This window comes from Micromonospora sp. NPDC092111 (assembly GCF_044755745.1).
Taxonomy (GTDB): Bacteria; Actinomycetota; Actinomycetes; order Mycobacteriales; family Micromonosporaceae; genus Micromonospora.
Genome location: NZ_JBIVRQ010000010.1, coordinates 55,960 through 113,630, shown reverse-complemented (window position 1 = coordinate 113,630; position 57,671 = coordinate 55,960). Strand labels below are relative to the sequence as shown.

Here is a 57,671-nt window from a genome sequence, read left to right as displayed (position 1 = left end):
CGGTACGGAGCGGCCGGTACGGGGCGGCCGGTACAGGGCGGCCGGTACGGGGCGGGCCGGTACGGGGCGGGGTGGTACGGGGCGGGGTGGTACGGGGCGGGGTGGCCGGGGGCGGGCCGGAACGGGGCGGGGGAGGGGCGGCCAGTCGGCCACCCCTCCCCCGCGGCACCCGAACGGGTCAGACCTTGGCCTTGCCCAGGATGCGGTTCACTGTTGTGCCGCACACCGGACACTTGCCCTTGGCCATGTTCATCCCGGTCTTCGAGACCTCGACGTGCCCCTCGAAGTCCCGCTTCTCCTTGCACTTCACGCAGTAACCGTTGTAGGTCTGGGCCTGGTCGGCCACGGTAGCCCTCCTCGTCTCGTCCGCCGGGCACGCCGGCCCGGCGGGTCTCCCGGCGGCGGGCCACGCGGGGCGCCGGCGCTGGGTCTTTCTCCGTGGTCACCCACGTGACCACTGGTTGGCGGACCCTACCCAGCTCTGGGCGGTTCCATGTCAGCTGTGCATCGACACTGTGAGCAAGTCGACGTCGAGAGTGTGCATGCCGAAATAGGCGGGATAAGTGAGTTTGCCGGGGACACGCCGGGCAAAGCCCCGCAGAGGGTCCCCCGGACGGGGGTGCGGCGACGCAGCCCGGGGCGATCACCTACCGTGGAGGCGATGGTGGGGTACGGCCGTCCGGGCGGCCACGAAGGGTGACGAGGGTCGGCCGTCATGGTCACCCGCAGTTTTTTTCGGGACTCCTCGCGACCAACCACCATTTTCCGGGCGCGTGTCGGGGTGTTGACCCTTGCGGACCCCTGGTCAGTACGCATTAGCTTTCCTTCGTGGCAGGAAACCACGGCTGCGCGGCCCACTGATGGCAGGGGCGCGGAAGCCGGTCGTCGAGGTACGGCGCAGCCAGCGCCGGCGACGTACGGTGTCCGCCTACCGCGACGGTGAACGGGTCGTGGTGCTCATCCCGGACCAGTTCTCCCGGGCCGAGGAGAGCGAGTGGGTCGACCGGATGCTCGCCCGGCTCGCCGCCCGCGAGGGTCGGCTGGCCCGCAACGACACCGAACTGCTCGACCGGGCACTCCGCCTGATCAACCTGTACCTGGCCGACCAGGGCGGCGACGCCATGCCGGCCAGCGTCCGTTGGGTCACCAACCAGAACGGCCGGTGGGGTTCCTGCACCCCCGCCGACCGGACCATCCGCATCTCGCACCGGCTCCAGGACATGCCCGACTGGGTGCTCGACTACGTGCTGCTGCACGAGTTGGCGCACCTCATCGTGCCGAGCCACAACGCCCGCTTCTGGGCCCTCGTCGGCCGGTACGCCAAGACCGAACGGGCTCGCGGCTACCTGGAGGGCGTCGCCTCCGCCTCCGCCGTCCCCGTCCCCGGCTGACCCCGCCGTCCCCGCCTGCGGCTGAGTCCGCCGTCCCCGGCTGACTCCGTCGTCTGTGTCCCTGGCCGCCTCCGCTGTCCCTGTCCCGGCTGACCCTGCCGTCCCGTCCCCGGCTGACTCCGCCGCAAAGCGGGTGACCGGCAGACCGGTGCAGTTCGCGAACAGCACGCCACCGGGCGTGGGCCAATGCTTGTGATCGACTCCGTTTCACGGATGTGGCGGTGTCGACGGGCCCTGGACACCGCCACATCGCCGAAGCGGAGTCGATCACCGCCCGTCGCCCGTCGCCCGTCGCCCGTCGCCCGTTGCCCGTGCCCGTCGCCCGTCGCCCGGCCCCATTGCCGTCGCCCGTAGTCCCTAGCCCGGCCCTGTCGCCCGAGCTCGGGCCCAGGGCTCGGCGACCAGAACTCGGCGACCAGAACTCGGCGACCGGGGCTCGGCGACCGGGGCTCGGCGACCGGGGCTTGGCGACCGGGGCTTGGCGACCGGGGCTCGGCGACCGGGGCTTGGCGGCTGAAGGGCCGGGGCTGGGCGGGTGGGGTGGGGCGCGCACTAGGGTCGGGGGATGGCCCGACGTGTGGTGGTGGCGTTGCTCGGTCCGGTGGCCTGGTCGCCACCCGGGATCGACCTGAAGGACTGGCGCACCGCGCTGGCCGAGGACCTGGTGGACCTGCTCGCCACCCTCGCCGAGGTGGAGACGGCGGTCGCGGTGACCCCGGCGGACCGCTGGCTCGCCGACGCGGTGGTCTGGCCGGGCACCGTCGTGCACCAGGTGGCCGAACCCACCATTACGGCGGTACTGGCCGCCCTCGACGGGTACGACCAGGCGGCCGTGGTCGCCGCCGACGCCCCGGACCTGCCCGGGCTCACCCTCGGCAAGCTGCTCCGGCCGCTGACCAGCCGGCCCGTCGCCGTCGCTCCCGTCGAGGGCGGCGGCCCCGGGCTGCTCGGCGTGGCGTCGCGGTTGCCCGTACCCGACTGGTTGCCGGCGGTGGACCTGGACAGCGCGGGGCCGGCGGATCTCCGGCGGGCGGCCCCGGCCCCGGCCGAGGTGGCGGTCACGCCCGGCTGGCACCGGCTGCGCGGCCCGGCCGATCTGGCCGCCCTCGACCCGGCCGTCGAAGGCTGGGAGGCGACCCGAGCCCTGCTCACCGGCCGGCCTGTCTGACCGGTTCACCGACCGCTGCGCCGCCGCCCGCGCCCCGGGCCGGGGCATCGGCCGCACCCGGTCGCCACCCACCACCCACCCGCCGGCCCGGTAGGCGCGGTGTCCACCCCGGCCGGGTGCTGACCGCTCCACCTGACCGAGCCGTGCCGGATCACCAAGGTGCCCGGTCGGCGTCGCCGAGGTGCCCCGCCCGGAAAACCAAGGTGCCCGACCGGGCGTCGCCAAGGTGCCCGACCGGGCGTGGCGACGGTCAGGACCGGCCGGTGTCCCCGTCGGTGTCGTCGGGGCGGGGCCCGCTGCCCGGGGCCTGCTCCTCGGGGCCGCCGGGCGCGGTGAAGTCGAAGTTCGCCAACTCGTCGTCGAGATCCGCCGAGGTGGTCGCGAACGCCACCGGGTCGGCGAAGTCCTCGTCCGAGGGGAGCAGGTCGGGGTGGCCCCAGACCGCGTCCCGGCCGGCGATGCCCCGGTGCTCGGTCAGCGCCGCCCAGAGCGCCGACGCCTCGCGCAGCCGACGCGGGCGCAGCTCCAGCCCGACCAGGGCGGCGAACGTCTGCTCGGCGGGCCCGCCGGCGGCCCGGCGGCGGCGGAACGCCTCGCCGAGGCGGACCACGTTGGGCAGCCGGTCGGCGGCGGCGTTGTCCACCACGTGGCAGACCCAGCCCTCGACCAGCGCGAGCACGGTCTCCAGCCGGGCCAGGGACGCCTTCTGCGCCGGCGTGTCCTCCGGCGTGAAGATCCCCTCCAGGGCGATCGCCTGCATCGACTCCGGGTCGGTCGGGTCGACCCGGCCCATCGCCTCCTCGATCGCCTCCCGGTTGACCCGGATGCCGGACGCGTAGTTCTCCACCGCAGTCAGCACGTGGCCGCGCAGCCACGGGACGTGCTCGAAGAGCCGCTGGTGGGCCGCCTCGCGCAGGGCGACGTAGAGGCGTACCTCGTCCTCGGGCAGCTCCAGGCCCTCGCCGTACACCCGGATGTTGGCCGGGATCAGCGCGGCGGTGCCGGCCGGGCCGAGCGGCAGGCCGATGTCACCGGCGGAGAGCACCTCGGCGGCGAGCTGACCGAGGGCCTGGCCGAGCTGGCCGCCGAAGAGCGCCCCGCCCAGCGTGGCGACCATCGACTGCATCGGGCCGAGCTGGGCGCGCGCCTCCGGCGGCACCAGGTCGCCCATCGCGCCGACCATCCGGCTGGCCACCGGGTCGCAGAGCTTGCGCCAGACGTCCAGCGTCTTGTAGATCCACTCGTTCCGGTTCCAGGCCACCGAGGTGCGGATACCGGTCGGCCAGGCCGACACCGGCTCCAGCCAGAGGTCGGCCAGCCGCAGCGCCTCCTCCACGGCGTGCCGCTCGTACGGGGACGCCATGGGGTCACCCGTGGCCGCGAGCTGACTGGCGGCCACCTGCCGGGCCAGGTCCCAGTTGACCGGCCCGCTGCCCGGCGCGGAGAGCAGGTGCTGCAACTGCGACATGAACTGCTGCATCTGCGCGGGATCGTTGGGGTCTGGTGGTTGCCCACCCGGGAGCGCGAAACCGAACGGAATATCAGGCACGACGTCTACGGTACGCGCGCCGCGCCCCAGGTAGCCGCCGCTGGCGTTGCGCTGAGGGCGAAGTCCGCCGCAGCCCGCCGGAGCCGGCCCCGGCGGTCGGTACGCTCTGCCGCATGAGACGTCGTGGCGTGACCGTCCTCCTCGGTGCTCTGCTGACCACCCTGCTCAGCATCGGCGTGCTCGGCGCGCCCATCCCGTACGTGGTGCTCGGCCCCGGGCCGACGGTGAACACCCTCGGCACCTCGGACGGCAGGGAGGTCATCCAGGTCACCGGCCGGGCGACGTCCACCTCCGCCGGCCAGCTCCGGATGACGACGGTCGGCGTGCAGCCGACGGTGAAGCTGCGCGCGGCGATCGTCGGCTGGCTGTCGAAGGACGAGGCGGTGGTGCCGCGCGAGCTGGTCTACCCGCCGGGGGAGAGCCAGGAGGAGGTGGAGAAGCGCAACGCCGAGGACTTCCAGAACTCGCAGAGCAGCGCCGAGACCGCCGCGCTGACCAAGCTCGGCTACCCGGTCGAGGTGGTGGCCAAGGAGGTGGCCGCAGACGGGCCGGCGGCCGGCGCGCTGAAGGCCGGCGACGTGATCACCACGGTCGACGGGGCCAGGGTGACCTCCGCGACCAGGCTGGTCGAGCTGGTCCGGGGCAAGCCCGCCGGCACCGCGCTGGCGATCGGGTACGTCCGGGACGGCGCCCCCGGCACTGCCACCGTGACCAGCCGGGAGCAGGACGGCCGGCCGCGCATCGGGTTGGTGCCCGACCAGCGGCAGCCGCACCCGTTCACCCTGAAGATCGACCTGACCGACATCGGCGGCCCGAGCGCCGGGCTGATGTTCGCCCTCGGCATCATCGACAAGCTCAAGCCGGAGGACCTCACCGGCGGGAAGGTCATCGCCGGTACCGGCACCATCGACGACGAGGGCCGGGTCGGCCCGATCGGCGGCATCGCGCAAAAGCTGGTCGGTGCCAAGAAGGCCGGCGCGAAGGTGTTCCTGGTCCCCGCCGACAACTGTGCCGAGGCGGTCCGCAACCCGCAGCCCGGCCTGCCCATGCTCAAGGTCGGCTCGCTCGACGAGGCATTGACCGCGTTGGACACGCTGCGCGCCGGGGGACAGCCGACCCGCTGCTGAGGCCGGGTCCGCGGCGGCAGCGCCGGGCAGCCCGGCGTGACCTGACCCGACACGTTCAGGAACACCCCGTACTCTGGGTGCCTGTCCGGAGCCGATCACATCGAGCGTGCGGAGCCAAACAGTGGTCATGCGTAGCAGCCCCCTGCCGAGGATGAGCCGGCGCGGACGCGTCACCATCGGGGTCCTGGTCGGGGTGTTCGTGCTCTTCACCCTGCTCGGCTGGGGCGTCCAGGCGTGGACCGACTGGCTCTGGTTCGACGAGGTGCGGTACACCCAGGTCTTCTCGGGCGTGCTGGTCACCCGGCTGGTGCTCTTCCTCGCCGTCGGGCTCGGCCTGGCCGCGTTCGTCGGCGGGAACCTCTGGCTGGCGCACCGGCTGCGGCCGAAGCTGCGCCCGCACTCGCTGGAGCAGGCCACCCTGGAGCGGTACCGGATGCTGCTCAGCCCCCGGATCGGCACCTGGATCAGCCTGACCGCCGCCGTGCTCGGCCTCTTCGCCGGGCTCTCCGCGCAGGGCCGGTGGAGCCAGTGGCTGCTCTTCCGCAACGGCGGCGACTTCGGCGTCAAGGACCCGGAGTTCGGGGTGGACGTCGGGTTCTACGTCTTCCAGCTCCCGTTCTGGCGCTACCTGCTCGGGGTGGGCTTCACCGCCGTGGTGCTCGCCCTGCTCGGCGCCCTGGCCGTGCACTACATCTTCGGCGGGGTGCGGTTGCAGGGCGTCGGCGATCGGATGACCAACGCCGCGCGGGCCCACCTCAGCACCCTGGTCGCGGTCTTCGTGCTGCTCAAGGCGGTCGCGTACGTGCTGGACCGGCGGGCCATGCTGCTGGAGTACAACGAGGGCGCCAAGCTGTACGGCGCCGGCTACGCCGACGTCAACGCGTTGCTGCCGGCCAAGGAGATCCTGGCGTACATCTCGGTGGTGGTGGCCATCGCCATCATCGTCTTCTCCAACGCGGTGATGCGGAACCTGGTCTGGCCGGGCATCTCGCTGGCCCTGCTCGGTGTCTCCGCCGTCGCGATCGGCGGCATCTACCCGTGGGCGGTGCAGACCTTCGAGGTCAAGCCGAGCGCCCGGGACAAGGAGGCCCCGTACATCCAGCGCAGCATCGACGCGACCCGCGCCGCGTTCGGCCTCACCACGGTGCAGACCGAGGCGTACGCGGCGAGCAACCTGGTGCCACCGGCCAGCCTGGCCACCGACACCGCGGTGGTGCCGAACGTCCGGCTGCTCGACCCGCAACTGGTCTCCGAGACGTACACCCAGCTCCAGCAGGTCCGGGGTTTCTACGACTTCGGCCCCAAGCTGGACATCGACCGGTACTCGGTGGAGAACAAGACCTCCGACTACGTGGTCGGCGTCCGTGAGATCAACTACGGCGAGCTGACCGACCAGCAGAACAACTGGATCAACCGGCACACCGTCTACACTCACGGTTACGGCCTGGTCGCGGCCCCGGCCAACCAGGTGGTCTGCGGCGGGCAGCCGTACTTCGTCTCCGGCTTCCTCGGCGAGAAGGCGCAGGAGGCGTGCTCCTCGCAGGCCGAGCAGATCCCGGCCAGCCAGCCGCGGATCTACTACGGCGAGCGGATGCAGGCCGACGACTACGCCATCGTCGGGCAGGCCGAGGAGGGCAAGAACGCCGAGTTCGACCGGCCCACCCCGACCACCGGTGGCGAGCAGTACTACACCTACACCGGTGCGGGCGGCGTCGAGATCGGCTCGTTCACCCGACGGCTGCTCTACTCGATCAAGGAGCAGGAGTCGAACTTCCTGCTCTCCGAGGCGGTCAACGACAACTCCAAGCTGCTGTACGTGCGCAACCCCCGGGACCGGGTGGAGAAGGTCGCCCCGTTCCTCACCCTGGACGGCGACCCGTACCCGGCGGTGGTGGGCGGCCGGGTCCAGTGGATCATCGACGGCTACACCACGTCGGCGACCTACCCGTACGCCGAGCGGATCAACCTCCAGCAGGAGACCACCGACGAGCTGACCAACCGGGGCACCTTCCAGCTCGCCCGGGAGAACGTCAACTACATGCGCAACTCGGTGAAGGCCACCGTCGACGCGTACGACGGCACGGTCCGGCTCTACGAGTTCGACGACGGCGACCCGGTGCTCAAGGCGTGGAACAAGGCGTTCGGCGGTGACCTGGTGCTGCCGAAGACCGCCATCCCGGCGGACCTGGCCGCGCACTTCCGCTACCCGGCCGACATGTTCAAGGTGCAGCGCAACCTGCTCACCAAGTTCCACGTGACCAACCCGGGCGACTTCTACTCCGGTCAGGACTTCTGGCAGGTCCCGAACGTGCCGGACGCGCCGGACAGCGGGCAGAAGCAGCCGCCGTACTACCTGTTCACCCAGTTCCCCGGCCAGGACGCGCCGCGCTTCCAGCTCACCTCGGCGGTCACCCCGAACGGGCGGCAGAACCTCGCCGCGCTGATCTCCGGGTCGTACGTCGACGGACGGCCGAAGCTGGAGGTGCTGGAGCTGCCGGACCAGACCCGGATCTCCGGGCCGGTGCAGGTGCACCAGCAGATGACCAACAACGCCACCATCCGGACCGAGCTGAACCTGCTCTCCTCCAACCAGGCCCAGGTGCAGTACGGCAACCTGCTGTCGCTGCCGTTCGGCGACGGGATGCTCTACGTCGAGCCGGTCTACGTCAAGAGCAACCAGCAGGACGCGTACCCGCTGTTGCAGAAGGTGCTCCTGTCGTACGGCGACGGCGGCTCGTACGTGGTGCTGGCCAACAACGTCACCGACGGCATCAAGCAGCTCGTCGAGCAGGGCAAGCGGGCCGGGCAGGGCACCACCACCCCGCCGCCGCCGTCCACCCCCACCCCACCGCCGTCCGGTGCGGACAACCCGCCGCCGCTCACCGGTGAGCTGGCCGCCGCCGCGCAGCGGGTGCAGACGGCGATCACCGAGGTCAAGGCCGCGCAGACGTCCGGTGACTTCGAGCGGTACGGCCGGGCGCTCAAGGCGCTGGACGAGGCGATCACCGCGTTCCAGCAGGCCCAGCAGGGTGCCACGCCGGGTGCCCCGACGCCCAGCGGCAGCCCGTCCGGCACGCCGTCGCCCACCCCGACCGGCTGACCCGCCGCGCGGGGACCGACCCGTCGACAGCGCCCACGATCCGTACGGGTCGTGGGCGCTGTCGTTTCTCCGACCTCATCCGGCAGCGGCTGCTCAGCGGTGCCGGCGACGCGTCGGTGCTGCCGGGTACCCCGTCGGCACCGGGCGATCCGTCCGATGAGGACCGGTGCCGGCCGGTCCGCGCGGGCCGCCCCGGGCCCGTTTTGCAGGTCCGGGGGTCGGTGCGCTACGGTTAGCGGGCCGACGCGGGGTGGAGCAGCTCGGTAGCTCGCTGGGCTCATAACCCAGAGGTCGCAGGTTCAAATCCTGTCCCCGCTACCACGGAAGTGCAAGCAGAAGCCCGGTCCCAGATCATGGGGTCGGGCTTCTGCTTGTTACCCGGCCTGGTCCGTCGGTGTCGGCGCTACCCCGCGAGCGCCGGTCCGAGGCGCGTCAGGTTGCCGAGGCCGTACCGGGGCCACCACCGACTGCGGCGGGCGGGCGGTGGGGCGGGTGCAGCCCGAGGTGTCCACGGCGGTGGAGGGCCGGCCGGGCCGCAAGCCGCTCAGCGGCGGTGCGCCACCGCCGCTGAGCTGGGCGTACGCCGGATCGGGGACCCCGCTGATCTCCCCGGCGAGGATGGGTTAGGCTTATGGGGCCGACGCGGGGTGGAGCAGCTCGGTAGCTCGCTGGGCTCATAACCCAGAGGTCGCAGGTTCAAATCCTGTCCCCGCTACTGCACGAAAGGCCCCGGAGTTCGCTCCGGGGCCTTTCTCCGTTACCGGACCCATTGGCCGTACCCGGCCGGTCCCGGCGTCCGGCGTGCCGGAGTTGCCTCCCTCGGTCAGGATGGGGGCATGTCTACTGGGAACAAGTGGTGGGGCCGGCTGAGCACGGTCCTCGGTGCGGTGGTGCTCTCGGTCTTCGTGCCGGTCGCCGCCTGGGCGTCCACCGGCACCGGCGAGCTGGTGGTGGAGGCCGCCCGCCGGCGGTCGAGGGGCGGCGGATTCGGCGTCATCGGGCTGCTCTGCTGCCTGGTGGTCGTCGGTGGCATCGTCCTGCTGGTGGTTCTCCTGACCCGCAACCGGCGCAACCGTCCGCCCCGCTGACCGGTCAGCGGGCCAGGGCGGCCTGCGCCTGGGCCATGAACTGCGAGGTCGCCGCCCGTGCCCCGGAGCGTCCCGAGCGGATGCTCCGGGCCGCCTCGGCGAGCAGGGTACGCACCTCGGCGTGCCCCTTAGGCGGCGGCGCGGGCGCCGGCCCGACCTGCTGGTGCAGCGCCTCGCCGAGGGCGGCGACGCGCTCGGCCAGCGGGTCGTCGAGCGTCTGGGTGACCGCCTGCCGCACGGTGAGACTGGCCGCCAGCCCCCGCTCGGTGCCGAGCAGTCGGCCCACGTCCACGCTCGTGGTCAGGAAGTTGACCACGTTGGCGACCACCCCCGGGTGGCGGGTGCCGTGGAATCCCGACCAGTACATCGAGGCCCGGTCCCACTGGGCGGCCCGGGGGCCGGGCAGGCCGACCAGGGCCAGCTCGTCGTCGGAGTAGCGCTGGAGCTCGGGGAACTGGTGCGACCAGGCGAACGAGGCGGCCGTGTGCCCGGTGACCACCAGTTGCTTCGCCGGGTCACCGCCGTCGGCCCGGTCGACCAGGGCGGCGGCCGGGGTGGCCCGCTCGCTGCGCGCCCGCTCCCAGAACTCGAACCAGTCCAGCAGCGCCGCGGAGCTGAAGCCCAACTGCCGGCCCTGGTAGAACTTGGTGCCCAGCCCGCGTAGCCAGAGCCAGAGCGCCCGGTGGTCCCCGGACGGGTCCATCGTTCCGGCGACCCGACCGCCGCTGGCCCGGGTCACCCGGGCGGCCCAGCTCAGGTAGTCCGACCAGGTCATCCCGGTCTCCGGCTCGGCGACGTCGAGCTGGCGGAGCAGGTCCCGGTTGTAGACCACCGCCGCGTGGGTCTGCGCGGCCGGGACGCCGTAGATACGGCCGTCGACCCTGCTGTAGTCCACCAGGCCCGGCGGCAGGGTGCCGAGGTTGATCCGGCCGTCGTCGACGAATCCGCCCAGGTCGAGGGCGATGCCCCGCTGGGCGTACTCGGTGAGCATCGAGTCGTCGACCTGGAACAGGTCGGGCACGTTGCCGCCGCCGGCCTGGGTGGCGAGCCGGTCGTAGTAGCCGCCCAGCCCCTGCCAGGTCACCCGGAACGTGACCAGCGGATTGCGGGCCGAATAGAGCCGCAGCGCCCGTTCGGTGGCCTCCGCCCGACGGGTGCCGCCGTACCAGAAGACCGACAGCTCGACCGGGCCGTCCCGCACCGGTGCCGCCTCCTCGACGCCGCACCCGCTGAGCACACCGGTGGCGAGCACCGGCAGACCGAGGAGGGCGCCGAGCAGCCGCCGCCGGGCCGGATCGGCACCGGACCGGGCGAGCGGGGAACGGACAACGGACAACGGGTGCTCCTGGGACAGGTGGTGCGGCAGCCGGACCATTCACGCAGGCCGCGCCGCCGGGTGTCAACGGCCGGTCGGCCGGCCGGACGCCGGCCGCCCGGGTGGGCGCACCGGCCGTCCCGGCGCGCGTGGTGTACTAGGGCGCGTGGAACTTCTGCACTCGGGCAAGGTCCGGGACGTCTACGCCGACGGCGACGACCTGATCCTGGTCGCCTCCGACCGGATCTCCGTCTACGACGTGGTGCTGCCGACGCCGATCCCGGACAAGGGCCGGCTGCTCACCGCCCTCTCGCTCTGGTGGTTCGAGCAACTCGCCGACCTGGTGCCGCACCACGTGATCTCGGCCACCGAGGTGCCCGCCGAGTTCGCCGGCCGGGCCCTGCGCTGCCGCCGGCTGGACATGGTGCCGGTCGAGTGCGTCGCCCGTGGCTACCTCACCGGCGGCGGCCTCAAGGAGTACGAGCACACCGGCGCGGTCTCCGGCGTACCGCTGCCGCGCGGCCTGGTCGAGGCGTCGATCCTGCCGGAGCCGATCTTCACCCCGTCGACCAAGGCGCCGGTCGGTGAGCACGACGAGCCGATCACCTTCGCCGCCGTGGTGGACAAGGTGGGCGCGGAGACCGCCGAGCGGTTGCGCCAGATCACCATCGACGTCTACCGGCGCGGCGCCGAACTCGCCGCCGACCGGGGCATCCTGGTCGCCGACACCAAGATCGAGCTGGGCTGGGCGCCGGACGGCACCCTGGTCCTCGGCGACGAGGTGCTCACCTCTGACTCGTCCCGTTACTGGCCCGCCGAGTCGTACCAGCCGGGCCGTACCCAGTTCTCCTACGACAAGCAGTACGTCCGGGACTGGGCGACCAGCAGCGGCTGGGACAAGCGGGCACCCGCACCCGAGATTCCGGCCGACGTGGTCGGGGCCACCCGGGCCCGCTACGTCGACGTCTACGAGCGGCTGACCGGCCGGCGCTGGTCCTGACCCGCCGGCCCCGGCCGGCCCGGGTGGGCCGGCCGGGCACCGTCAGTTGCCGCCGAGCGCGGTCTTCGGCTCGGCCCGGTACGAACGGTCCTCCGCCTGCTTGCCGAGGACCCCGCCGCCCGGGGTCTCCACGCTGAACGCCTGCTCGTCCGTGACGATCTCGTGCTCGTCCCGCCGCTCGTCCCGGTCGTCCCGCTTCGCGGCGCTGGTCCGCCGAGGGGCCAGTTCCGGCGGCACGGTCTGACCACCACGCGCCGGCCGCGACGCCGGGCTGGCGGACGGCCGACCCCGCAGCGCGCTCGGCACCTCCTCCAGCCGGGACACCCGGGCCCCGCTGGGCGGCACGGCCGGCGCGTCCAGCACCGGCGCGGTCGCCTCCGGCTGGCCGTCCCCCAGCCACTCGCTGCCCGGAGCCGTGGCCCGGCCGGCGCCGTCCCGGCCGCGCCGGCTCGAACGTGCCGGACCGGTCGGTGGGACACCCGCGCCCGTGGCCGGGCTGCCCAGGACCGGCGGGCTGGTCCCCGGCCGGGTCGGCGTGGACGAACCGGTGACCCGCTCACCGGTGGGGAGGCCACCGGTGGACCGCCGGCCCTCCGGACGGCGGCTCTGCAGGACCGGTGGACTGGTGCTGCTGGCGCTGCGGCCGAACGGCTCCGTGCCACCCGTACCCGGGCGACCCGGTGCGCCGCGACCCGTGGCCGACCCGGTCTCGGTGCCGGGCGCGCCCGGCCGCCGCGCCGCCGACGACGGCGGGGCACCGGTCGCCGGGGTGCCGCCGGTGCCGCGTGCACCGCTCGGTGGCGCGGCGGTCGAGGACGAGCCGGGACCGCGCAGCGCCTTCGGTGGGGCCGCCCGGCCGCCGGCCGGCGGTGGGGTGGCGTTCGCGCCGGGTGACCGCAGCGACGCCTGCGGCGGCTCGGTGACGGCCGGCGCCCCGGCACCGCCCCGCAGGACCCCGCTGCGCAGGCCGCCGCGCTCACCGCCGGTGAGCCCGTCCAACCCGGGTGGGCGGACCAGTCCGGCGCGGCCACCGCTGAGTTGGTTGGCTCCCGCGTTGGCCAGGCCGGGCGCGCCCGTGCCCAACCCGGGCGGGGGCGCGACCATCGGCGGTGCCACCACCGGTGGCGGTGCCACCGTGGGGCCCTGGTTGCCCCCGTTAGCGGGCGCCGGGGCACCGCTCTCCGCGCCCGGCGGCGGCCTCAGGGTGGCCAGCACCTGCTGCTCCAACTGCTTCGGGTCGGTCGGCGCGATCCGGGGCACCGCGCGGACCGATACCTGCTGCGCCGTGTTCGGCCCGGTGCCCGGAGGGCGTACGCCGGGGGGCCGCACGCCCGGCGGCGCGCCGACCGGACCCCGCCAGGGCGGGTGACCGACCGGGTTGAGCACCGCGTCCATCGGGAAGAACGGCGGCCCGTGCCCGCCGCTGACCTTGTTCAACGTGTCGAAGTACTCGCCGGCCGTGCGGTGGGCCAGCTCCTGCGCCCGGCGGTTGTACTCCTTCTGCTTCTCCTGCACCGCCTCGGCCTCGGACGCCTGGATGCCCTTCTCGCCGTCGTACAGGCCCAGGGTGAAGCCCTGCTTGAAGCCCTCGGAGAACTGCGTCCAACCGTCGGCGTTCTTGGCGTCGTCGATCGCGTTCTGGTACTCCGTCCAGAGGGTCTCCATCTCGGACCGGGAGTCGCGCGCGATGCCGACCATCGCCCGCAGCGCGGCGACGTTGTTCAGCGTGGCGTCCATCCACTCGTCGAGGTACGCCAGGGTCTTGCCCGGCCCGGCCTGCAGGAACGCGTCGCGGGCCTGGGGTGACTTCCAGGTCTCGTCGTGCAGGGTCTGGCTGGCGGTCCGGAGCTGCTGGTGGATGCTCTGCAGCAGGTTGTAGGCGTTCTGCCACTGGTCGGCCAGCGCCGAGATGTCCTCCGGGTGCTGGGCCAGCACCTGCTGCCGGACCGTCTCGATGCTGGCCCCGCCCTCGTCGGTCGGGGCCGGGGTGAACTTCAGGTTCGGATTCTCCGGCGGCATGACGTACCGGGTGCCCTCACCGCGCGGGCCGCCGGACGAGTAGGTCGCACGGGCACCCCAGTAGTCGGCCATGGTGGTCTCCTCCCTGGCTCAGATGCCGTAGTCGTGCCGCTTGATCTCGTCCAGCGCCTGTTTGGTGGGGGAGTTGGTGAGCTCGCTCGTCTCCACCCCGGCGGTGTCCTCCCCGATGTGCAGTTCCTGGGTCACGTTGCCCTTGCCGTCCGTCGTGGTGAGCGTCCGCGTCCCGTCGGCGTGCTGCTCGTCGACCTTCTTCGAGGTCGGTTGGCCGTCGGCGTCGAGCTGCTCGCTGGTCACCGTACGGCCGCCGTCGGAGCCGTACGAGGTGGTCTCCCGGCTGCCGCCGGTGCGCTTGCCGTCGCCGTCGGTGGTCGTGGTGGTGACCACCGTCGAGTTGCCGCTGATGACCGTGGCCGACCGGCTGGAGCTGCTGCTGAGCACCTTGCCGTTGGCGTCGGTCGTGGTGGTGACCGTCACCGTGCCCGCGCCGCCCGGCAGGGTCCGCTGGGTGATGGTCCGGACGACACCGTTCGGCCCGATGGCGGTGAAGGTCATGCTGCCGTCGGGGTTGACCGTCGGCTGGCCCTGGTCGACGAACTGTTCGGGGGTGGGGGCGGTGTTGTTCTGCCCGCTCGACATCGCCTCGAAGTACTGGTCCCACCAGGTCTTGCCGGAGATGAAGGGGGGCAGCCCCGGTGGGCGGGGTGCGTTTGCCTCGCCGAAGGCGAACCGGACCGCGTCCAGCGAGGCCGCCGACCAGCCGTCGGTGGACGAGTAGGCGTCCGCCACCGTCTGCGCGGCCATGCCGATGTTGGTCAGCGCCGTGCCCAGGTGGGTGAGGTACTGCTGGAACTCGCCGTAGTTCAGGGTCATCTGACCCCGGATGTACGTCCCCTCCGGCAGCGCGTTGCCGTCCCAGGCGCTCTGCGGCAACTGGCCGAGCTGGCTCAGCCGGCCGCCGTGGCTCTGCAGGTTTTCCTGGATGGTCACCATGTTCTTGCCGTAGTCGACCAGGCCGTCGAGATCGACGTCGACCGGCTTCTGGTCGGCCAGCCAGTCCGTCCGGGTGTTCTGGCTGGTCTCCTGCTGGTACGGATTGCCGCTGCCAGCGGTGCCGTCGTCGTCCGCCACCGACCCTCCCCCTGGTCCGGCGGGCCCCCGCCCGAGTGTCTCCACGAATCGACCCGAGCGTAACCGCTGCGGCCAAGCCGCGGGAACCGGTGCGACCGGCCACGGAGCGCACGATGGACCACTTCGGACGAAGTGAGGTGGCCCGATTCGACCGGGGACGCTACGGTCGGAATCGGCCGTCACGGCCATCACATCAAGGGGACGCTTCCCTGACCGGGGGGCGCAAGCAGAGGAGCGGGTGAGTCCACCTTGACCAACACCCCTGGACTGGGCCAGGTTCACGCCACCCAGGAACAGCTGAACGCGATGGCGCAGCGCTGCAACGAGACCGGTGAGGGTCTGGCGCAGGGCATGGCACAGCTCATCGAGCGGGTGCAGACCCTGGGCGGCGGCGGCATGCGGGGCTCGGCGAACAACGCGCTGCAGGACGTCTCGGTGCAGCTCAACGACGGGTTGCGGAAGATCATCTCCGCGCTCGACGAGCTGTCCGGCAAGATGACCAGCGCCGCGACGCAGTACGGCATGAACGACGAGGACGCCGCGACCGAGATCCGGAACGCCGCCGCCGAGACCGGCGACGCCAGCGTGATGAGCATCCTGCGCGGCTGACGCCGCCGCGACCAGCGAAAGGTGACATTCCAGTGAGTAGTCCCATCACCTACAACTTCGGTCAGATCTCGGACGTGGCGACCGCGATCGGCACCTACCAGGGCCAGATGGACGGCAGCCTCCAGGACCTGTACACCCAGTTCACCCAGCTCTTCGCGGCGGACTGGCAGGGTTCGGCGGGCCAGGCGTGCGACGAGGCCCGGCAGAAGTGGAACCAGGGCGCCACCGAGATCAAGGAGGCGCTGTCCCGGGTCGGCCTGAAGCTCGGCGCCTCGGCGGAGCGGATGCAGCAGGTCGACCAGCAGATCGCCGCCGGCATGTGACGGCCCGGTCCGGCGTGTCCACCAGCGGTGGGGACGCCGGACCGGCCCGTACCGCCGGGATGGTGCCGGGCGGGGGCACCCGGAGTCGTACCGCCCCGCTACGCTGCCGTGCAGCGACCTTGGGGGAGGGGCGATGGAGGAACGGCCGAACTTCGGCGCGCTGACCGCCATGATCGGTGACCTCAAGAAGGCCTGGTCCGGTATGGACGAGGTGCAGCGCCGCATGCTCCGGGTGACCGGCACGGCCTGGTCGGACGACCGCACCGTCAAGGCGGTGGTGGGTCCCCGGGGCCATCTGCTGGAGCTCGACATCGATCCCCGGGTCTTCCGCAACCCCAACTCCAAGGCCCTCGCCGCCACCATCGTGGCGACCGTCCGCCTCGCCGTCGAGGACGCGGCCGAGCAGTCGAAGGAGATCCTCGACGGCAGCCTCGCGCCCGACCTGCGGCGGATGGCACCCGGCGGGGCGCAGTTGGAGAAGCTGCTGCACAGCCACGACGCCGACGTGCGCCTGAAGGGGGACGACGATGAGTAACTTCGTCGAGATCAAGTCGAGCGTCGCCGACATCCTCGGCATCGCCAACCGGCTGCGCGTCAACGGGCAGTCGTTGTCCGCCACGATGGACGGCAAGCTCGGTGCGGTCAGCGGCATGGAGTCCGCGCCGGGGACGCTGCCGCGCGACGAGTTCACCGAGGAGTTCCTCAAGACGTACCACAAGTCGGTCGAGGTGGCCGGCGGCGGTGGGCAGCAGATGAACGAGGCCATCAAGGACACCGTGCCCAAGCTCGGGGTGGCGATGGACCAGCTCGGCAAGTACGTCGCCGACGCGATGTGGAGCTACACCGGCACCGACGACGACAACGCCACCGACATCGACCGGGCCGGTGGCCGGCACTGACCCGAGGGGAACGGCCGTGGGTCACGGCGGTGCCGGGGAGGACTCCGCGTGAGCGAGAGTGACCACGCCCTCGCCGAGATCCTGGAGTGGTTCTCCGATCTCGAAGCCGCCATTCCCGGCGTCCGGTCCACCGTCGGCGAGATCCTCATCGGCAAGATCCCCGAGTCGGACATCGACGCCGTCTACGAGCTCTCCGACGCCTGGGGCGCCGCCACCCAGGAACTCGCCTCCTTCTACGAGGAGGCGGTGCACGCCGCCGACGGCATCATGGAGAACTGGACCGGCGACGGGGCCGCCGAGGCGTTCACCCGGGAATGGCTCTCCTACCTCCAGTCGCTCGCCGGCACGGTCGACACCCTCGCCTCCATGGAGGAGGCGGTGCAGAGCTTCGGCCTGCAGATCGAGCTGATGAAGTTCATGGCGCTGATCGGCCTGATCATGCTGGCCGTCTCGCTGTTCATGCTGGTCGCCGCCGCCATCCCGTCACTCGGCCTGTCCACCGCCGGCATCCCGGGCGCGTTCGCCGCCTGCCGGGCCGCGATCGGTGCGGCCGCCACCAACGCGGTCCGGGCGATCGGCAGCATCTCCATCCGCGCGGCCCTCGCCGAGGTGGCCACGCTGTTGACCCGTACGCTGCCCACCCTGGTCCGCACCCAACTGCCGAACCTGGTCCGGACCCAGGTGCCCCGGCTGGTCACCACCCAGCTACCGCGCTTCGCCCGTACCCAGATCCCGGTCTTCGTCCGGCAGACCCTGCCGACCCTGGCCCGTCAGGGCGCGGGCAACCTGGCCCGGGGGGTCCTGCCGCGCAACGTCATCGCCCGCTCGGTCGCCGACCGGATGGCGGGCCAGTGGCTGCGCAGCGTCACCAACCGTGAGCTGCTCCGCCAGCTCGGCCGGGAGGCCGGGCTGGAGTCCCGGCGGCTCGCCGGGCGGAGCCTGCTCGCCGCCCGCAACCAACTGGCCAAGGAGATCGAGGAGCAGCTACTACGCAAGTTCGGCGCCCGGGTCGGCACCGAACTGGCCGCCCGTGGTGGGGTCAGACTGGCCGGCACCGAGGCGTTCGAGCAGCTCAGCCGGGCCACCCTGAGCCAGTACGCGGCCCGGGAGGTCGCCACCACCGCCTTCGGCCGTGAGCTGGCGAAGTACCTGGGCCAGCGGGTCGCGTTCGGCGCGGCCTTCATGGGCGGCGGTAACCTGCTGGGCCAGATGTACCAGATCGCCGGCGGCGAGCGGGCCAGCCTCGACCTGGGCGAGCTGGGCATGTCCACCGCGCAGGGCGGACTCTTCGGGGCGTCCATGTTCGGTGGCATCCCCGGGCACGTCATCGGCGGCGGGGTGGCCGGCAGCCTGGTGACCGGCCTGACGGACGCCGCCCAGGGCAAGTTCGACCTGCAGAACATGCTGCACGGCGGGGCGGAGGGCGCCAAGGCCGGCGCGATCTTCGGCGCGCAGAACAAGCTGGAGACGGCCCGCGTCGGCGGGATGGACCTGCGGATCGGCCGCGACGTCATGGTGCTCCCCGAGGGGATGGCCTCCGTCGACCGCGCCGACGGGCTGCGGGTCATGTACAGCGAACGCGGCGCTGTCTGGGAGCACGTCGACGCGAGCGGGCAACGGGTGGACGGCGGCGCGATCGCCGCCGACGGCACCGTGCTCGCCCGGGACGGCGCCCCGCCGCCCACCGTCCGGGTGACCGACGCCGACGTGACGTCCTCCTCCGGTGCCCGGACCACCCACCCGCCCCTGGCGCAACTGCCCCCGGCGGACGTCCCGCAGCGCACCAGTCCGGTCGGCGGCGCGGGGGGCGGAGACGGTGGCGGCGGCCCCCGTCAGCCCGCCCACCCGACGTCGGTGCGTACCGGTGACGCCGGGGTGCGCACCGTGGAACCGGCGCGGCCGACCGCCGAGCCCACCCGCCCGGGGGGCGACCGGACCCCCGGCGAGCCGGCCCGACCCACCGGGCCGGAGACCCCCGCGCGGCGGGCGGGGGACGGCGGCCCCGTCCGGCACGATCCGGAACCAATCCCCCGCGACCCGGAACAGGCCCGGCGCGATCCGGAGCCGGTCCACCGCGATCCGGAACCAACCCACCGCGACCCGGAATCGGCCCGGCGCGATCCGGACGGTGGGCCGCCGCCGGAGCGCACCCGCGCCGAGCCGCCCGGGACCGTGCGGGACGCCGACCCGCCGACCGCCGGCACCAGGACCGACCCGCCGGCCCCGCACCCCGACGGCGGACCCGTCACCAGGGGCGACGATTCCCCCGACGGGACGCGCCGCGCCGGCCTGCCGGACACCGCCGTGCCGGCCCGGGACGGGGTGGCTGCCGCCATGCGGCCGGACGCGCCGGCGGTCCGGTCGGACGGCGGCCCACCGCACGGTGACCTGGTCACCCCCGTGGACGGCGGCCCGCCACCGCGCACGGACGCCGCACCCGCCCCCCGTGGCGACAGCCCACCCGCCCTGCGTGGCGACAGCCCACCCGCCCCCCGTGGCGACAGCCCACCCGCCCTGCGTGGTGACAGTCCACCCGTCCCGCGCGCCGACGCTCCGCCACCCCCGCGTGCGGACGCCAGCCCACCGCCGCGTACGGACGCCACCCCGCCGGTGCGGGCGGACGGCGCACCGGCCGGGCGGTCGGGAACGCCGCACGGCCGGGACGGCGCCGCTCCCGACGCCGGGCGGCCCGACGGCCCGGTCAGGGCGGACCGGGCCGACGACCCGGGTCGGCCCACCGATCCGGAGGTCTCCACCGGGGCATCCATCCGCCCCCGCGACGAGCTGCGCGCCCAGGATTGGGCCAACCGGGCCTACGACCGGTTCCGGGCCGACCCGGGGGACGTGACCGACATCGCGGCGAACCTCGCCACCGTCGCCCGACCCGACGGCACGACCGGCTACACCCACGCCGACATCGCCCGGATCAAGCAGCACCTGATGTTCGACGAGCACGTGCTGCGGGACTACCCCGACGGGTGGATCCGCCGGCGGTTCGACGCGGACGAGGACATCGCGGAGGCCTGGATCCGGCTGCGGGAGGGCCGACACCTCGAACCCGACCTGGTGCTGCTGGAGCACGAGCTGGCCGAGTCGGGCTACCTGCGGGTGCACCCGGACGCCACGTACCCGGATGCCCACGCGCACGCCCAGAGCCTGTTCAATTGGGAGCGGGTCGCGCCCGGCCGTACCGGGGAGGACCTGGACAACTCGTGGCCGAGGAGAACCGGTGATGGCGATTCTGGTGGACTTCGAAATGGTCCGGGAGGACAGTCGGGAGGTCGAGTACAGCTTCGGCTACCCGGAGAAGGATCGGCGGCTGGTCATCCAGAAGGAGTCCCGGCAGGGCCAGGTGCTGGACGGGACGGAGGACATGCAGTACCGCAAGGCGTTCGGCAAGATCCTGCGGATGCGGGCCGAGGCGGCGACCTGGCCGGCCGGGGGCTGCTACGCGGCGTAACGCCGGACGGCGGGCGGGTCCCGTTCGAGCTGGTGCCGGTCGAGCCGCACCCGATCGGGCCGTCCGTCCCGCTGCCGGACGTGGTCCGGTCGACCTTCGACGGGCACGTCGGTGAGCTGCTGGCCGGCCGGGAACCCGGGCCGGTGGACCAGCCGCACCGGGCGAGCTGGGACCCGGCGTCCCGGCTGCTCACGGTGGAGTACCCGGACGGTCTGCGCGTCCAGGTGGCACTCCAGGTCAACTCCGCCCTGCCGCCCGGCCAGCCGGTGGTGCTGCGTCCGGGGCTCTCGGTCGAGCACGGGCAGTGGGTGCAGCGTGAGCCGGCCGGCGTGGTCCTGCCGGACCACCTCCCGACCGACCCGGCCGGCCGGCCGGCCGCCGTCGACCGTCAACTCGGCGACGCCTGGCGCACCCTGCACCGGGAGATCCACCAGGTTCTCGACCGGCCGGCGGATGTCGTACCCGAGTCGGCGCGCGACACCACCACGGCGCCGGACGGGCCGGCGCGGCCGGAGCCCGCGCGGCCGGTGGAGGAGCCGTCACTGGCGGCCTTGGAGGAACCGGCCCGGCCGGACCCGCCGGTGCTCGACGCCGACCGGATCAGCTTCCGTGACGCCACCGCCCCGGAGCCGGCACCGCCCCGGCCGCTCACCCCGGACACCGTCCGTGGCCTGCTCGCCGACGGCACGACCACCCCCGAGCAGGTACGCGGCTGGGCCCGGGACCACCTCGCCGACCGGCAGGAGGACGGCTCGTACCTGCCGCGCCGGCAGACCGACATCGACGCCACCGTGGCCCGGCTGCGTGAGGAGACGTCGGCGCTGGTCGAGGCGCGGGTACCGGCCGACCCGAACGCCACCCCCGACGCCGTCGGGCACGCCGAACCACCGGCGCGGCCGGCCGAGCTGCCGATCAGCCAGGAGCTGGCGCCCAGCGCCAACTTCCCCGCGCACCGGACCAGGACCGGCGCCGAGCTGCCCGAACAGGTCCACGAGCTGGTGCAGAAGGCGAAGGACCACCTGCTCGCCCGCTACCCCGAGGCGGCGGTGGCCCGGCGCATCGCCGACCTCGACGCCATCGGCGGGCTGGCCGACCGGTTGCAGACCGCCGCCGACACGGCCCGCGAGGGCGGCCGGATCGGCGAGGTCGTGCAGGGCGTACGCGACCTGAGCCGCGCCGTCAACGACTACGCCGACCAGTACCGGGGCTGGCGCGACTTCGAACGCGGCGGTGAGTACGCCGACCCCGGCTGGCGGGACCTCGACGGCGTCGACCCGCTCAACTCCGTCGAGTTGGCCACCCGGGTGGTCAGCGTGGACCCGCAGACCCACCGGTTCCACGTCCTCGACCAGGCGATCGCGATCGCCAAGATCGGTGACGTGCTGGGGCCGACGTTCGAGGGCCACGCCGCGCGCACCTTCGACCGGCTGGTGCCGAAGGACATGGAGAGCGTGGCGGCGCTGCTGCCGCCGGAGATGCGCCACGAGAACCTGGAGGCGTGGGTCCGGGGACCCGCCCGGGGCGGCTTCGACACCCGGACCGAGGTGCTCTACGTCGACCCCCGGGACGGTGCCACCAGCCGGCCGATCAGCGCGGTCGCGGCCACCGTCGTCCACGAGAGCATGCACCGCCTCCAGCCGAGCCCCGACGTGGTGGCCGACTTCGTCGCCCAGGGCGTCGCCGAGGGGCGGTACGGCGACGAGGTGTCGGCACAGGTGCTGGTGCCGCTCCGCTTCGAGGGCGAGTTCCAGGCGTTCGCGGTCCAGCAGCAGTTCCTGCGCGGGTTGGCCGGCTTCCGGGCGATCGACCACGGTGGCGATCCGCGCCTGCCGCGCAGCGACGGCTACCAGGAGATGGCCGACTGGACCCCGCAGAAGATGCGGGACAGCATCCTGGACCGCTACGTCACCGACCCGGCGGAGCGGGCCGTCCTCCCGCGCGACCTGGTGGACCGGTTGGTGGCCCAGACCCCGGAGAGTGTGCTGGCGCGGGCCCGGGTCGCCATCGACGAGGCGAACCACCCGGTCGCCGGCGACCGCCGGCAGGGCACCTTCTACGGCCCGATGACGCGCACGATCGCCGAGCGGTACGGCATCGACCTCGACGCGGTCGCGCAGGAGCAGGGGCAACGGACGCTGCCCGCGCTGCGGGACCAGGCCCCGGTGCCCGACGCGTCGACGACACCGCACGCGGACGCCGACCCGGCACCGCTCGCGGAGTGGGGACCCACCCGCGACTCCGGCCCGAGCTGGCCGAACGACGATCCGGCGCCGTACACCCCGCCGGCCTGGCGGGTCGACGCACCCGCCCACGACACCCCGCCGGCCTGGGGACCGGACACCCCGGCCGGCCATGGCCCGGCGACCCACCCGGACGCCGGTCAGCCCGCCCGGTCGGAGCCCGAGCGTCGGCCCGGTGTGCTCGGCCGGGCGCTGCGCCGGATCACCGGAGTCTTCGGCGGTGACGCCCCCGCTCCCCGGGCCGCCGTGGACGGGCCGCCCACCCGACCGGTCACCGCCGACCCCGGACCGGCACCGTGGGGGACGCCGGAGCGGGTACCGGAGCACGGCACCCGGACGCCCGAACCGGCGACGCCACCCTGGTCCACCCCGGACGCGTCGGTGGACCGTCCGGGGTGGACACCCGGTGCGGAGCGCGGCGCCGCCGACCCGGCCGCTCTGGACGGGCGTACCCTGCTGCGGCTGAACGAGCGGCGCTGCATCGTCGACGAACTGCGGGCCGCCACGGACCGGATCGACCAGGTCCGGCTCCGCGACGAACTGAACCGGCTCGACGCCGAGCTCGCGCAGCGTGGCTACCCCGTGCACGAGCTGGAGCGGGTGCCGGAGGCGGAGGGGGCGTACCCGGCCGAGACGCCGGTGGCCGACGGCCGGGACCACTCCCGGCACGACGAGATCTGGTCCGACCCGCCCTGGCGGCAGGAGGACCGCCGGCCGTCCCTCGACGAGCTGATCCCCAGCTCCCAGGAGGAGGCCGGGGCCTGGGGGGACGCCGTCCGCCGGGAGTTCGCCGACCAGCTCGACGGTCGGGAGTTCGCCGGGCTGCGGATCCGGGTGGACCTGGCGGACCCGTACAGCGTCAGCGTGCACCGCAACGAGGTGGTCGTCCGGGCCGCCGTGCACGACGCGGACGGCGTGGACGTCGGCCGGGTGGTGCGCTCCTTCCAGCGTGACCACGACGGGAGCCTCTTCGTCGAGCACGTCTCCCTGAAGCTCAGCGAACGTGTCCAGGGCCAGGGCTTCGCCCGGGAGTGGAACGGCCACCTGATGGAGTGGTACCGGCACTCCGGCGTCGAGCGGATCGAGGTGCACGCCGCGTCCACCGTCGGCGGGTACGCCTGGGCGCGCGACGGCTTCGACTGGGCGCCCAACACCGAGCACCGGGCCAACGGCGTCCTGGACCGGCTCCGGGGCGAGCTGCGCGAGGTGGACGTCGACATCGCGCTGGCCCGCCGCTCGGCCGACGGTGACGGTCCGGTGGACGTCGACCGGCTCCGGGAGCGCTACGGCACCACCGACCCGGACCAGGTGCTCCGGGAGGCGTACCGGCAGCGGGAGGCGGGGCAGGAGGTCCTGCACCGGGCCCGCACGCACGCCTTCGGCAGCAGCCGGTACCCGACGCCGTTCGAGATCAGCCAGGCCGGCTGGGGTGACCACCACCACGGCCGGGACGCCTCCTGGATCGGCAAGCGGGCGCTGCTCGGCGCGGACTGGAAGGGCGTCAAGCAGGTCAGCGACACCGGCCCGCTGCACCCCCGGTCGGCGCACACCGCCGGGCTGCCCCGGGTGCCCGACCCGTCCTCGATCCACAGCCTGCTCAGCGGGGACGGGCACCCGCCGGTCACCGCCGCCCGGGTGCCCGACGCGGAGTTCCACGGGTACGGCCGGGAGGTGCCCGAACCGGAGCTGGTGCGGCGGCTCGGCGACGACGCCCTGCGCCAGGTCGTGGACCGGTTGCCGGCCGACAGCACGCTGCGCGGCGTACGGCTGGAGCTGACCACGGCCCCGGCGGACGCCCTGCCGAACGGCGCGGTGGCCCGGTCGGTGCCGATCGACGCCCACGGCCGTGACCTGCCGCACGGCACCGTCCCGCCGGACGGGGGCGGCTGGCGCGTCGAGCTGTCCGACCGGGCCAGTGACGTCAACGTGGCCCGGGCGGTCGCCCACGAGGCCGCCGAGCTGGAGGCGATCGGGCAGCGGGCCGCCGGTGGGCTGGACCCGTTCACGCCGGACGCCCTCACCCCGGGCGTGCTCGCCGACGGCGCCGGCCTCAGCCCGCACGACCTGGGCCGGCTGGCCGAGGCGGAGGTGCTGGCGGACCTGCTGCACGATCCGACCCAGGCGGCCCACGCCCGGGCGGAACTGCGGGCCCTGCGCGACCATCTCGGCCTGCGTCCGGACGATCCCGGTGCCGGCGCCCGGCTGCGGCTGCTCGACGGTCGGCTCAGCGACGCCGGCCGGGACGCCCTGCTCGGCCGGGACGGCCCACCGGCCGACCGGGCCCGGCCGACCGTCGACGGGACGCCGGCCCGGCCCCGCGACGGCGACGGGACGCCCGGCGACGACGCCCCACCCGGACGGGCCCGCGACGGCGACGGGACGGCCCCGAGCGGGCGCGACGCCGACGGACCACCGCCGGTACGTCCGGAGCCGGCCGAGCCGCCGGTGCCGGCGCGCGCCGAGGTGGCCTCGGCCAGCTACCCGGCCCGGGTCAGCCGGGTGCCGTTCGAGTTCGAGCAGTTCCTGCACGACCCCCGCTGGGCCGACGGGGCGACCCTGTTCGAGCAGCGGCTCGGGGCGCACTACTTCCACGATCCGGAGGTGCTGGACACGGTCCGGACGGCGCTCACCCGGCTGCGGGACATCGTGGTGGAGCTGACCGAGCCACTCCACCCGGGGGAGAGCCGCGCCGAGCTGGTCGCCCGGGTGGAGGGCGCGTTCTTCCGGGACGACGAGCCGGCCAGCGCGGGTCAGGTCGGCAGTTCGGTCAGCTTCGACAGGCTGCTCGCGGAGGGTAACCTCCGCGAGACGATGACCGCCTTCTACAACGCCGCCTACTGCAACTGGCCGAGTCCGCACACCCTGTCCAAGGCTCTCCTGTCGGTGCTGGACGGCGGCCGGTGGGAGCAGGCGCGGGCCGCGGGTGTCGACGTCGGGGCCGTCCGCCGGATGGGCGACCTGCTCGACGGCACCGTGAACCGGCTGATGCCGGAGACGTTGCGGGACAAGCTCAAGTTCGGCCGGGACTTCTTCGCCACCGGCAACGTGGCGCGAAACTCGGTGCACGGGATCCGGGACCTGACCGAGATGACGGCGAGTCAGTACCCCCGTCGGGACCGGGGGGAGGCCGAGCAGTTGGCGCGGGCCAATACCGCCGACCACTACGCGCGGCTGGGCACCCCGCTGGGGCGGCTCGAACGGGCGTACGTCGACCAGGTGAGCCGGGAACGGACCGGGGAGCCGCTCGGTGAGCACGACCGGCTGCCGTGGCGGGAGGGCGTCACCGCGCACGACACCGACCACGGCCCGTGGGCCCGCTGGGTGGGCCGGGACGGCTTCCCGGTGATCGACGGGGTCTCCGGCACCACGGCCCGGATGTTGACCGCCGCCCGGTTCGTCGGCCTGGACGGCCCCCAGGCCGAGCGGTTCCTCAGTGGTCTGATGGGCTGGATGCTCCCGGCCCGGGACCACTCCCTGTTCGAGATCCTGCGCGGGGCGGAGATCGCCGGGATCCAGCGGGTGGAGCTGCGTCCGCCGGACACCCGGTTCACGGCGGTGGATCTCTACCGCAGCCTGCCCGACGTCGACCTGCCCACCCTGCGGGCCGAGGTGGCGGTCGACGGGCTGTTCCCCCACGAGGCCCGTTACCTCGACCACGCCGTCGACCCGGACGGCTTCTCCGAGACGCAGCACAAGGTGCCGGAGATCGCCGACCGGCTCTGGCCCCAGTTGGAGAGCGGCCGGGTGCGGGACCCGGACCTCGCCGACTGGTTGCGGCGCAACGGCATCGACCCGGCCGACTCGGCCGCCGTGCGGGAGTTGGGCCAGCGGCTCTCGAAGCCGCACGTGATGGCGCTGACCGTCTACACCCGACACAGCCACTACCTGATCAACAACGTGATCCGGACCCACCTCTTCACGGGCGGGGCGGCAGAGCTGCCGACGAAGACGGTCTTCGACCGTAAGGTCGACCAGCTCGTCGTCAACTACCTGGGCAACATCGCCGCCGGCACCAAGGCGCTGCCCCTGCCGTTGCTGCTGCGCCCGGTGGTGCACGACGCACCGGGCCACCTCACCTCCCGTTCGCCACTGAGCGGTCCGGCCGAGCGCTGGGTGGAGGCGCAGCGGCGGGTGACGGAGGCCGAGCAGCGGGCGCAGGAGCAGCGCGACGCGGGCGACGCCGTCGAGCGACGGCGGGCCACCAGCGAGGAGCGACGGGCCGGCCGGGCGCTCGACGCGGCCTGGGACGAGCTGAAGAGCCAGCTCCGGGCGGTGTCGCCGCGGCTCTTCGACGAGATGCGGTGGCACGCCGACATGGTCCACGACGCGATGATGCAGCTACCGGCCGTCGGTAGTCCGGATCGGCCGGTGATCGCCTACCGGGGCGACTGGATCACCCCGGTCTATTCCCCCATCTACGGCAACTCGTGGTTGCCGACCGGCGTGGCGCGGGAGTTCCTGAGTGTCAGCCGTCGGCTCGACGTGGCGGTCCGGTTCATGGCGGAGAATCCCGCCTCGGGCGGTAAAGTGGTGGTGGTCTACCGGCTCACCGGGCAGCAGGCCCGCGACATCTCGGTGTTCTCGTCCTTCGCGGTGGACGAGGAGGCGGTCTTCCCGCCCCGGTCGCGGATGCGGCGCACCACCGATCCTGACCTCGCCGAACAGGTACGGGCCGAGTTGCCGCCGGAGTTCCAGGAGAGCTGCGAGATCATCATCATGGAAGAGACCTGAGCGTGCCCGACGAGCCTGTATGGAACGAGGCGGACGACCTCTTCGCCGCCGTCCACCGGATGCTGTTGCGGCTGGCCGGACGGCTACCGGACGACGTGCTGGCCGGCCTGCGCGAGTTGCTCGGCAACGGCGACCTGCGGCACCTCCCGGACGCGGTGTCGGTGGCCACGGTGCAGTACGCGGTGCCGGTGCCGGCGGCGGACCGGGAGCTGCTGGCCCGCGTCCTGCTGGCGCTGGACGTCCCGGGTGGCGAACCCCAGTTGTACGGCGAGGTGCCGGTCTCCGACGAGCCACCACCGGTCGGTGCCTTCCGTTTCGTACCGGCACCCCCGGCGGTGGTCGACCGGGCGGGTCACCGGATTCCGAGCCCGCTGGATCTGACCGGTGGCGACCCCGAGGACCTCACCGATCTGCCCGCCGCACTCGCCCAGCTCGCCGACCTCGCGCCCGAGCTGACCGACGGGATCGACGACCGTCTGGTGGACAACCTCTCCCGCCATCCCGGGGTCCGGCGTATCTGGCGGGCCTGGCGGCTGGCGGCGGGCGGGCAGCCGCCGCCACGGCGGATCTGTCTCGCCGAGCTGACCCCCGGCGTCCGGGCCTGGGACCTCACCCTCGACGCCCAACGGGCGCTGGCCCGCAAGGGCGAGCAGGCCCCGCAGGTGGAGACCTTCTGGACCGGCGAACCGCTGCCGCCATACCACCGGGCGGCGCTGGCCGGAGCGGCCCTGCTGTGGACGCCACCGCCCGGCCCCGGGCCACGGTGACCGGGCCGGGCCGGGCCGGGCGCGGCCCGGCCCGGTCCGCGCGGCCCGCGTCGCTTGACGCGGGTCGGCCCGGGGACGACGGTTGACCCGTGGATCACGTCAATCTGAGGACGTTGGACCGGCTGCCCGGCCCGGTCCGGGCCGACTACCTGCGGATCGTGGAGCGGATGGTCGACGAGGTCACGGCCCGCCCGGCGTCGGTGCTGTCGGTGCCGGTGCTCTGGCTGACCCTCGGCCCGGCGGACACCGACGACATCCGGGTGGAGCGGGTCGACCTGGGCGAGTTGTACCGCCGGCACGGCTACGCCGAACGCTTCGGCCACTGGGTGGAGTCGGCGGTGCGGCAGCGGATGGCCGGGGGCCGGTGCGGCGCGCTGGTCTGCCACGACCGGATGAGCGGGCCGGTACCCGGTCCGCTGCTGGGCGCGATGCTCGGCCCCCGGGAGCGGCACGTCCACCTGCACGCCACCCACCGGGACGACCCCCGGGCGTTCTGGGACACGTTCCCGATCCGCCGCCGGCCGCTGCGGCGGATCCGGTTCGCGCCCGAGGTACGTCAGCAGGTGGCGCAGGCCCGACGGGCGTTCCCGGAGCCCACCGGATGACTCCGACGGCGGACGACGGCGGGTGCGCGGGCCGGAGCGCGGACGGGTCACTGTGGCAGGATGATTGCCGCCGACGGCCGTGACGGGGAGGTTGCTGGTGGACACGGAACGGACGACCGAGGCGCTCCGGCGGTACGTGCTGGATCCCGGGGAACCCACCGAGCGGGTGTGGATCGGTCCGGAGTCGGTCACGATGCGGACGGCCCGATTCCGCTACCTGGCCCGACCGGCGCAGTGGTCGGTCGCCGACGAGGACTGGGTGGCGGACGCGGTCCGGGTGGTGGCGGCGAGCCAGCCGCTCTACGTGACCCACGGCCTGCTCCTCACCACCGCGGGCGAGGCGCTGCACCTGAACCGGCCCGAGGTGCTGGCCGACCTCGGCCGCCGGACGGGGGCCGGGCTGACCCCGCTGGCGTACGCGGAGCTGTTCGGCGAGCTGTACTCGGCGTGGGAGATCGACGGCCCCGTGGTGCGTCCGTTCGCGGCGACGGAGGGCACCCGTGCCGGCTGGCTGGTCCGCGACGCCGACCACTTCGCCCGGGTGCTGCCGGTGCCGGACGCTCCGGAGGTCACCCCGCCGACGTTCGCGCAGGGCGCCGACGGGGAGTGGACGCTGCGCTTCTTCTCGCACAACTACTACCTGCTGGAGATCCGCTCCGCGGTGGACGTGTACCGGTGGACGGTCACCGGCGGGCCGGGCCGACCGGCGAGCTGGGACCGGACGACCGTCGCCGAGCGGGTGGAGCGTCCGCTGCCGTGACACCCGCGACGCGACCTCGACCGGCGGCGGACCGGCCCGCCCCCGCGACCCGGAGGTGACGGGATGGCGATAAACACCGACCCGGACCGGCAGCGGCGGCTGCGGGAGTTGGCCGAGCTGCACGCGCGCTGGCAGGCCGAGCACCGGGTGGACGACGCGGAGTTCACGCCCGAGGGCGCGGACTCGACCAACCGCCGCCCACCGTCGGCGCAGGCGCAGCGCGAGTACATGCGCCGGGCCCGGGAGATCATGGGCCTCGACCCGGACACCGGCCACCTCCGGGAGACGGAATGACACTGCTGCCCGCCGTCCGTAGCCGGGACGAGGCCGACCTCTACCTGGAACTGCACCCCTGCGACCGGTGCGGGGCGATGGAGGCCGCCTGGGCGCCGGCCCCGGTGACACACGGCACCCGGCCGGCGTACCGGTACCGCGGTCGCTGCACCGGGTGCGGTGCGCAGCGGGAGTTCGTCTTCGCCCTGCCCGAGGGGCGGACGGCTCCCGCCGACGCCGGCCCGCACCCCACCACCCGGTTCGGTGGGCCGCAGCCGTCCGCGTTGCTCGACCCGGGCGAGTGGCTGCTGGTCGCCGACTGGTGCGCGGAGGCGTCCGAGGTGGCCGAGCGGCAGGGCGACGACGCCGAGGCGGCGGCCCTGCGCTGGACGGCCGTGGCGGCCCTGGAGGAGGTCCGCAAGTTCCTGCCGACCGATGGTGACACGGTGCCGGAGTCGGCGTTCTGGTCGACCCGGGGACGGACGGTCCACCACCGTGAGCCGGGACGCTTCCGCCGCCGGCGCATCGAGGTCGTCCGCGACTTCCACCTGGACCACATGCCGTGGAGCCCGTCGTGACGCCGCTGGCCGCCCGCTCCACCCACGAGGCCCACCTCTACATGGACCTGCAACCCTGCGGCTGCGGGGCGGGCCGCTTCCCGCGCGCCGCCAGCGTGGTCGCGCTGCCCGACGGTGACCTGGCCCGGCGGTACGCGGGTGCGTGCGAGCGGTGCGGCACCGGCCGGGAGTTCCTGTTCCGGCTGCCCGCCGAGCCGGTCGGGGTCGAGGAGGGCTTCCGGTACGGCGGCGCCGAGCAGTCCCTGCTGATCGACGCGGGGGAGTGGCTGTGGGTGGCCGAGGGGCACGCCCGGGGCGTCCCGGCCGGGGCGGCGGGCCTGCCGGCGGCCGACCGGCGGCGCTGTGAGATCCGGCTGACGGCGGCCGTCGCCGCGCTGGACGAGGTGCTGAAGTTCGTGCCGCCGGGCGGTTCCCGGGTGCCGTTCACCGCCGTCTGGACGGCGCTGGGCCGCTCGGTCTACCAACGGGAGCCGGGCCGGTTCCGGACCGGCAGGTTGACGGCGGTCCGGTCGGCGTACGCCGGGGCGCTGCGCAGGCTCGGCTGACCCGGCCGGGTCAGCCCTGGCTGCCGCTCGGCGCGGGCGGTGGACTGCCGTTGAGGTTGTAGTCGCACTGCGGGACCACGTCGGTGATGTCCCGGACCACCTGGCCGTTGAGCTTGAGCACGCAGCGCACCTTCGGTGTGCCGTTCAGGTACGCCATCCCGTGGTCGACCCCGGGCTTCGGCTGGGCCACCCCGGTGACGTAGACGCTCGACTCGTCCGGCCAGGACACCGTCAGCTCCTTCTTCCAGGCCGGCACGACGAGGTGTTCCTTCTGTGACGGGTCGGCACTGTGGCCCCAGGTGACGTCCATCTCGAACAGCCCGACGCCGCCCTGCTGGTACAGCTCCAGGGTGACGTCGTAGCGCACCGGCTGCTGCTCCACGACGGGGATGTCGGGGGAGCAGCCGACCAGGGTCGCGGCCAGAGCGGCCGTCACGACGGCACGTCGCATGGATCCTCCTCAGGGGACGTCGGCGGACGGCGACCGGTCCGTAGCCTAGCGTGCCCCACCGGCGGGTCCCGCCGGTCGGCGTGGGATCGCTAGGCTCAGGTCCGGTACTGCGCAGGGGAGGAGACCCGTCGTGGACGAGTCGTGGCAGCCGGCCAACGACACCGAACGGGCGTTGCTGCGCGCGGCGCGGGACGACGACCGCACCGGGTTCTTCCGGATCCTCACCCGAGCCGAGTTGTACCTGCCGCAGCTCCGCGACGACGGCGACGACGGCAGCCAGCGCTTCGTCACCATGGACCTCTTCGGGCAGCCCTTCCTGCCGGTCTTCACCTCGGTGGAGACGATGGCCCCCCGGGTCGCCGGGGTGGCCGACGCGTACACCGTCACCGGCTACGCCGAGCTGCGCGAGCGCTGGCCGGTCGCCGGTTGGCGGCTGGCGGTCAACCCGGGCACCCCGCTGGACGCGTACCTGCCGGTGGAGGCGGTCCAGGCCGCGGCGGACGGCGAGCTGTCCGTACCCGCCGGGGCGGAGATCCTCGCCGAGATCGCCGAGGCGGCGGCCGACGACGAGATCGCCGGGGCCGGCGCGGACGGCGACGACGGCGACCTGGCGGCCGAGTTCGCCGCCGCGATGGCCCGGCCCGGTGCCGCGCCGGCCGGCGAACCGGACACCGCCGAGCTGCTGCGCGACGCGGCCGAGCGCCAGGACCCCACCGGGTACGTGGACGCGCTGCTCGACGCCGTGGTGGTGCTGCCCACCGCCCGCCCGGTGGACGACCCGGCCCGGCTGGTCGACCTGGACTTCCCGTGGCGTTCCGTGGGCCCGCCGGAGGCGCCGCTGGTCGAGGTGTTCACCTCCCCGGAGCGGTTCGCCCGCGCCTATCCGGACGGCACGCCCAGCCTGCGGGCGACGCTGGTCTCGCTGCTCACCGTCTGGCCGCAGGGGCACGGTCTGGCCGTCGACCCGGACTCGCCGGCCGGCATCACGCTCCCCGCCGACCAGGTCCCGTTCCTCCTGCTCTGGCCGGCCCCCGACGGGGACGCCGGCACCGGCCCGGACACCGGCACCGGCCCGGACGGATGGCCCCGGTGAGCGCGATCGCCGGGGCCCGGCACGCGTTCGGGGTGGTCCACCCGGTCTCGCCGATGCTGCGGATCCGCTACCGGCAGGGGGTGGTCGTCGACCCGCACGGGTTCCCCGACTGGACGCCGTACGCGCGGGTGGTCGTCGAGCTGCCGCCGCTGCCGCCGGGGATCGGGGTGGACGCCGCCCGGGTGCTGGCCGTCCTCACCGCCAACCTGGCCTGGCCCGACCCGGCCGACCCGGACCCGGTGGGGCGTACCCCGGCGGGTTGGACCTGGGCGCACCTGGCCCGGACCCGGCGGGTCGCGCTGGTCCCGGCGGAGCTGCACGCGGCGTCGCGGCACCTGGGCGGGGTGAGCACCGGCGACGCCGACCCCCGCCGGCGCGGGCTGCCGGTGGACAGCACCGAGCCGCCGCCGCTGCGCTTCGCCGAACGGCTCGCCCCGGACGCGGTCGCCCGGATCGAGCAGCGGCTCGGTCTTCCGCTCCCGGCCGGCTACCGGGACTTCCTGGCCCGCACCAACGGTGGCTGGCCGGCCTGGCCGGCCGTGCACCCCCGCTTCGGCTTCGTGGTCGACCAGCCGTTCTTCGGCGCGGCCCGGGCCGACTGGATGCAGGATCTCTGCCACGCCAACGCCTGGCTCACCGACCGGCTCACCAGCGACTTCCTGGCGGTCGGGCAGGTGCAGGGCGGGCTGCTCGCCGTCCGCGTCGGCGGCGGCGACGAGGGCTCGGTCTGGTACTGGGACGACGACGACCCCCGGGCCCGGGACGACGACACCCCCGCCGACATCTGCGGCCGGCTGCTGCACCGTTGCGCGGACAGCTTCGGCGCGTTCTGGCACGCCCTGCGGGCGGTCCCCGGCCCGCTGCGGGACCTCGCCGTCGGCGCGGTGGCCGAGGGGCGGGCCACCCGGTGCGACGACGAGCGGACCGGGTCGGCGCTGCCGGCCGCGCGCCGGGCGGTCCGGTGATGACGACGGAGGTGCGGGACGCGATGACGATCCGGGGTACGGCACGAGCGCGGTGGCGTCGGCTGGCGGGCACGGCCGCCGCCGGTGTGGCCGCCACCGTCCTGGTCGGTCCGGCGACACCGGCGTCGGCGGCCCCCGACTGCGCGCCGGCCGGCGGGCAGGTCACCGCGCCGTCCTGGGCACAGCAGGTGCTCGCCCCGGAGCAGGTGTGGCCGTTCAGCCAGGGCTCCGGGGTGACCGTCGCGGTGCTCGGGTCCGGGGTGGACGGTGACCACCCGCAACTGCGGGGTCGGGTCGAGCCCGGCTTCGACGCCGTCCGGGGCAGCGGCCCGGCCGACACCGACTGCACCGGACAGGGCACCCGGGTGGCCGGGCTGGTCGTCGCCCGGCAGGCCGGCGGGTCGCCGTTCGCGGGGCTCGCGCCCAGCGCCAGGGTCCTGCCGGTGCGGGTGGTCGACGACCGGGCCTTCGGGGACGCGCCGGTCGATCCCCGCGTGCTGGCCCGGGGCATCACCGGGGCGGTCGACCGGGGGGCCCGGGTGGTCGCGGTCACCGTCGCCGTCGACCGGGACAGCGAGGTGTTGCGTGCCGCCGTGCGCAGGGCCGTCGACCGGGGGGCGGTGGTGGTGGCCGCCAGCGGCGACCGGGGCGACGACGGCAACCCGGCGTCCTACCCGGCCGGCTACCCGGAGGTGGTCGCCGTCGGGGCGATCGGCCCGGACGGGCGACGCTGGTCGAAGTCGCAGTACGGGCCGTACCTGGACCTGGTCGCGCCGGGCGTCGGCGTGACCACCACGCAGCGCGGCGGGGGGCTGGTCGAGGCCGCCGACGGCACCGCGCTGGCCTGCGGTCTCGTCGCCGGTTCGGTCGCGTTGACCCTGGCCAAGCGGTCCGGTACGCCCCGCGGCGAACTGGTCCGGCTGTTGACCGTGACGGCGGTGCCCGGCGCCGACCGCGCCGAGTACGGGCACGGCACGGTCAACCCGTACGGGGCGGTCAACGACCAGTTGCTGCCGGACGCCCGGCCGGCGCCGCTGCCCGGTTTCCGGCCGGCCGTCGACCGGCCCGACCCGGCGGTGGCACGGAGCCGGCGGATCGCGCTGACCGGTGCCCTGATCGCGCTGGTGGCCGTCCTCGTGGTGGGTGCCGTCGCGGTGACCCTGCCCCGGGCCCGGCGGCGGCGTTGGCGGGCGGCCGTCGCGCCCCGGCCCACCCGGCCGGCCGATCCGGCCGAGCCGGGACCGCCGGTGCAGCTCTTCGACGAGCCCGGTACCGGCCGCTGAGCCGCACGCCCGGGGCGGTCAGCCGCCGGCGGTGACCGGCGCGGGCCGGACCGCGACCCGGGGGTCCAGGGTGGGGCCGGTCGGGATCAGCATGGTCAGGCTGGGCGGTACCGCCAGCGCCCGGTCCGCCGGGTAGCCGAGCAGGCTCAGCGCGTCGGCGGACGGCACCGGGTAACGGATGCCCAGGTCGGTGACGATGCTGTACGACCCGGGGCTGCCGATCAGCTTCAGCACGGTGACCCGCCCGGCGGGGGCCGCGATCCGGTCCGCGAGCGGGATGCCGTCCGGCGAGACGGACCCGGTCGGTGCGGCCCGGTCCGCGCCGGGAAGGGTGCCGCCGACGGTCAGCTCGGGCGGCGTGCCGGCATCCCGGGTGGCGGCGCAGACCTGCTGGCCCGGCTCCGGGCTGACCAGTTTCGGCGGGGTGGCGGGCGGCTGCCCCCGGTCCGGTGGGCGGGGCACCTGCTGGCTCCTCGGCACCGAGGTCACGTCGGAGAGGGCCACCTGCGCCGGCTGCCGCCCCGACTGGCCCACCTGGATGGCCTGCTGCACCGGGGTGATCGGGGCGACCCCGTCGGCGAGCACCAGGTAGTGCTGCGGCCCGGAGGCGGTCTGGGTGACCAGCACGTCGCCGTTGCGCCGGCCCGGCACCTCCCGGGACTGGTCGCCCCGGTCGGGGACGGGCAGGGCGGCGAGGTCGACGCCGGCCGGCAGCGCGTTCAGCCAGGCGGTGCCCACGGGGGCCGGGGTGACGGCCCCGAACAGGGCGGGGACGACCACCCGGGAGCCCTGCACCAGGTGCCGCCGGCCGTGCCAGACCAGATAGTTCATGCCCAGCGAGGCGTCCTTGACCAGGAGCCCGTCGTCGCCGATCCCACGCGCCCCGGACGGGCCGGCGGCGAGGCCGAGGGTCACCGTGTTGATCGTGCGCCCGGTGTCGTCGACGGTCGGGGCGGAGCAGACCGTCCACGGCAGGCCGGCCCGCCGGTTCGCCGCCGGCAACGAGTCGGGGGCGTTCAGGATGCCCATCGTCACCCCCCGGGGCACCGAGCTGAGGGTGCTGCTGGACACCCGTACCACCGGGGTGCCGGGACGGCCGGCGGCCAGCAGCGCGGAGGTGTAGTTGAGCGTCGGGTGCAGCCGGCCGTCCAGGTAGATGTAGGTCGCGCCGCTCTCCTTCTCGACCACCACCGAGCCGGGCTTGCGCCAACTGTCGCCGCCGACCTTGGTCAGCAGCCCGTAGATGCCCACCCCGGCGGCCACCAGGACGGCGACCATCAGGCCGCCGAACAGCGCCCCCACCCCGCGCCGCAGCGGCGACTGCTGCGGGTCGGTCTCCCGCATGACGAACGCGGACATCACCCGCTGGGTCATGAACTGGTACGACTGGAGCTGGTCCCGCCGGGTCGTCATCTCGTGTCACCCGCCGATCGAGGCGAACATTCCCCGGATCGCCCCGAACAGGCCGATCACCGCGCAGGCCAGCGGGATCAGCGCCATGATGGCGATCACGTCGGCGAGGTCGGCGGCCCGGCCCAGGTAGGGCGACGGCCGGCGGCGGCTGTAGAGCAGCCCGGCGACCAGCGTCAGCACCGCCGCGGCGACCACGCCGAGCAGGACTAGGATCCGCCCGCCGCCCGGCGCGGTGGCGAGCAGGCCGGCCACGGCCAGCGACGCCAGCCCGACCAGGCCGCTCACCAGCAGCGGCACCCGCTGCCCGGCGGTCGGGAAGAGCCGGCCGCGCAGCAGCAGCGCGCCGGACCCGCAGAGGGCCAGCAGCGCGCCGGCCGGGGTGTGGTCCTCGGTCAGCAGGAAGGCGATCGCCAGCGCGCCGCAGAACGACGCCGACAGCAGCATGCCGGTGAGCAGTTCGGTGGCCCGGGCCACGGTCACGAAGACCTTCGCCCGCTCGGGCACCGGCCGGTCCTTGAGGATCTCCTCCGGCCGGTCCGGCAGCTCCGGCACCGGCAGCTTGCCCAGCCAGCCGGCGATCAGCGGATAGCCGGGCAGCAGCCCGATGACCGTGGTCAGGGTCGCCGCCGCCGCGCCCGCCGGGGAGACCCCGCCGTAGCAGAGCAGCGCCGCCAGCAGCCCGGTGAGGCCGGCGGCCAGCCCGGCCATGAAGAGCCGCTGCACGCCGGCCACCGCCGCGTAGCCGACGATGCCGAACACCAGCAGCGCGGCCGAGCCCAGCAGCAGGCTCGGTGCGCCGAGGTCGGTGACCGTGGCCCCGTCCGGGGCTGCGAGGAGCGCCCCGCCGAGGAAGGCGTAGGGCAGGCCGGCGGCGGCCACCACCGCGCCCGCGGTGGCGTCGGGCACGGCCCGCGACAGCACCGGCCCGGCGACCGCGAGCAGCGCCGCGATCCCCAGCGCCAGCAGACCCGGGGTACGCCAGGGCGAGCCGACCGCGAGCACCGCGACCAACCCGAGCCCGAACAGCGCGGCGGTCACCGCCAGTCCACATCGGCGGGTCGCCTCGTCGCCCCAGGACCGGCCGGTCCGGCGGGCACCGCTGGCGATCACCTCGACCACGTCGTCGTACGCCAGCTCGGGCCACTCGTCCCGGCCCGGCGTCAGGTGCAGCAGTTCGCCGTCGCGGACCCCCTGCACGGCGAGGTTCCGGGTGGCTTCGAGCAGCGTGCCGGTGGCCCGGCGCAGCACCCAGCCGCCCTGCTGCTCGCCGACGTCGCCGAGGTCCTCCCCGGCGTGCCGGAGCAGGTGCGGCAGCAGTTCCCCGACGAGCATGCCGTTGGGCAACGCCACGTCCATCCGCCGCTTGGGAGCGGCGATCGTCACCCTGGCCAGACTGAGACCGCCCGGGGCCGTCACGCTGGTCACCTCCCCGTGCCATGCGTCTGCGCGGTCGCTCCGAGGCCTCCGCGGCGGTCAACGTAGCACGGCGGTACCGCTCGCCGGGTGGCCGTCCGGCGGCGGGCGGCGGTCCCTGCCAGGGGCGGCCGGTCGATAGGATTGCGTCGCCGTTGACCGATGTGGTGGGAGGAGCGGGGCAGATGTCGTCGTTGGTGGTCGTCAAGCGTCCACCCCGTCGGCCGGCGCCCTCGCTGCCGTCCGGTGAGGTGCTCCTCGATCCGCCCCCGGAGGTGCCGGCGGCGGGCGGCCGGGGCTGGACCCGGATGCTGATGATCCTGCCGATGGCGGCCGGCGCCGCCGCGATGGGCCTGATGATGGGCATGCAGCGCGGTGGGGTGATGACCTATGTGGTCGGTGGCATGTACGGGGTCTCCATCCTGGGCATGATCGCCGTGATGGTGGTCAACCAGTCCGGTCCGGGCAAGCGCGAGATGGTCGAGTCCCGCCGGCAGTACATGCGCCGCCTCGCCCAGCTCCGGGCCCAGGTCCGGACGACGATCCGCCAACAGCGGGAGGCCATCCACTACCGGCACCCCGACCCGGACTCGCTCTGGTCCACGGTGACCAGTGGCCGGCTCTGGGAGCGGCGTCGGGGCGACGCCGACTTCAGTGTGGTCCGGATCGGGCTCGGCCCGCAGGAGGTGGCGACCCCGCTGATCCCGCCGCAGACCCGCCCGGTGGACGAGCTGGAGCCGCTCTGCGCGCTGGCGCTGCGCCGGTTCGTCTCGACCTACTCCGTGGTGCCGGACCTGCCGGTGGCGATCGCGCTGCGCGACTTCTCCCACGTCCACCTGCGCGGCGACGGGGACGCCGTGCGGGGGCTGGTCCGCGCGGTGGTGGCCCAGATGACCACCTTCCACGCCCCGGACGACGTGCTGGTCGCGCTCTGCGTCGCCGAGGACCGCCGGGCGCAGTGGGAGTGGGCGAAGTGGCTGCCGCACGCCCAGCACCCGTCGAAGCTCGACGCGGTCGGGCCGATCCGGCTCTTCGCGCCGACCGTGGTGGCGCTGGAGGCGATGCTCGTCGACGTGCTGGCCAACCGGCCGCGCTTCGACCCGGCGGCCACCTCGTCGGCCACGCCGTACGTGCTGGTGGTGGTGGACGGCGGCCAGGTCGCCGGGTCCGACCACCTGATGACCGAGGGTGGGGTCGCCGGGGTGACCCTGCTCGACCTGACCGGCCGGCCGCCCCGGCTGCTCGACGAGACGTCGGTGGTGCTGGACGTGGCCGACGACGGCACCATCTCCGGCACCACGATGGACGGCACCACCCGGGTCGGCCGGGCCGACACGCTGGACCCGGCGCGGGCCGAGGTGCTGGCCCGGGAGCTGTCCCCGCTGCGGCTCTCCGCCGCCTCGTACGCCGACCAGCCGGCCGTCGCCACCGACCTGGGCCTGGCCGACCTGCTCGGCCTCGGCGACCCGTACGAGCTGGACCTGACCGACGCCTGGATGAGCCGGCCCAACCGCAGCCGGCTACGGGTGCCGATCGGGGTCAACGAGAGCGGCCGGCCGATCGAGCTGGACCTGAAGGAGTCCGCCCAGGAGGGCATGGGCCCGCACGGGCTGCTGGTCGGCGCGACCGGTTCCGGCAAGAGCGAGCTGCTGCGCACCCTGGTGCTGGCGTTGACCGTCACGCACAGCCCGGAGATCCTCAACCTGGTGCTGGTCGACTTCAAGGGCGGCGCGACCTTCGCCGCGCTGGACCGGCTGCCGCACACCAGCGCCGTCATCACCAACCTGGCCGACGAGCTGTTCCTGGTGGACCGGATGCTCGGTGCGATCCAGGGCGAGATCACCCGCCGGCAGGAGCTGCTGCGCCGGGCCGGCAACTACGCCTCCCAGCGGGACTACGAGCGGGCCCGGGCCGCCGGGGTGCCGCTCGCCCCGCTGCCCAGCCTGCTGATCGTGGTCGACGAGTTCAGCGAGCTGCTCAGCGCCCGCCCGGACTTCATCGACATGTTCGTCCAGATCGGCCGGGTGGGCCGGTCGCTCGGCATGCACCTGCTGCTCGCCTCGCAGCGGCTGGAGGAGGGGCGGCTGCGCGGCCTGGAGACGCACCTGTCGTACCGGCTCGGTCTGCGGACCTTCTCCTCGATGGAGAGCCGCGCGGTGCTCGGGGTGGCCGACGCGTACGAGCTGCCCCGCTCGCCCGGTCACGGCTACCTGAAGGCCGGCACCGAGGGGCTGATCCGGTTCCGGGCCGCCTACGTCTCCGGGGCGGTCCGCCAGCACGGCGGGGTGCCGACCGTCGGTGGCCGGCAGATCGACCCGGTCCGCGACTACACCACGGAGTACGCCCCGCTCGCCACCGACGAGGAGCCGGACGAGCCGGTGGAGGCGCCGGTCGAGGAGCACGTCGGGGAGAGCCTGCTCGACGTGCTGGTGGCCCGGATGGAGGGGCGGGGACCGGCGGCCCACCAGGTCTGGCTGCCGCCGCTGGAGGAGCCGCCCACCCTCGACGCGCTCCTGCCGCCGGTGGTGGTGGTCCCGCAGCGCGGCCTGACGGTGGCCGCCGAGGACCGCCAGGGCGCGCTGCACGGCGTGGCCGGCATCGTGGACAAGCCGCTGGAGCAGCGCCGCGACCCGCTCTGGCTGGACCTCGCCGGGGCGGCCGGCAACGTGATGGTGGTGGGGGCCCCGCAGACCGGCAAGAGCAATCTGCTGCGCACGCTGGTGACCAGCGTGGCGTTGGGCAACACCCCGCGCGAGGCGCAGTTCTACTGCCTCGACTTCGGCGGCGGCACGCTGGCCGCGCTGAGCGGCCTGCCGCACGTGGGCGGGGTGGCCACCCGGCGGGAGGTGGACAAGGTCCGGCGCACCATCGCCGAGCTGCACGGTCTGATGCAGGCCCGGGACGCCCTGTTCACCACGCACGGGGTGGAGGGCGCGGCGGCGTACCGGCGGGCCCGGCGGGAGGGCCGGTTCCGGGACGACCCGTTCGGCGACGTCTTCCTGGTGGTGGACGGCTGGGCGACGCTGCGGGCCGAGTTCGAGGACCTGGAGCCGCTGGTCACCGAGCTGGCCAACCGGGGTCTCGGCTACGGCATCCACATCCTGGCCGCGACCAACCGCTGGATGGACGTCCGGCCGGCGGTGCGGGACATGTTCGGTGCCAAGGTCGAGCTGCGGCTGGGCGAGCCCGCCGACTCGGTGATCAACCGGCGGGCCGCGGTCAACGTGCCCGAGCAGCACGGCCACGGCCTGACCCCGGACGGCCTGCACTTCCTCGCCGGCCTGCCCCGGTTGGACGGCCGGCCCGAGGTGGACGACCTGCCGGACGCGCTCGCCGACCTGGTGAAGCGGGTCCAGCAGCACTGGACGTCGGCGGGTGCCCCGGCCGTCCGGCTGCTCCCCGCCGAGCTGCCCTACGAGGCGCTGCCCGCCGCGCAGGGTGGTGTCATCCCGATCGGCATCGCCGAGACCGACCTGCAACCCGTACGCCTCGACTTCACCGCCGAGCCGCACCTGCTCCTCTTCGGCGACATCGAGTGCGGCAAGAGCACCTTCCTGCGCGGGCTGGCCCGCAGCATCGTCGAGGGCAACGACCCGGCGCAGGCGCGGGTCATCCTGGTCGACTTCCGGCGCAGCCTGCTGGGTGCGGTGGAGACCGAGCACCTGATCGGCTACGGCACCTCGCAGCAGGTCACCGCCGACCTGGTCAAGCAGGTCGTCACGGTGATGAGGGAGCGGCTGCCCGGCCGCGACGTGACCTCGGAGCAGCTACGCGACCGTAGCTGGTGGAAGGGCCCGGAGCTCTACCTGCTGATCGACGACTACGACCTGGTGGCCGGCGGGGCGGTCAACCCGCTGGCCCCGCTGCTGGAGTTCCTGCCCCAGGCCCGGGACATCGGCCTGCACCTGGTGCTGACCCGGCGGATCGGCGGTGCCGGGCGGGCGATGTTCGACCCGGTGATCGGCCGGATCAGGGAACTCGCCTCCCCGGGCATCATGATGTCCGGGCCCCGGGAGGAGGGGGCGCTGTTCGGCACGATCAAGCCGCAGCGGTTGCCGGCCGGCCGGGGTTGGCTCTTCACCCGCCGGCACGGCGCCCAACTCGTGCAGCTTCCGCTGGTGCCGCCCCGCTAGCTGGCCCGGCCTGGCCCGGCCCGGCCGGCGGTGCCGGAGTCTCAGCCGGTGAGCTGTCGGCGACAGCAGGCCGACTGCCGGCCCGCGTGGACCCGTCGGGTGAGCGGCCACCGCTCGGCGGTTCCAGGCTCCTGCGGGCTCCCTGCCAAGCCGGTCCCGGGCCGGGGCTGCCCGTATCGCCACGAGCCCCGGCCACGGCGTTCTAGGCTCCGAGACATGGCGGCGGCGTGCCTGCCTCGAACCGGCAGATGAGCCGGGCAGTGCCGTCACCCCATGATCCACCTCCCGAGGCGCGAACTCGGACAGAGAGGGAGCACGCATGGCTGTCAAGACCAAGTCGCGTCCCGGCACGACGGAGATCCGGCCGTTCTCGGTGGACATCCCCGAGGCGGACCTCGCCGACCTGCGCCGGCGCATCGCGGCGACCCGCTGGCCGGAAAAGGAAACTGTCGACGACCAGTCGCAGGGCGTGCCGCTGGCGACGATCCAGGCAGTCGCGCGCTATTGGGAAGAGGAGTACGACTGGCGCGTGGTCGAGGCGAGGCTGAACGCCGTACCGCAGTTCATGACGACCATCGACGGGGTGGACATCCACTTCATCCACGTCCGCTCGACGCACGAGGACGCGCTGCCGCTCATCGTCACGCACGGGTGGCCCGGGTCGGTGATCGAGCAGATGAAGATCATCGAGCCGCTCACCGATCCCACGGCGCACGGTGCGCGCGCGGCTGACGCCTTCCACCTGGTGATCCCGTCGTTGCCCGGCCACGGCTTCTCGGGCAAGCCGACCGGGTCCGGCTGGAACCCGCAAAAGATCGCGACCGCCTGGACCGAGTTGATGAGGCGTCTCGGCTACTCGCGGTTCGTCGCGCAGGGCGGCGACTGGGGCGCGGTCATCGTGGACCAGATGGGCGTGCAGGCGCCGCCGGAACTGCTCGGCATCCACACCAACATGGCCGGCGCGGTCCCGCCCGAGATCGACAACCTGTTCCAGGGCGACACGACCGGAGCGAACAACGCCATGGGTTCGCTGCCCTCGGGTCTGTCCGACGACGAGATGCGCGCGGCCACGGAGTTGGACTACGTCTGGAAGCACGTTGCCTATGCCCTGATGATGGCGACGCGCCCACAGACGCTGACCGGGTTGGCGGATTCCCCGGTCGGTCTGGCGTCCTTCCTGCTCGACCATGACGCGCGCAGCCTGGACCTGATCTCGCGGGTCTTCGACGGAGCCACCGAGGGCCTCACCCGCGACGATGTGCTGGACAACATCTCGCTGTACTGGCTGACGAACACGGCGATCTCCGCGGCCCGTCTCTACGCGGAGAACAAGTTGTCCTTCTTCGCCGCCAAGGGGGTGTCCGTGCCGGTCGCGGTGAGCGTCTTCCCCGACGAGCTCTACGAGGCCCCGCAGAGCTGGGCCGAGCAGGCGTACCCCAACCTGATCTATTTCCACAAGCTCGACAAGGGCGGGCACTTCGCGGCCTGGGAACAGCCGAAGATCTTCTCCGAGGAGCTTCGTACCGCCTTCCGGTCGCTTCGCTAGCTGAGCGTGCCCGCCGCCGGGCCGGACCGGTGTCTCAGCCGGCTCGGCGTGGGTGGGACGGGCGGTGCCCAGGCTGGGAGATCACCGGCGAGGGGTGCCCAGCAGGTGTTGCTCGACCGCCGTCTGGCTGATCCACAGGTGCCGGTCCGCGCCGCCACCGACCAGGGTGAGCATGTCGTCGGCCATCACCTGGAGGAACCGGCCGCTGTCCGGGGGCAGTCGTAGCGCGTGTTGCGCCGTCGCCGACTCGGCGGCGGAGAGGCGTTGCAGGACGCAGAGGTCGCCGTCGCGCAGGGCCGGCGCGGTGCCGGGGTCGAGCCGCCGCAGCACGGTCAGCTCGGTCTGCCACGGCCCGAGGGTCGCCGGCCCCGCCGCGCCGGGCGGAAGGTCGTGCACGACCAGGGTGGGCTGCTGCGGGGTGCCGGTGGCCGCCATCGGGCGGCCGTCGACGCGTACCTCGACCCGGTCGCCGACCCGGCCCAGCGCCGCCGGGCCGAACCCGGCCCAGGTGCTCGGGTCGGCGGTGACCACGACGACCCGGGCGCCGAGCGCCAACGCCCGGAAGGCGATGAGCTGGCCCGCCCACACCCCACCGACCAGGGCGACCCGGGTGGGTTCGGGGCGGAACAGCCGAATCGTCACCGCGGCCCGGCGGCGGTCCGCGCCGAGCACCAGACCGGCGGCGTGCGGGGTGGGGCCGAGCCGGGCGAGCGCCGCCGGGGAGACCGCGTGGGTGCCGATCCGCAGCCGGGGCAGCCGACCGGACGGTCCGCCGCGACCGGGAGCGGCCTCGGGCCCGAGGGTGCGGGCCGGCGGCCCGGGTGGCCCCTGCGGGTGACTGTCGGGGGCGGCCAGCGGGCTGGCCAGAGCACGGGCCCGGGTCAGCGGCTCGGCGGTGGCCAGCGCGGTGGCGGTGGCCGTGGTGGTGGCGTCGGCGTCGGTCCGGGCCCGGGGCGCGCTCAGCGTCGGCGCGTCCGGTACGGCCGGCCCGGTAACCGGCGGCGCGGCGACCGGCGGTGGCGCGGCGGCCGAGGCGGCCGGCCCCGCAGGGCGCGCCCCGGCAGCGGCCGGCCCCTCGGGGTACGGTCCGACCGGGCCGGCCGGTCCCTCGGGGTACGGTCCGGCCGGGCTGCCGGGGGACGCGCCAAAGGTGGCCGGCACCGCTGACCGCCGCTCGTCTCCCGGTCCGGTCATCCCGCGCCACCCCCCGTCGGCGCCGACGCGTAGACCGCCGGGCCGTGCTCTCCGTCGAGCGGGAAGAGCTCCCCGCCCGCCTGCCGTACCCCGTCGACCGCCGGCCCGCAGAGCTGCGGTAGCAGCTCCGCCGGCCCGGTCACCCGGACCAGCCCCCGCAGGTCGAGGTCTTCGCCCGGACCGTTCGAGGCCAGCGTCAGCGACACCGTGACCATCGACGCCGGCACGGTCTCCAGCCAGCCGAGCATCGCCGCGGCCCGGTCGACCGGCGGCCAGCGGCGGATCCAGAACGACCGGTGGGCCAGCGGGCCGCAGTGCCACGCCGACCACTCCTCGCGCGACTGCTCCGGGCCGCCCGGGGCGAAGCCGCAGGAGCGGCCGACGGCGGCGAGCAGCTCGTGCGCGTCCAGCAGTCGGTGGTCGACGCCGCTGCGGCGCAGCGACTTGCCCACCTGGCGGGCCAGCGCGGCCACCACCGAGGGGGCGATGCCCAGGTCGACCGCGTAGTCGCCGACGGCCTCGGCCAGCGACCGCGCGTCCAGCCGGACCGCCACCCAGGTCGCGTGCCCGGCCGGGACCGGCGTGCCGCCGAAACCCGCCAGCAGTTGCCGGTAGGACTCCCGGGCCGGGGCGGCCGGGTCGTCACCCGGCCCGCCGGCGGGGACGGTGGTGGTCACCACCTGGAGCACGGTGCCCTGCTGGCCGGACTCGGTGAGCGCGGCGGCCAGCACGTCGAGCGGCAGGCTCGCCGGCGCGTCACCGGTCGGACCGGACGCGCCGACGGCGGCCACCGCGAACCAGCCGGCGTCGTCGCGGGCCACCCCGATCTGCGCCCCGTCGGCCATCGCCACGTTGCCCACGGAGAGGCCGGGGGCGAGCCGTTGCAGAGCGTCCAGTCCCGGGTCGGCGGCGACCGGCACCGTCGCGGCGGCCCGCCGCCGGTGGTGCCGGGCCAGCGCCCGCTTCTCCAGCCACCAGCGGCCCCGCGAGCGCAGGAAGACCACGGTGAGCAGGAGTACGCCGCACCCGGCGACGACCACCAGGACGGGCATCCCGAACAGCCCACTGGCGAGCACGCCCAGCAGCACCGCCTCCAGCAGGAGCAGTTGCAGCACGTGCAGCTCGCCGATCCGACCGGGCCGACGGCGCGGCGCCAGGTGCAGGCGGGCGTCGGGGTCGTCCGGCCGGAGTGCGGCGCGTGCCGGTCGTGGTGCTCCGGTCATCTCCGGCTGCTACCCCCAGACGCATCGACTTGTGTGGCCCACCCACGGCGGGCTGCCATCATCATAGGAACTCGGGGCACCCGCCCGGGGCCCGTGGGTCAGCCGACCCGGAAGCCGATCCGGGAGTCCGCCGCCGCGCCGTCCCGGTACGCGGCGAGGGCCGGCTTGTCCGAGTCGATCACCCAGTCGCCGGAGCCCTTCTGGTTGAAGTAGACGAACCCGAGCAGGTCGGGTCGTTTCCGCAGCGCGGTGAAGAGTTCGTCGACGGCGCGGCGGCGCATCGAACCCGGCTCGGCGCCGGTCTCCACGATGAGCAGTGGCCGTTGGGTGAACTTGCGGACCTGTTTGATGGTGGGTGCGAACAGTTCGTCGAAGGTCTGCTCGCCGCGCCGGGTGAAGTAGCCGTCGATGCCGATCCAGTCCACGTAGGAGTCGCCGGGGTAGAGCGGGGCGAGCTTGACCGACGGCACCGGGTTGACCACGTTCGGCGTCCAGGTCCAGATCACGTTGGTCGCCTCGGCCTGGGCGAACACGGCGTGGATGTGCCGCCAGGCGGCGACGAAGTCACGGGCGGTGTTGTCGTGTGCGCCCCACGGGTACCAGTGGCCGTTCATCTCGTGCGCGATGGTGAGGGCGATCGGCAGGTTGAGCGTGCGTACCGCGACGGCGAACTCCAGCAGGTACGGGTCGTGCCGGCCGGCGGCGATGTCCTTCAGCTTCGCCTTGAACGGCTCCCAGCGGACGATCGGCAACGCCCCGTACTGGTGGACCCGGCGGACCTCGGCGGCGGCGAACTCGTCGTCGAAGCTCTCGTAGATGGTGATGATGTTGGGCTTCTTGCCGACCAGGTCGGCGAACCGGTCGACCCGGCTCATGTCCTGCGGTGCCCCGCTGAGCGCCACCCCGAGGTAGCGGCCCTGCGGCCGGGCCAGCGGGCGGACGTCGTACACCGGTGGTGGGCCGGTGGGCGAGGCCGAGGCGCTGGGCTCGGCGGAGAGCCGGGCCGGGCGGCTGGCCGGGCTGGGGGCCAGCGCGGCGTAGCCGAATACCCCGATCACGAACATCGTCACGATGGTGAAGAGCTGGCGGGAGGTCACCGGGATCGCTCCGGCCGGATGTCCCTCGCCGGCTTGACCAGCAGGGCCTGCAACGCGACGGCCAGGTAGAAGGTGCCACCGAGGAAGGCGGGCGCGAAGGTCAGCAGGTCGTCGGTGATCATCCGGTGGGCCGCCAGGGCCGTCCACAGTGCCCCGCTGCCCGCCGTGCAGACGGCCATTCCCCACCACAGTCGACCCGTCCTGTTCTTCCGTCCCGTGCCGCCGGTGGGCTGCCAGCCCATGCTCTGCCCGCGCAGCAGGTCCCAGATCGCGAAGGCGTGCGACCAGCCGTAGACCATCTTGACGGTCCACGCCTCCACCCGGTACGCGCACCGGTGCCACAGCGGGAAGACGACCAGGTTGTAGATCAGGCTCGGCACGATCCACAGGTAGTTCGCCGGGGCCACCGACTGCGGGAACCAGGTGAGCAGCACGATCGGCACCAGCGGACCGACGAAGGTGAACAGCGCCGTGTGCAGGTAGTAGCAGAACCCGGAGAGGTACGACAGCCGGGTGCGCAGCCGCATCCGGGTGTTCCAGAACTTCGTCGACCCGAGCAGGCTCATCGAGCCCGCGCACCAGCGGTACTGCTGGGTGAAGAACGAGCTGACGTCGGCCGGGCAGAGGCCGGTGGCCAGCGGCACCGGCAGGTAGCGCAGCCGCCAGCCGCGTCGGCGCATGTCGAACCCGGTGTGCACGTCCTCGGAGTGCTCGATCAGCGTGGAGCCGCCGATCGCGTCGAGCGCCTCGCGCCGGTAGAGCGCGCAGCTACCGACGCAGATCGCCGCCTCGTGGTGCTGCCGGGAGACCTGCACCATCCGGTAGAACAACTCCTGCACCGCCCCGGCGCCGCGCTCCAGCCAGCCCTGCCCGGAGTGTGCCCGGAAGTACTGCGGGGACTGCACGATGCCGAGGTCGGGCTCGGCGGCCAGGTAGGGGACCATCTCGTCGAGCATGTCGTGCCGGGGGGTGAAGTCGGCGTCGAGCACCAGGATGTGCTCGCCCAGGGTGCGCTGGTAGGCGTACCGCATGTTGCCGGCCTTCTTGTACCAGCCCCGGTTGGGGCGGCGCTGGTAGACGAAGCCGAAGGCGAGCGCCATCGCCTCCCGCTCGTCGGTCGCCGAGTCGTCGAGGACGTAGACGTGCACCCGCCCCCGGTAGTGGTCGACCATCCGGCTGACGTGCTCCCAGGTGTTGCGGAGCACCTCGGTCGCCTCCCCGCACACCGGCAGGAAGACGTCCACCGAGGGGTGGGTGGCCGGCCGGAAGTCGGCGACCAGCTTCCGGTGCCGGTCCAGGTCGAAGCCGGGCGTGCCGATGTTCACCGCGACCGAGATCAGGTAGTAGAGGACGGTGAAGCCGAACAGCGGCAGCAGCAGGAGCAGCCACGGCGCCATCCGGACGAAGAGCAACTGGCTGGTGAGCAGCCCGGTGAAGCTGATGAACGAGACGATCATCAGGACCGGCAGGCGGCGCCGGCCGTACGCGGCCTTCTCGTCGTCGTCCGGGGGGAGCGGGAGCGACGGGTCGACGGTCGCCGGGCGGCCCAGCGCCGCCGGGGCCACCGCCTGCCGCGCCGAGGGCGCCCGGGGGCCCGGGACCTGTCCCGCCGGTCGATCTGCCGCCGGTCGACCCGTCGCCGGTCGACCCGGCCAGGGCGGCGGCACCGGCCCGTGCTGCTGCGGTACCGGCTCCTGTTGGGGTGGCACCGGCCCGTGTCGTTGCGGAGCCGGCCCGGGTTGCGGCGGCACCGTCGGGCGGCGGAACTCGGTCGTCTCGTCGGCCCGGCCGGCGCCGGCCGTGGTGGTCACTTGACCACCTCCGGCCTGCGCACCAGCAGGGCGATGCTGAAGCCCCGGACCCGCCAGGCGCGCTCCATGGCGTACGGCTTGAGCGCGGCCTCCTTGGCCGGCCCGAGCCGCTGCACCGGGTTGTCGAAGGCACCCTTGCGGACGATCCACACCCGGGCCGGGCGGCCCAGGCAGACCGGTACGTCCCGGTCGGCGCACTCCCGTGCGCCCAGCGTGCCCTCCCGGCGGGCCGGGACGGTCATCAGCACGTCCCGGGGCCGCCAGCTCTCGTCGACGTACCGGTTCACCGCGTCCCGGCTGGTGCGCTGGTCACCGGCGTCGAACGGGCCGTACACCAGGGTGTCGCCGGGTAGTGCGTGCGCGCGGAGCACCGCGGCGATGTCCTTCGTGCCCTGACTGTGGCCGGTCGCGCCCCGGATCTCCACCTGCAACGGGATGCCGAGCAGGCCGATCGCCAGCATCGCGGCGGTGCCCCGCAGCAGCGAGCTGCGCCGCAGCGCCAGCGAGGCCACCAGCGCCCAGGCCGGGACGGTGAAGAGCAGGTAGCGCGGCAGCCAGAGCGGGGTGATCTGGGCGGCGGCCAGCAGGCCCAGGGCGGGCAGCACCAACCAGGCGGTGGCGACCGCCGCCTGCTCCCGCATCGACATGCCGAGGAAGGCCAGCGCGAGCACCGCCCCGGCGAGCAGCGGGCCGCCGAAGAGGGCCTCCGGGGCGTCCGCCAGCCGGTCGAGGGTGACCGGCGGGATCCAGTTGATCTGCGTGCCGGTCTGCTGCCGGCCCAGCCAGAGCACGGGCAGCACGGGCAGCACCCCGACCACGGCCGCGCCGACCCAGCCGAGGAAGCCGCGCCGTCGGGGCGCCCCCCGCCAGGCCACCAGCGCGTGCGCGGCCAGCAGCAGCAACCCGACCAGATGCATCAGCCCGAGCAGCGCGACGACGACGGAGTAGGCCAGGTAGCGCACGAACCGGGGCCGTTCGAGCAGGCGGACCAGCAGCAGGGTGGCCAGCACGGCGGCGAGCACCGCGAACGCGTACGGCCGGGCCTCCTGGGCGTACCGGGAGGTGGTCGGCAGCACCGCGAACAGCACCCCGGCGACCAGCCCGACCCGCAGGCCGCCGATGCGCAGGCCGAGCGCGGCCACCAGGCTGGCCGCCACCGCCATGGCCAGCAGCGACGGCAGCCGCAGCGCGACGTCGGAGCTGCCGGCCAGCGCCACCCAGCCCCGCATCAGCAGGTAGTAGGGGCCGATGGAGGCGTCGACGTTGCGCAGCACCGCCAGGGCGTCGTCGAACCCGACGGTGACCATGCCCCAGGTGGCCAGCTCGTCCTCCCAGAGGCCGGGCCGGTTCAGCCCGATCGCGCCGAGGATGCCGACGATGGCCATCGGCAGCAGCCGGGCCAGGTGTCGCAGCCAGGGCGCGTCGAGCGGCTCAGGTGGGGCCGGCTGGTCGGCCTCGGTGGGCCGCCAGGGGGTCGCCGGATCCGGCGCCACGTCGGGGACGCGGACGATCAGGGCGGTCGGGGCGTCGCTCTTAGCGGTCATGGCCTTGGGGGGAGTCGCGGTAGCGGGCCGGTGCGGTTCGGAGGCACCGGTACGGGCAGGCGTGGTGCGGGCCGTCGACGGAGGGTCCGCACCGATTCTCGCACCGGCGGCCCGCCTCGGTGGTACCCCGGTCACCGGGTGGCGACGAGCAGGTCGTCCAGGACGAGGGTGCGCAGGTCGTCCCGGCTCGGCATCCGGCCCAGCGCGCGCAGCCGCCCGGACTGCGCCTTGCGCATCCCCTCCAGCAGCTTGCGCGCCTCCCGGGCGTTACCGAAGTTCTGGTCCCGGTCGATCTGGCCGAACCACTCCAGCAGCCCGTCCTCCAGGCCGTCGGCCAGCAGGTACTCGTCGTTGCGGGCGATCCGGTTGACGATGTCGACGAGCTGGAGCGGGCTGTAGTTCTCGAACTCCAGGGTCTTGGCGAACCGGGAGGCCAGCCCGGAGTTGGCGTCCAGGAAGGCGGCCATCTCGGTGGTGTAGCCGGCGACGATCACCGCCACCTGGTCCCGGTGGTCCTCCATCAGCTTGACCAGGGTGTCGATGGCCTCCTGGCCGAAGTCGCCGCCGGCGCCCCCGGCCCGGGACAGGGTGTACGCCTCGTCGATGAAGAGCACCCCGCCCAGCGCCTCGGTGAACACCGACGACGTCTTCTCCGCGGTGTGGCCGATGTACTGGCCGACCAGGTCCCGCCGGGACACCTCGCGGAACTGGCCGTTGGGCAGCACCCCGAGGGCCTTGAGCAACTGCCCGTAGAGGCGGGCCACGGTGGTCTTGCCGGTGCCCGGCGCGCCGGTGAAGATCAGGTGGTGGCTGACCGCGCCCACGGAGAGCCCGGCGCTGCGCCGCCAATCGTTGACCTGGATCTCGTCGATCAGCGAGCGGACCTCGGCCTTCACCCCGGCCAGGCCGATCATCGAGTCCAGGTCGGCGAGGAGTTCCTCGACCTTGTGGTCGTCCTGCCCGACGGCACCCCCGCTCGCGGTCGCCCCGGCCTTCGGCCGGGCGCTCGGCTCGGCCTCCCGGACCACGGTGGTGGCCCCCTCGGCGACCCGGATGCCCGGGGTGGCGGTCTGTTCGGTCCGGCAGCCCTCGACCGTCCCACCGCAGCCCCGGCCGAGGTCGATGCCGACGCCCCGGGTGTCGTGCACCCAGCAGTCCACGATGGTCGGGCCGCTCTGCAACGCCACCACGATGCCGGCGTCGCCGGTGCCGGAGATGTCGCAGCGCTCGATCGTGGGCCGGGCCGCCTGGTAGACGTACACGCCCCGGAAGCCGGCGTTGGCGACGGTGCAGTTGCGGATGGTCGGGTCGGCCCCCAGCCGGACGATGATGCCGTCGTCGGTGACGTCCCGGATCTCGCACTGCTCGACGGTCCCGCCGGCGTCGGAGACGACCAGCCCGTGCTGGCCGCCGGTGACGGTCACCTCGACGGCCTCCAGCCGGGCGCCGTCGCGTACCGAAACGGCCGCCGCGTACCCGGCGCTGACCTCGCACTTCTCCATCCGGAGCTGGCCGCCGGCGGCGTCGACGGCCGGGTAGTCGGCGCTGCGCAGGACCAGCCCCTGCAACACCGTCTCACCCCCGGTGCAGGCCACCGTCGGCCGGCCGGTGGCCCGACCGTCCACGGTGACCGAACCGGCCTCCCCGGCGGCCACCAGCCGGACCCGTCGGCCGTCCAACCGCAACGACTCGGCGTACACACCGGGTTCGATCTGGACGACCGCGCCGTCCGGCGCGATCTCCAACGCGTCCGTGATGGTCGGACAGGCCCCGGCTCGGTCAGGGGAGACAGTCAGCATGCGCACCATGGCCCCGCTCGGTCGTGGAAGGGACGGACCGGAACGCCGTCGGCATCCGGGTCGAAGGGTACCGGTCGGCCGGGGACGGTCTCGCGTCCGCGTCAGATGGTGAACGTCGCGTCGCGTATCGACGCGGCGACCTTGCGCACCTCGTCGGCGCGCTCCAGCGGAGCGGTCATCCGCAGCACGAGCTGGCGGTCGACCGCGTCCTCGGGGACGCTGCGCCAGTACGAGAGGTAGACCAGCCCGTACCGGGGCGTCCCGTCGACCCGGGCGGTCTCCGCCCAGGTGGTGAACTCGCCGCTGCGGATCCACTGCAACCCCCACGCCTCCTCCTGGCGGCGCAGTTCGGCGCGGCGCTCGTCGGTGCACAGCCGGGGGCACTGCCGTACGACGAGGTCCCCGCCGACGGTCAGCCCGTCGGCGGCCGGGATCCCGCAGCGGTACCGCACCGAGCCGCTGGTGCGTCCCGCCTCGGTGCAGCTCCAGTCGGCCGGGACCCGGAACGAGAACCCGAAGCCCGCCAGACCGGTGACGTCCCGGGTCCGGTCGGTGGCGGTGAAGGTGGGGGCGGCGGCCGGCCAGCCGCCACCGATCGGCGGCTCCACGCCGGGCTGGCGCGGCGGCGCGGTCGGCAGGCCCAGGTCGACGCTCGGGCTCGGGGTCGCCGTCGGGGTGCCGGTCGTGGTCCGGTCGGTGTCCGGCCCGTCGGCGACGAGGAGGCCGCCGACCGCGCCGAGGGCCAGCGCCACCAGGGCCACCAGCGCGAACCGGAGGAGACCCCGGCCCCGGCCGGGTGCCGCGGCGGGCGGCGGCCCCGGCGGGTACGACGACGGCGGCCCCGGCGGCCGGTGCGCGACGGTCGGCGGCTCGGTGCCGCCGGTCGACGGGTCGACGACGGGCACCGCCGGGGAGGTCGGCGCCACCGGTCCGGGCCGCTCGGCGACCGGTGGGGTCGCCGGCTCCTCGGCCGGTGTCGGGGTGAGCCGCTGCCCCAGCGCGAGGAACACGTGGGCGGCCCCCGCGCCCTGCTCGGCCGCGCAGGCCACCCAGGGCACCGGCCCGGTGTGGTTGGCCCCGGTGATCGGCAGGCCGTCCGAGCGGGCCAGGGTGTTGGCCGCCGCCGCGAAGGCGTCCCGCCAGCCACCCTCGGCGGCGGCCGGGGCCAGCACGGCCACGGTGAAGGGCCGGTCGGCGGCGTCGTGCGCGGCCCAGACCTCGCCCAGATCGCACGAACTCAACTTCCGGTGCAACGTGTACGGACCGACTGTCTGCATGCCACCCTCACCCCCATCGGATGGTATCGGCCCGGGGGTCGGGAGCCGACCGGCTCACCGGGCCTGGGCCGGTCAGTCGACCCAGTCGAGGGTGCGGGCGACCGCCTTGCGCCACTGGCCCAGCTCCCGCTCGCGGTCCGGGGCCGCCATCGCCGACTCCCACTGCGCGTCGGCGCGCCACTGGGCGCGCAGGGTGGCCAGGTCGGGCCAGAAGCCGACCGCCAGGCCGGCGGCGTATGCGGCGCCGAGGCAGGTGGTCTCGGTGATCCGGGACCGGACCACCGGCACGTCCAGCACGTCGGCGAGGAACTGCATGAGCAGCCCGTTGGCGGTCATCCCACCGTCCACCCGGAGCCGGCGCAGCGCCACGTCGGAGTCGGCGTTCATCGCGTCGACCACCTCGCGGGTCTGCCAGGCGGACGCCTCCAGCACCGCCCGGGCCAGGTGTCCCTTGGTGATGTAGCCGGTCAGCCCGGTGATCACGCCCCGGGCGTCGCTGCGCCAGTGCGGCGCGAAGAGCCCGGAGAAGGCCGGCACCACGTAGCAGCCGCCGTTGTCCGCCACGCTGGCGGCCAGCTCCTCGACCTCGGCGGCGGTGGAGATCAGCCCGAGGTTGTCCCGTAGCCACTGCACCAGCGAGCCGGTCACCGCGATCGCCCCTTCGAGGGCGTACGTCGCCGGGTGGCCGTCGATCCGGTAGGCCACCGTGGTGAGCAGGCCGTGCGTGGACGGCACCGGACTGGCCCCGGTGTTGAGCAGCAGGAAGCTGCCGGTGCCGTAGGTGCACTTCGCCTCGCCGGGCTGGAAACAGGTCTGCCCGAACAGGGCGGCCTGCTGGTCGCCGAGCGCGCTGGCCACCGGCACCCCGGCGAGCACCCCGTCGGCGGTGCCGTAGACCTCCGCCGAGCTGCGGATCGCCGGCAGCACGGCCGCCGGGATGCGCAGCGCGTCGAGCAGTTCCGGGTCCCAGTCGAGGGTCGCCAGGTCCATCAGCATGGTCCGGCTGGCGTTGGTCACGTCGGTGACGTGCCGGCCGGTCAGCTTCCAGACCAGCCAGCTCTCCATGGTGCCGAAGAGGACCTCGCCCCGCTCGGCGCGCTCGCGCAGCCCGTCGACGTGGTCGAGCAGCCAGCGCAGCTTCGGCCCGGCGAAGTAGGTGGCCAGGGTGAGCCCGGTACGGGCCCGCAGCCGCTCCTCGCCGTACGACCCGGCCAGCTCGCGCAGCAGCGGACCGGTGCGGGTGTCCTGCCAGACGATGGCGTTGGCCACCGGGCGGCCGGTGGCCCGGTCCCAGACGACGGTGGTCTCCCGCTGGTTGGTGATGCCGACCGCGGCCAGCCCGTCCGGGCCGGTGCCGGCGGCGGCCAGCGCGTCGTGGACCACCCGCTCGACGTTGGCCCAGATCTCCTCGGCGTCGTGCTCCACCCAGCCCGGCCGGGGGAAGATCTGCCGGTGCTCGCGCTGCGCGACGGCGACGATCTCGCCGGCCCGGTCGAAGACGAGGCACCGCGACGAGGTGGTGCCCTGGTCGATGGCGGCGACGTACGCTCCGGTCATTGCGGCACCGTACCCGGCCGGGCTGCCCCGGAGAACCGCCGCGACTCCGTACGATCTCCAGACGTGCGCGATATCGCCGTCTTCAGTGGAACCGCCCATCCCGAACTCGCCGCCGAGATCTGTGCCCACCTCGGGGTGCCGTTGCACCCGGTGCGGGTGTCCCGGTTCGCCAACGACTGCCTGGAGGTGCAGTTGCAGGCGAACTGCCGGGAACGGGACGTCTTCCTGATCCAGCCGCTGGTGCCACCGGTCCAGGAGAACCTGGTCGAGCTGCTGCTCATGATCGACGCGGCCCGGGGCGCGTCGGCCGGACGGATCACCGTGGTGCTGCCGCACTACGCGTACGCCCGGTCGGACAAGAAGGACGGCCCGCGCATCTCCATCGGTGGCCGGCTGGTCGCCGACCTGCTCACCTCGGCCGGCGCCCACCGGGTGCTGGCGATGACGTTGCACTCGCCGCAGGTGCACGGCTTCTTCAGCGTCCCGGTCGACCACCTGCACGCGCTGCGGGAGCTGGCCGCCCACTTCCGGGGCTACGACCTGAGCAACACGGTGGTGGTCTCGCCGGACCTGGGCAACGCCAAGGAGGCGGCGGCCTTCGCCCGGATGCTCGGCACCCCGGTCGCGGCGGGGGCGAAGCAGCGGTTCAGTGACGACCGGGTCACCATCAGCACGGTGATCGGCGACGTGGCCGAGCGGGACGTGATCGTGCTGGACGACGAGATCGCCAAGGGCAGTACGGTGGTCGAGCTGATGGCCCACCTGCGGGACCGCAACGTCCGGTCGATCCGGCTGGCCTGCACCCACGGGCTCTTCTCCAGCGACGCGCTGGAACGGCTCAGCGCCGAGGACGGGGTGCGGGAGATCGTCTGCACCAACACGGTGCCGATCCCGGCGCGGAAGCGGGTGCCGAAGCTGGAGGTGCTCTCGGTGGCGCCGGCGCTGGCCGAGGCGATGCGTCGGATCCACAACGGCGAGTCGGTCAGCGCGCTCTTCGGCTGACCGGGGCGGGCGGGATCAGCCGGCCACCGTGGTCGCGCTGATCCGTACCGTGGTGCCGGCCGTGCCGGTCTCGACCAGCATCGTGTCGCTGAGCTCCCGGGCCAGCCAGAGCCCCCAGCCGCCGGCGGTGTCCGGGGCGGGCCGGCTGCGGTCGTCGAGCCGCTGATCGCTGATGCCGTGGCCGTGGTCGGAGACCTCGCAGACCAGTTCGCCGCCGTGCCGCCAGAGACGCAGCCAGCCCCGGCCGCCGCCGTGCCGCACGGCGTTGGTGATCAGCTCGTTGACCGCGAGCACGAAGTCGTCGAGTCGCTGCCCGTCCAGGCCGGCGGAGTGCGCGCAGGAGGTGACCGAGTGTCGCAGCTCGGTCACCTGGGCCTGGTCGAATGCCTCGGCGATGAGAAGGGAAGGTTCGATGGGCACAACCGTACGCGGTGTGGGTGGTTCTGCGTTCGTCATGGGCCCTGTCCCGACAGCGGGTCTCGGAGAATTTCGCGCCATTTCTACCGTACGTCAGGGTTACCGATGACGCAGCGGCCGGTCCGGCGGGCCGCAGGGGTGGCTGTGGCATCGTGGCGGCCATGCCGTCGTCCCCGCCGGGTGGTTTCGAGGTCCCGCTCTGGCGGTCGGTCGCGGTCTTCCGCTTCGCCTCCCTGGCGTACGTCGGGATCCTGGTCCTGCGGGACGCCGACCGGTACGCCCACCCGCTCGCCGCCGGGGCCGTCCTGCTGGTGATGCTGGCCTGGTCCGGGGTGACCGCGGTCGGCTACGCCCGGCCCGCCCACCGGGGCTGGCCGCTGCTCCTGGCCGACCTCGGCGTGGTGCTGCTGATCCTGGCGGCGACCCCGTGGGTGGTCGGCCGCCCGGCGCTCGCCGCCGGCGTGCCCACCCTGGCCGTGGCCTGGCTGGCCGGGCCGGTGCTGGCCTGGGCGGTCTCCGGCGGGCGGCGGCGCGGCACGGTGGCCGCCCTGCTGGTCGGCGGCGCGGACCTGGCCAGCCGGGGGCGGATCGGCCAGTCCTCGCTGACCGGGGTGATCCTGCTGCTGCTCGCCGGCGTGGTGGTGGGGCACGTGGCCCGGCTCGCGGTGACCGCCGAGGAGCGGTTGCAGCGGGCGGTGGAACTGGAGGCGGCGACCCGGGAGCGGGAACGGCTGGCCCGCGACATCCACGACTCGGTGCTCCAGGTGCTGGCGCTGGTCCAGCGGCGTGGCGCGCACCTGGACGGGGAGGCCGGCGAGCTGGCCCGGCTGGCCGGCCAGCAGGAGGCGGCGCTGCGGGCGCTGATCGGCGGGGCCGGGCCGCCGCCCCCCGTCGACCCGGCCGGTGACGCCGTGGACCTGCGGACCCTGCTCGGCCGGTACGCCTCGACGGCGGTGCAGGTCGCCACCCCGGCCACCCCGGTCCCGCTGCCCGCTCCGGCGGCCCGGGAACTGGCCGCCGCGACGGCGGCGGCGTTGGACAACGTGGCGCGGCACGCCGACGGGCGGGCCTGGGTGCTGGTCGAGGACGAGGGGGCGACGGTCACCGTGTCGGTCCGCGACGCCGGCCCCGGCATCCCCGAGGGGCGGCTGGTCGAGGCGGCCCGGCAGGGTCGGCTGGGGGTGGCCCAGTCCATCCTGGGCCGGATCGCCGACCTCGGCGGCGAGGTGCGGATCGTCTCGACGCCGGGGGAGGGGACCGAGATCGAGCTGGTGCTGCCGAGGAGGGACGGATGACCGGAATCCGGGTGATGGTGGTCGACGACCACCCGATGTGGCGCGAGGGGGTGGCCCGGGACCTCACCGAGGCCGGGCACCAGGTGGTCGCGACCAGCGGTGAGGGACGCCAGGCGGTACGGGTGGCCGCCGCGGCCCGGCCCGACCTGGTGGTGCTCGACCTCCAGTTGCCGGACATCTCCGGGGTGGCGGTGATCCACGGGCTGCGGGCCGTGCTGCCGCAGGTACGGGTGCTGATGCTCTCGGCCAGCGGCGAGCAGCAGAGCGTGCTGGACGCGGTGAAGGCCGGGGCCACCGGCTACCTGGTGAAGTCGGCCGGCCCGGCGGAGTTCCTGGACGCGGTCCGGCGCACCGCCGCCGGGGAGCCGGTCTTCACCCCCGGGCTGGCCGGGCTGGTGCTGGGCGAGTACCGGCGACTCGCCGCCGGCCCGGCCGACACGGCGTCCGGCGGCGGGGACGACG

Annotated in this window: 43 protein-coding genes and 2 tRNA genes (1 of these 45 running past the window's edge); 28 read left to right on the top strand and 17 right to left on the bottom strand. The window is 74.2% G+C overall.

The window, feature by feature from the left end:
• Window positions 1–178: 178 nt before the first annotated feature.
• Entirely contained in the window at window positions 179–346 is a 168-nt protein-coding gene (locus tag ACIQG9_RS20065) for a DUF5679 domain-containing protein (RefSeq protein WP_007464795.1), read from the bottom strand.
• Between the two features lie 514 nt (window positions 347–860).
• Here ACIQG9_RS20065 and ACIQG9_RS20060 point away from each other — a divergent pair.
• Both ACIQG9_RS20060 and ACIQG9_RS20055 read left to right on the top strand, forming a co-directional pair.
• Complete coding sequence (locus ACIQG9_RS20060) at window positions 861–1,391, top strand: M48 family metallopeptidase (RefSeq protein WP_400404423.1); 531 nt, start codon at window positions 861–863, stop codon at window positions 1,389–1,391.
• A gap of 565 nt (window positions 1,392–1,956) precedes the next feature.
• A complete protein-coding gene (locus tag ACIQG9_RS20055; protein ID WP_400404420.1) occupies window positions 1,957–2,559 on the top strand; it encodes a hypothetical protein in 603 nt (200 codons plus the stop codon).
• Between the two features lie 250 nt (window positions 2,560–2,809).
• Here the strand turns inward: ACIQG9_RS20055 and ACIQG9_RS20050 are convergent, their stop codons facing one another.
• The gene (locus ACIQG9_RS20050; protein WP_400404417.1) at window positions 2,810–4,108 is read right to left on the bottom strand and encodes a zinc-dependent metalloprotease; all 1,299 of its coding nucleotides are present in this window, start codon (window positions 4,106–4,108) and stop codon (window positions 2,810–2,812) included.
• 113 nt (window positions 4,109–4,221) lie between these two features.
• Between ACIQG9_RS20050 and ACIQG9_RS20045 the strand changes: the two genes are divergently transcribed.
• The 6 genes from ACIQG9_RS20045 (at window position 4,222) to ACIQG9_RS20020 (ending at window position 9,423) form a co-directional block, all read left to right on the top strand.
• The gene (locus ACIQG9_RS20045; protein WP_400404416.1) at window positions 4,222–5,235 is read left to right on the top strand and encodes a PDZ domain-containing protein; all 1,014 of its coding nucleotides are present in this window, start codon (window positions 4,222–4,224) and stop codon (window positions 5,233–5,235) included.
• Between the two features lie 127 nt (window positions 5,236–5,362).
• A complete protein-coding gene (locus tag ACIQG9_RS20040) occupies window positions 5,363–8,335 on the top strand; it encodes a UPF0182 family protein (RefSeq protein WP_400404414.1) in 2,973 nt (990 codons plus the stop codon).
• Window positions 8,336–8,579: 244 nt separating this feature from the next.
• Window positions 8,580–8,656 (top strand) — tRNA-Met (locus ACIQG9_RS20035).
• Window positions 8,657–8,827: 171 nt separating this feature from the next.
• On the top strand, window positions 8,828–8,962 hold the full coding sequence (locus ACIQG9_RS20030; protein WP_400404412.1) for a hypothetical protein: 135 nt from the start codon (window positions 8,828–8,830) through the stop codon (window positions 8,960–8,962).
• A gap of 14 nt (window positions 8,963–8,976) precedes the next feature.
• A tRNA-Met gene (locus ACIQG9_RS20025) sits at window positions 8,977–9,050 on the top strand.
• Between the two features lie 121 nt (window positions 9,051–9,171).
• A complete protein-coding gene (locus ACIQG9_RS20020; RefSeq protein WP_400404411.1) occupies window positions 9,172–9,423 on the top strand; it encodes a hypothetical protein in 252 nt (83 codons plus the stop codon).
• Between the two features lie 4 nt (window positions 9,424–9,427).
• Here ACIQG9_RS20020 and ACIQG9_RS20015 read toward each other — a convergent pair whose 3' ends face one another.
• Window positions 9,428–10,759, bottom strand: coding sequence for an ABC transporter substrate-binding protein (locus ACIQG9_RS20015; RefSeq protein WP_400404408.1), 1,332 nt, complete (start codon window positions 10,757–10,759; stop codon window positions 9,428–9,430).
• A 145-nt stretch (window positions 10,760–10,904) separates the two neighbouring features.
• Between ACIQG9_RS20015 and ACIQG9_RS20010 the strand changes: the two genes are divergently transcribed.
• The gene (locus ACIQG9_RS20010) at window positions 10,905–11,738 is read left to right on the top strand and encodes a phosphoribosylaminoimidazolesuccinocarboxamide synthase (RefSeq protein WP_400404405.1); all 834 of its coding nucleotides are present in this window, start codon (window positions 10,905–10,907) and stop codon (window positions 11,736–11,738) included.
• Window positions 11,739–11,780: 42 nt separating this feature from the next.
• Here the strand turns inward: ACIQG9_RS20010 and ACIQG9_RS20005 are convergent, their stop codons facing one another.
• A complete protein-coding gene (locus ACIQG9_RS20005) occupies window positions 11,781–13,829 on the bottom strand; it encodes a hypothetical protein (protein WP_400404403.1) in 2,049 nt (682 codons plus the stop codon).
• 18 nt (window positions 13,830–13,847) lie between these two features.
• Window positions 13,848–14,906, bottom strand: coding sequence for a WXG100 family type VII secretion target (locus ACIQG9_RS20000; RefSeq protein WP_400404400.1), 1,059 nt, complete (start codon window positions 14,904–14,906; stop codon window positions 13,848–13,850).
• Between the two features lie 249 nt (window positions 14,907–15,155).
• On the opposite strand from ACIQG9_RS20000, the gene ACIQG9_RS19995 reads away from it, so the two are divergent.
• The 11 genes from ACIQG9_RS19995 (at window position 15,156) to ACIQG9_RS19945 (ending at window position 30,696) form a co-directional block, all read left to right on the top strand.
• Window positions 15,156–15,515, top strand: a complete 360-nt coding sequence (locus tag ACIQG9_RS19995) for a WXG100 family type VII secretion target (protein WP_400404398.1) — start codon at window positions 15,156–15,158, stop codon at window positions 15,513–15,515.
• A gap of 32 nt (window positions 15,516–15,547) precedes the next feature.
• Window positions 15,548–15,838, top strand: coding sequence for a WXG100 family type VII secretion target (locus ACIQG9_RS19990; protein WP_400404396.1), 291 nt, complete (start codon window positions 15,548–15,550; stop codon window positions 15,836–15,838).
• A 133-nt stretch (window positions 15,839–15,971) separates the two neighbouring features.
• Window positions 15,972–16,373 carry a YbaB/EbfC family nucleoid-associated protein gene (locus tag ACIQG9_RS19985; protein WP_400404395.1) on the top strand — a complete coding sequence of 134 codons (402 nt, stop codon included), beginning with the start codon at window positions 15,972–15,974 and terminating at the stop codon, window positions 16,371–16,373.
• The gene (locus ACIQG9_RS19980; protein ID WP_400404393.1) at window positions 16,366–16,737 is read left to right on the top strand and encodes a hypothetical protein; all 372 of its coding nucleotides are present in this window, start codon (window positions 16,366–16,368) and stop codon (window positions 16,735–16,737) included. The genes ACIQG9_RS19985 and ACIQG9_RS19980 overlap by 8 nt, the downstream gene beginning before the upstream one ends.
• Window positions 16,738–16,785: 48 nt before the next feature.
• Window positions 16,786–27,168: a hypothetical protein gene (locus ACIQG9_RS19975; protein ID WP_400404392.1), complete on the top strand. Its 10,383-nt coding sequence runs from the start codon at window positions 16,786–16,788 to the stop codon at window positions 27,166–27,168.
• A gap of 2 nt (window positions 27,169–27,170) precedes the next feature.
• On the top strand, window positions 27,171–27,935 hold the full coding sequence (locus ACIQG9_RS19970) for a hypothetical protein (RefSeq protein WP_400404391.1): 765 nt from the start codon (window positions 27,171–27,173) through the stop codon (window positions 27,933–27,935).
• An 89-nt stretch (window positions 27,936–28,024) separates the two neighbouring features.
• Window positions 28,025–28,540, top strand: a complete 516-nt coding sequence (locus ACIQG9_RS19965; RefSeq protein ID WP_400404389.1) for a hypothetical protein — start codon at window positions 28,025–28,027, stop codon at window positions 28,538–28,540.
• Window positions 28,541–28,637: 97 nt separating this feature from the next.
• Window positions 28,638–29,300 carry a hypothetical protein gene (locus tag ACIQG9_RS19960; RefSeq protein WP_400404386.1) on the top strand — a complete coding sequence of 221 codons (663 nt, stop codon included), beginning with the start codon at window positions 28,638–28,640 and terminating at the stop codon, window positions 29,298–29,300.
• Between the two features lie 63 nt (window positions 29,301–29,363).
• On the top strand, window positions 29,364–29,594 hold the full coding sequence (locus ACIQG9_RS19955) for a hypothetical protein (RefSeq protein ID WP_400404384.1): 231 nt from the start codon (window positions 29,364–29,366) through the stop codon (window positions 29,592–29,594).
• Window positions 29,591–30,151, top strand: a complete 561-nt coding sequence (locus tag ACIQG9_RS19950) for a hypothetical protein (RefSeq protein WP_400404382.1) — start codon at window positions 29,591–29,593, stop codon at window positions 30,149–30,151. Before ACIQG9_RS19955 ends, ACIQG9_RS19950 begins: the two co-directional genes overlap by 4 nt.
• Complete coding sequence (locus ACIQG9_RS19945) at window positions 30,148–30,696, top strand: hypothetical protein (protein WP_400404380.1); 549 nt, start codon at window positions 30,148–30,150, stop codon at window positions 30,694–30,696. The genes ACIQG9_RS19950 and ACIQG9_RS19945 overlap by 4 nt, the downstream gene beginning before the upstream one ends.
• 10 nt (window positions 30,697–30,706) lie before the next feature.
• On the opposite strand, the gene ACIQG9_RS19940 is transcribed toward ACIQG9_RS19945, so the two are convergent.
• Window positions 30,707–31,147: a hypothetical protein gene (locus tag ACIQG9_RS19940; RefSeq protein ID WP_400404378.1), complete on the bottom strand. Its 441-nt coding sequence runs from the start codon at window positions 31,145–31,147 to the stop codon at window positions 30,707–30,709.
• 130 nt (window positions 31,148–31,277) lie between these two features.
• Between ACIQG9_RS19940 and ACIQG9_RS19935 the strand changes: the two genes are divergently transcribed.
• The 3 genes from ACIQG9_RS19935 to ACIQG9_RS19925 are packed head-to-tail and all read left to right on the top strand — an operon-like array spanning window position 31,278 to window position 34,488.
• Window positions 31,278–32,240 (top strand): SseB family protein, encoded by a 963-nt coding sequence (locus ACIQG9_RS19935; protein WP_400404376.1) that lies wholly within the window; start codon window positions 31,278–31,280, stop codon window positions 32,238–32,240.
• On the top strand, window positions 32,237–33,205 hold the full coding sequence (locus ACIQG9_RS19930; protein WP_400404374.1) for an SMI1/KNR4 family protein: 969 nt from the start codon (window positions 32,237–32,239) through the stop codon (window positions 33,203–33,205). Before ACIQG9_RS19935 ends, ACIQG9_RS19930 begins: the two co-directional genes overlap by 4 nt.
• Window positions 33,205–34,488 (top strand): S8 family serine peptidase, encoded by a 1,284-nt coding sequence (locus ACIQG9_RS19925; protein ID WP_400404371.1) that lies wholly within the window; start codon window positions 33,205–33,207, stop codon window positions 34,486–34,488. Before ACIQG9_RS19930 ends, ACIQG9_RS19925 begins: the two co-directional genes overlap by 1 nt.
• An 18-nt stretch (window positions 34,489–34,506) precedes the next feature.
• Here the strand turns inward: ACIQG9_RS19925 and eccB are convergent, their stop codons facing one another.
• Both eccB and eccD read right to left on the bottom strand, forming a co-directional pair.
• Window positions 34,507–35,901, bottom strand: coding sequence for a type VII secretion protein EccB (gene eccB, locus ACIQG9_RS19920; RefSeq protein WP_400404369.1), 1,395 nt, complete (start codon window positions 35,899–35,901; stop codon window positions 34,507–34,509).
• Window positions 35,902–35,907: 6 nt separating this feature from the next.
• Complete coding sequence (eccD, locus tag ACIQG9_RS19915; protein ID WP_400404366.1) at window positions 35,908–37,284, bottom strand: type VII secretion integral membrane protein EccD; 1,377 nt, start codon at window positions 37,282–37,284, stop codon at window positions 35,908–35,910.
• 215 nt (window positions 37,285–37,499) lie between these two features.
• On the opposite strand from eccD, the gene eccCa reads away from it, so the two are divergent.
• Together eccCa and ACIQG9_RS19905 are read left to right on the top strand one after the other, a co-directional pair.
• Entirely contained in the window at window positions 37,500–41,447 is a 3,948-nt protein-coding gene (gene eccCa, locus ACIQG9_RS19910; protein WP_400404363.1) for a type VII secretion protein EccCa, read from the top strand.
• Between the two features lie 319 nt (window positions 41,448–41,766).
• Complete coding sequence (locus ACIQG9_RS19905) at window positions 41,767–42,993, top strand: epoxide hydrolase family protein (RefSeq protein ID WP_400404361.1); 1,227 nt, start codon at window positions 41,767–41,769, stop codon at window positions 42,991–42,993.
• An 81-nt stretch (window positions 42,994–43,074) separates the two neighbouring features.
• Here the strand turns inward: ACIQG9_RS19905 and ACIQG9_RS19900 are convergent, their stop codons facing one another.
• The 8 genes from ACIQG9_RS19900 to glpK form a co-directional block, all read right to left on the bottom strand.
• Window positions 43,075–44,187: a hypothetical protein gene (locus ACIQG9_RS19900; protein ID WP_400404359.1), complete on the bottom strand. Its 1,113-nt coding sequence runs from the start codon at window positions 44,185–44,187 to the stop codon at window positions 43,075–43,077.
• The gene (locus ACIQG9_RS19895) at window positions 44,184–45,410 is read right to left on the bottom strand and encodes a type VII secretion protein EccE (RefSeq protein ID WP_400404356.1); all 1,227 of its coding nucleotides are present in this window, start codon (window positions 45,408–45,410) and stop codon (window positions 44,184–44,186) included. The genes ACIQG9_RS19900 and ACIQG9_RS19895 overlap by 4 nt, the downstream gene beginning before the upstream one ends.
• Window positions 45,411–45,508: 98 nt before the next feature.
• Window positions 45,509–46,507, bottom strand: coding sequence for a glycoside hydrolase family 26 protein (locus tag ACIQG9_RS19890; protein WP_400404353.1), 999 nt, complete (start codon window positions 46,505–46,507; stop codon window positions 45,509–45,511).
• Entirely contained in the window at window positions 46,504–48,318 is a 1,815-nt protein-coding gene (locus ACIQG9_RS19885) for a glycosyltransferase family 2 protein (RefSeq protein WP_400404350.1), read from the bottom strand. Before ACIQG9_RS19885 ends, ACIQG9_RS19890 begins: the two co-directional genes overlap by 4 nt.
• The gene (locus ACIQG9_RS19880; protein ID WP_400404347.1) at window positions 48,315–49,862 is read right to left on the bottom strand and encodes a glycosyltransferase family 39 protein; all 1,548 of its coding nucleotides are present in this window, start codon (window positions 49,860–49,862) and stop codon (window positions 48,315–48,317) included. The genes ACIQG9_RS19885 and ACIQG9_RS19880 overlap by 4 nt, the downstream gene beginning before the upstream one ends.
• 131 nt (window positions 49,863–49,993) lie before the next feature.
• Window positions 49,994–51,670, bottom strand: coding sequence for a right-handed parallel beta-helix repeat-containing protein (locus ACIQG9_RS19875; RefSeq protein WP_400404345.1), 1,677 nt, complete (start codon window positions 51,668–51,670; stop codon window positions 49,994–49,996).
• Window positions 51,671–51,762: 92 nt separating this feature from the next.
• Window positions 51,763–52,938 (bottom strand): hypothetical protein, encoded by a 1,176-nt coding sequence (locus tag ACIQG9_RS19870; RefSeq protein ID WP_400404342.1) that lies wholly within the window; start codon window positions 52,936–52,938, stop codon window positions 51,763–51,765.
• 72 nt (window positions 52,939–53,010) lie between these two features.
• Window positions 53,011–54,495, bottom strand: a complete 1,485-nt coding sequence (gene glpK, locus ACIQG9_RS19865; RefSeq protein ID WP_400404340.1) for a glycerol kinase GlpK — start codon at window positions 54,493–54,495, stop codon at window positions 53,011–53,013.
• A 63-nt stretch (window positions 54,496–54,558) separates the two neighbouring features.
• Here glpK and ACIQG9_RS19860 point away from each other — a divergent pair, with 63 nt between their 5' ends.
• Window positions 54,559–55,497: a ribose-phosphate diphosphokinase gene (locus tag ACIQG9_RS19860; protein ID WP_400404337.1), complete on the top strand. Its 939-nt coding sequence runs from the start codon at window positions 54,559–54,561 to the stop codon at window positions 55,495–55,497.
• A gap of 15 nt (window positions 55,498–55,512) precedes the next feature.
• On the opposite strand, the gene ACIQG9_RS19855 is transcribed toward ACIQG9_RS19860, so the two are convergent.
• The gene (locus ACIQG9_RS19855) at window positions 55,513–55,953 is read right to left on the bottom strand and encodes an ATP-binding protein (protein ID WP_400404335.1); all 441 of its coding nucleotides are present in this window, start codon (window positions 55,951–55,953) and stop codon (window positions 55,513–55,515) included.
• A gap of 122 nt (window positions 55,954–56,075) precedes the next feature.
• Between ACIQG9_RS19855 and macS the strand changes: the two genes are divergently transcribed.
• Window positions 56,076–57,209, top strand: a complete 1,134-nt coding sequence (gene macS / locus ACIQG9_RS19850; protein WP_400404332.1) for a MacS family sensor histidine kinase — start codon at window positions 56,076–56,078, stop codon at window positions 57,207–57,209.
• A protein-coding gene (locus ACIQG9_RS19845; RefSeq protein ID WP_400404329.1) for a response regulator crosses the window boundary here: on the top strand, window positions 57,206–57,671 show its 5' portion. 200 nt of this gene lie beyond the right edge of the window; the window shows 466 of its 666 coding nt (coding positions 1–466); it begins with the start codon at window positions 57,206–57,208; its stop codon lies off the right edge, out of view. Before macS ends, ACIQG9_RS19845 begins: the two co-directional genes overlap by 4 nt.

Bases quoted from the DNA above. Each gene is read 5' to 3' on its own strand.
- ACIQG9_RS20060 (WP_400404423.1), top strand. From the start codon at position 861: ATGGCAGGGGCGCGGAAGCCGGTCGTCGAGGTACGGCGCAGCCAGCGC.
- ACIQG9_RS20055 (WP_400404420.1), top strand. From the start codon at position 1,957: ATGGCCCGACGTGTGGTGGTGGCGTTGCTCGGTCCGGTGGCCTGGTCG.
- ACIQG9_RS20045 (WP_400404416.1), top strand. From the start codon at position 4,222: ATGAGACGTCGTGGCGTGACCGTCCTCCTCGGTGCTCTGCTGACCACC.
- ACIQG9_RS20040 (WP_400404414.1), top strand. From the start codon at position 5,363: ATGCGTAGCAGCCCCCTGCCGAGGATGAGCCGGCGCGGACGCGTCACC.
- ACIQG9_RS20020 (WP_400404411.1), top strand. From the start codon at position 9,172: ATGTCTACTGGGAACAAGTGGTGGGGCCGGCTGAGCACGGTCCTCGGT.
- ACIQG9_RS20005 (WP_400404403.1), bottom strand. From the start codon at position 13,829: ATGGCCGACTACTGGGGTGCCCGTGCGACCTACTCGTCCGGCGGCCCG.
- ACIQG9_RS19985 (WP_400404395.1), top strand. From the start codon at position 15,972: ATGGAGGAACGGCCGAACTTCGGCGCGCTGACCGCCATGATCGGTGAC.
- ACIQG9_RS19980 (WP_400404393.1), top strand. From the start codon at position 16,366: ATGAGTAACTTCGTCGAGATCAAGTCGAGCGTCGCCGACATCCTCGGC.
- ACIQG9_RS19955 (WP_400404384.1), top strand. From the start codon at position 29,364: ATGGCGATAAACACCGACCCGGACCGGCAGCGGCGGCTGCGGGAGTTG.
- ACIQG9_RS19950 (WP_400404382.1), top strand. From the start codon at position 29,591: ATGACACTGCTGCCCGCCGTCCGTAGCCGGGACGAGGCCGACCTCTAC.
- ACIQG9_RS19940 (WP_400404378.1), bottom strand. From the start codon at position 31,147: ATGCGACGTGCCGTCGTGACGGCCGCTCTGGCCGCGACCCTGGTCGGC.
- ACIQG9_RS19925 (WP_400404371.1), top strand. From the start codon at position 33,205: ATGACGACGGAGGTGCGGGACGCGATGACGATCCGGGGTACGGCACGA.
- eccB (WP_400404369.1), bottom strand. From the start codon at position 35,901: ATGACGACCCGGCGGGACCAGCTCCAGTCGTACCAGTTCATGACCCAG.
- eccCa (WP_400404363.1), top strand. From the start codon at position 37,500: ATGTCGTCGTTGGTGGTCGTCAAGCGTCCACCCCGTCGGCCGGCGCCC.
- ACIQG9_RS19905 (WP_400404361.1), top strand. From the start codon at position 41,767: ATGGCTGTCAAGACCAAGTCGCGTCCCGGCACGACGGAGATCCGGCCG.
- ACIQG9_RS19900 (WP_400404359.1), bottom strand. From the start codon at position 44,187: ATGACCGGACCGGGAGACGAGCGGCGGTCAGCGGTGCCGGCCACCTTT.
- ACIQG9_RS19895 (WP_400404356.1), bottom strand. From the start codon at position 45,410: ATGACCGGAGCACCACGACCGGCACGCGCCGCACTCCGGCCGGACGAC.
- ACIQG9_RS19880 (WP_400404347.1), bottom strand. From the start codon at position 49,862: ATGACCGCTAAGAGCGACGCCCCGACCGCCCTGATCGTCCGCGTCCCC.
- ACIQG9_RS19875 (WP_400404345.1), bottom strand. From the start codon at position 51,670: ATGGTGCGCATGCTGACTGTCTCCCCTGACCGAGCCGGGGCCTGTCCG.
- ACIQG9_RS19870 (WP_400404342.1), bottom strand. From the start codon at position 52,938: ATGCAGACAGTCGGTCCGTACACGTTGCACCGGAAGTTGAGTTCGTGC.
- glpK (WP_400404340.1), bottom strand. From the start codon at position 54,495: ATGACCGGAGCGTACGTCGCCGCCATCGACCAGGGCACCACCTCGTCG.
- ACIQG9_RS19855 (WP_400404335.1), bottom strand. From the start codon at position 55,953: ATGACGAACGCAGAACCACCCACACCGCGTACGGTTGTGCCCATCGAA.
- macS (WP_400404332.1), top strand. From the start codon at position 56,076: ATGCCGTCGTCCCCGCCGGGTGGTTTCGAGGTCCCGCTCTGGCGGTCG.